At 69.3% G+C, this 56,719-nt stretch carries 54 protein-coding genes and 1 pseudogene (1 of these 55 cut by a window edge); 27 read left to right on the forward strand and 28 right to left on the reverse strand.

Annotated elements, in window-relative coordinates; translation table 11 throughout:
• Positions 1–147: 147 nt before the first annotated feature.
• The 4 genes from FNH09_RS46655 to FNH09_RS09110 all read right to left on the reverse strand — a co-directional run bounded on the left by FNH09_RS46655 (position 148) and on the right by FNH09_RS09110 (position 3,960).
• The gene (locus FNH09_RS46655; RefSeq protein ID WP_156110810.1) at positions 148–297 is read right to left on the reverse strand and encodes a hypothetical protein; all 150 of its coding nucleotides are present in this window, start codon (positions 295–297) and stop codon (positions 148–150) included.
• A 98-nt stretch (positions 298–395) separates the two neighbouring features.
• Positions 396–1,943, reverse strand: coding sequence for an MFS transporter (locus FNH09_RS09100; RefSeq protein WP_152886252.1), 1,548 nt, complete (start codon positions 1,941–1,943; stop codon positions 396–398).
• 708 nt (positions 1,944–2,651) lie between these two features.
• Positions 2,652–3,254: a TetR family transcriptional regulator gene (locus tag FNH09_RS09105; RefSeq protein WP_152886253.1), complete on the reverse strand. Its 603-nt coding sequence runs from the start codon at positions 3,252–3,254 to the stop codon at positions 2,652–2,654.
• A gap of 184 nt (positions 3,255–3,438) precedes the next feature.
• On the reverse strand, positions 3,439–3,960 hold the full coding sequence (locus tag FNH09_RS09110) for a winged helix-turn-helix transcriptional regulator (RefSeq protein ID WP_152886254.1): 522 nt from the start codon (positions 3,958–3,960) through the stop codon (positions 3,439–3,441).
• Between the two features lie 83 nt (positions 3,961–4,043).
• On the opposite strand from FNH09_RS09110, the gene FNH09_RS09115 reads away from it, so the two are divergent.
• The 3 genes from FNH09_RS09115 to FNH09_RS09130 all read left to right on the forward strand — a co-directional run bounded on the left by FNH09_RS09115 (position 4,044) and on the right by FNH09_RS09130 (position 6,998).
• A complete protein-coding gene (locus FNH09_RS09115) occupies positions 4,044–4,589 on the forward strand; it encodes an SRPBCC family protein (protein WP_238426561.1) in 546 nt (181 codons plus the stop codon).
• Entirely contained in the window at positions 4,589–5,635 is a 1,047-nt protein-coding gene (locus tag FNH09_RS09120) for an LLM class flavin-dependent oxidoreductase (protein ID WP_152886255.1), read from the forward strand. Before FNH09_RS09115 ends, FNH09_RS09120 begins: the two co-directional genes overlap by 1 nt.
• Positions 5,636–6,188: 553 nt before the next feature.
• Positions 6,189–6,998 (forward strand): class I SAM-dependent methyltransferase, encoded by an 810-nt coding sequence (locus FNH09_RS09130; protein ID WP_152886295.1) that lies wholly within the window; start codon positions 6,189–6,191, stop codon positions 6,996–6,998.
• Positions 6,999–7,497: 499 nt separating this feature from the next.
• On the opposite strand, the gene FNH09_RS09140 is transcribed toward FNH09_RS09130, so the two are convergent.
• From FNH09_RS09140 to FNH09_RS09150, 3 genes are all read right to left on the reverse strand, one after another.
• Positions 7,498–8,046: a GNAT family N-acetyltransferase gene (locus tag FNH09_RS09140; RefSeq protein ID WP_152886257.1), complete on the reverse strand. Its 549-nt coding sequence runs from the start codon at positions 8,044–8,046 to the stop codon at positions 7,498–7,500.
• Between the two features lie 63 nt (positions 8,047–8,109).
• A complete protein-coding gene (locus FNH09_RS09145; protein WP_152886258.1) occupies positions 8,110–8,658 on the reverse strand; it encodes a putative immunity protein in 549 nt (182 codons plus the stop codon).
• The gene (locus FNH09_RS09150; protein ID WP_152886259.1) at positions 8,609–9,001 is read right to left on the reverse strand and encodes a hypothetical protein; all 393 of its coding nucleotides are present in this window, start codon (positions 8,999–9,001) and stop codon (positions 8,609–8,611) included. Before FNH09_RS09150 ends, FNH09_RS09145 begins: the two co-directional genes overlap by 50 nt.
• Before the next feature lie 222 nt (positions 9,002–9,223).
• Here FNH09_RS09150 and FNH09_RS09155 point away from each other — a divergent pair, with 222 nt between their 5' ends.
• The 3 genes from FNH09_RS09155 to FNH09_RS09165 all read left to right on the forward strand — a co-directional run bounded on the left by FNH09_RS09155 (position 9,224) and on the right by FNH09_RS09165 (position 13,374).
• Complete coding sequence (locus tag FNH09_RS09155) at positions 9,224–11,392, forward strand: TerD family protein (protein ID WP_152886260.1); 2,169 nt, start codon at positions 9,224–9,226, stop codon at positions 11,390–11,392.
• A gap of 333 nt (positions 11,393–11,725) precedes the next feature.
• On the forward strand, positions 11,726–12,424 hold the full coding sequence (locus FNH09_RS09160) for an SDR family NAD(P)-dependent oxidoreductase (RefSeq protein ID WP_162468307.1): 699 nt from the start codon (positions 11,726–11,728) through the stop codon (positions 12,422–12,424).
• 143 nt (positions 12,425–12,567) lie between these two features.
• Positions 12,568–13,374, forward strand: a complete 807-nt coding sequence (locus FNH09_RS09165) for a YwqG family protein (RefSeq protein WP_152886261.1) — start codon at positions 12,568–12,570, stop codon at positions 13,372–13,374.
• 21 nt (positions 13,375–13,395) lie between these two features.
• Here FNH09_RS09165 and FNH09_RS09170 read toward each other — a convergent pair whose 3' ends face one another.
• The 4 genes from FNH09_RS09170 to FNH09_RS09185 all read right to left on the reverse strand — a co-directional run bounded on the left by FNH09_RS09170 (position 13,396) and on the right by FNH09_RS09185 (position 17,672).
• Complete coding sequence (locus FNH09_RS09170) at positions 13,396–14,172, reverse strand: endonuclease/exonuclease/phosphatase family protein (RefSeq protein WP_152886262.1); 777 nt, start codon at positions 14,170–14,172, stop codon at positions 13,396–13,398.
• A 351-nt stretch (positions 14,173–14,523) separates the two neighbouring features.
• The gene (locus tag FNH09_RS49755; RefSeq protein ID WP_162468308.1) at positions 14,524–15,705 is read right to left on the reverse strand and encodes a HEAT repeat domain-containing protein; all 1,182 of its coding nucleotides are present in this window, start codon (positions 15,703–15,705) and stop codon (positions 14,524–14,526) included.
• A gap of 378 nt (positions 15,706–16,083) precedes the next feature.
• Positions 16,084–16,584, reverse strand: coding sequence for a DUF3515 family protein (locus tag FNH09_RS09180; protein ID WP_162468309.1), 501 nt, complete (start codon positions 16,582–16,584; stop codon positions 16,084–16,086).
• Between the two features lie 383 nt (positions 16,585–16,967).
• Positions 16,968–17,672: an FCD domain-containing protein gene (locus tag FNH09_RS09185; RefSeq protein ID WP_162468310.1), complete on the reverse strand. Its 705-nt coding sequence runs from the start codon at positions 17,670–17,672 to the stop codon at positions 16,968–16,970.
• Between the two features lie 162 nt (positions 17,673–17,834).
• On the opposite strand from FNH09_RS09185, the gene FNH09_RS09190 reads away from it, so the two are divergent.
• The 3 genes and pseudogenes from FNH09_RS09190 (at position 17,835) to FNH09_RS09200 (ending at position 19,874) form a co-directional block, all read left to right on the forward strand.
• Complete coding sequence (locus tag FNH09_RS09190; protein ID WP_152886265.1) at positions 17,835–18,374, forward strand: YbhB/YbcL family Raf kinase inhibitor-like protein; 540 nt, start codon at positions 17,835–17,837, stop codon at positions 18,372–18,374.
• Positions 18,375–18,382: 8 nt separating this feature from the next.
• Positions 18,383–19,075 (forward strand): annotated as a pseudogene (locus FNH09_RS09195) (iron-dependent transcriptional repressor DtxR).
• A 322-nt stretch (positions 19,076–19,397) separates the two neighbouring features.
• Positions 19,398–19,874, forward strand: a complete 477-nt coding sequence (locus FNH09_RS09200; protein WP_338017517.1) for a DUF4262 domain-containing protein — start codon at positions 19,398–19,400, stop codon at positions 19,872–19,874.
• Positions 19,875–19,963: 89 nt separating this feature from the next.
• On the opposite strand, the gene FNH09_RS09205 is transcribed toward FNH09_RS09200, so the two are convergent.
• Positions 19,964–20,719, reverse strand: coding sequence for a hypothetical protein (locus FNH09_RS09205; protein ID WP_238426562.1), 756 nt, complete (start codon positions 20,717–20,719; stop codon positions 19,964–19,966).
• 161 nt (positions 20,720–20,880) lie between these two features.
• On the opposite strand from FNH09_RS09205, the gene FNH09_RS09210 reads away from it, so the two are divergent.
• The 6 genes from FNH09_RS09210 (at position 20,881) to FNH09_RS09240 (ending at position 30,543) form a co-directional block, all read left to right on the forward strand.
• Complete coding sequence (locus FNH09_RS09210) at positions 20,881–21,606, forward strand: hypothetical protein (protein WP_152886267.1); 726 nt, start codon at positions 20,881–20,883, stop codon at positions 21,604–21,606.
• Between the two features lie 105 nt (positions 21,607–21,711).
• Positions 21,712–22,410 carry a hypothetical protein gene (locus FNH09_RS09215; protein ID WP_152886268.1) on the forward strand — a complete coding sequence of 233 codons (699 nt, stop codon included), beginning with the start codon at positions 21,712–21,714 and terminating at the stop codon, positions 22,408–22,410.
• A 266-nt stretch (positions 22,411–22,676) separates the two neighbouring features.
• Positions 22,677–23,225: a hypothetical protein gene (locus FNH09_RS09220; protein WP_152886269.1), complete on the forward strand. Its 549-nt coding sequence runs from the start codon at positions 22,677–22,679 to the stop codon at positions 23,223–23,225.
• A gap of 710 nt (positions 23,226–23,935) precedes the next feature.
• On the forward strand, positions 23,936–27,481 hold the full coding sequence (locus FNH09_RS09225; RefSeq protein ID WP_152886270.1) for a ThuA domain-containing protein: 3,546 nt from the start codon (positions 23,936–23,938) through the stop codon (positions 27,479–27,481).
• A gap of 85 nt (positions 27,482–27,566) precedes the next feature.
• Positions 27,567–28,874 carry a sugar phosphate isomerase/epimerase family protein gene (locus FNH09_RS09230; protein ID WP_152886271.1) on the forward strand — a complete coding sequence of 436 codons (1,308 nt, stop codon included), beginning with the start codon at positions 27,567–27,569 and terminating at the stop codon, positions 28,872–28,874.
• Positions 28,875–29,364: 490 nt separating this feature from the next.
• Entirely contained in the window at positions 29,365–30,543 is a 1,179-nt protein-coding gene (locus tag FNH09_RS09240; RefSeq protein WP_162468312.1) for an ROK family protein, read from the forward strand.
• A 114-nt stretch (positions 30,544–30,657) separates the two neighbouring features.
• On the opposite strand, the gene FNH09_RS09245 is transcribed toward FNH09_RS09240, so the two are convergent.
• Positions 30,658–31,179: a hypothetical protein gene (locus FNH09_RS09245; RefSeq protein WP_162468313.1), complete on the reverse strand. Its 522-nt coding sequence runs from the start codon at positions 31,177–31,179 to the stop codon at positions 30,658–30,660.
• Positions 31,180–31,205: 26 nt separating this feature from the next.
• On the reverse strand, positions 31,206–31,451 hold the full coding sequence (locus FNH09_RS47575; protein ID WP_202919626.1) for a hypothetical protein: 246 nt from the start codon (positions 31,449–31,451) through the stop codon (positions 31,206–31,208).
• A gap of 648 nt (positions 31,452–32,099) precedes the next feature.
• Here FNH09_RS47575 and FNH09_RS09255 point away from each other — a divergent pair.
• Entirely contained in the window at positions 32,100–32,759 is a 660-nt protein-coding gene (locus FNH09_RS09255; RefSeq protein ID WP_152886272.1) for a hypothetical protein, read from the forward strand.
• A gap of 206 nt (positions 32,760–32,965) precedes the next feature.
• On the opposite strand, the gene FNH09_RS09260 is transcribed toward FNH09_RS09255, so the two are convergent.
• Positions 32,966–33,517, reverse strand: a complete 552-nt coding sequence (locus FNH09_RS09260; RefSeq protein ID WP_152886273.1) for a GNAT family N-acetyltransferase — start codon at positions 33,515–33,517, stop codon at positions 32,966–32,968.
• A gap of 51 nt (positions 33,518–33,568) precedes the next feature.
• On the opposite strand from FNH09_RS09260, the gene FNH09_RS09265 reads away from it, so the two are divergent.
• Complete coding sequence (locus tag FNH09_RS09265; RefSeq protein ID WP_202919627.1) at positions 33,569–34,159, forward strand: TetR/AcrR family transcriptional regulator; 591 nt, start codon at positions 33,569–33,571, stop codon at positions 34,157–34,159.
• Positions 34,160–34,308: 149 nt separating this feature from the next.
• On the opposite strand, the gene FNH09_RS09270 is transcribed toward FNH09_RS09265, so the two are convergent.
• From FNH09_RS09270 to FNH09_RS09285, 3 genes are all read right to left on the reverse strand, one after another.
• Positions 34,309–35,049, reverse strand: a complete 741-nt coding sequence (locus FNH09_RS09270; RefSeq protein ID WP_152886275.1) for a dienelactone hydrolase family protein — start codon at positions 35,047–35,049, stop codon at positions 34,309–34,311.
• Positions 35,050–35,245: 196 nt separating this feature from the next.
• Positions 35,246–36,901 (reverse strand): FG-GAP-like repeat-containing protein, encoded by a 1,656-nt coding sequence (locus FNH09_RS09280; protein WP_162468314.1) that lies wholly within the window; start codon positions 36,899–36,901, stop codon positions 35,246–35,248.
• A 15-nt stretch (positions 36,902–36,916) separates the two neighbouring features.
• Positions 36,917–38,749: an alkaline phosphatase D family protein gene (locus FNH09_RS09285; protein ID WP_238426563.1), complete on the reverse strand. Its 1,833-nt coding sequence runs from the start codon at positions 38,747–38,749 to the stop codon at positions 36,917–36,919.
• A gap of 126 nt (positions 38,750–38,875) precedes the next feature.
• On the opposite strand from FNH09_RS09285, the gene FNH09_RS09290 reads away from it, so the two are divergent.
• A complete protein-coding gene (locus FNH09_RS09290) occupies positions 38,876–39,562 on the forward strand; it encodes a DUF4232 domain-containing protein (protein WP_152886277.1) in 687 nt (228 codons plus the stop codon).
• Positions 39,563–39,579: 17 nt separating this feature from the next.
• Here FNH09_RS09290 and FNH09_RS50105 read toward each other — a convergent pair whose 3' ends face one another.
• A complete protein-coding gene (locus FNH09_RS50105; protein WP_420802745.1) occupies positions 39,580–39,747 on the reverse strand; it encodes a hypothetical protein in 168 nt (55 codons plus the stop codon).
• Positions 39,748–39,756: 9 nt separating this feature from the next.
• On the opposite strand from FNH09_RS50105, the gene FNH09_RS46660 reads away from it, so the two are divergent.
• On the forward strand, positions 39,757–40,200 hold the full coding sequence (locus FNH09_RS46660) for a hypothetical protein (RefSeq protein ID WP_156110811.1): 444 nt from the start codon (positions 39,757–39,759) through the stop codon (positions 40,198–40,200).
• 81 nt (positions 40,201–40,281) lie between these two features.
• On the opposite strand, the gene FNH09_RS09305 is transcribed toward FNH09_RS46660, so the two are convergent.
• Together FNH09_RS09305 and FNH09_RS09310 are read right to left on the reverse strand one after the other, a co-directional pair.
• Positions 40,282–40,518: a VOC family protein gene (locus FNH09_RS09305; protein ID WP_152886279.1), complete on the reverse strand. Its 237-nt coding sequence runs from the start codon at positions 40,516–40,518 to the stop codon at positions 40,282–40,284.
• Between the two features lie 358 nt (positions 40,519–40,876).
• On the reverse strand, positions 40,877–41,356 hold the full coding sequence (locus tag FNH09_RS09310) for a hypothetical protein (RefSeq protein WP_152886280.1): 480 nt from the start codon (positions 41,354–41,356) through the stop codon (positions 40,877–40,879).
• 53 nt (positions 41,357–41,409) lie between these two features.
• Here FNH09_RS09310 and FNH09_RS09315 point away from each other — a divergent pair, with 53 nt between their 5' ends.
• Together FNH09_RS09315 and FNH09_RS09320 are read left to right on the forward strand one after the other, a co-directional pair.
• Positions 41,410–42,984, forward strand: a complete 1,575-nt coding sequence (locus tag FNH09_RS09315) for a transposase (protein ID WP_162468315.1) — start codon at positions 41,410–41,412, stop codon at positions 42,982–42,984.
• A 229-nt stretch (positions 42,985–43,213) separates the two neighbouring features.
• Entirely contained in the window at positions 43,214–43,720 is a 507-nt protein-coding gene (locus tag FNH09_RS09320) for an allene oxide cyclase barrel-like domain-containing protein (protein WP_238426564.1), read from the forward strand.
• A 232-nt stretch (positions 43,721–43,952) separates the two neighbouring features.
• On the opposite strand, the gene FNH09_RS09325 is transcribed toward FNH09_RS09320, so the two are convergent.
• The gene (locus FNH09_RS09325; protein WP_152886283.1) at positions 43,953–45,329 is read right to left on the reverse strand and encodes a serine hydrolase domain-containing protein; all 1,377 of its coding nucleotides are present in this window, start codon (positions 45,327–45,329) and stop codon (positions 43,953–43,955) included.
• 103 nt (positions 45,330–45,432) lie between these two features.
• On the opposite strand from FNH09_RS09325, the gene FNH09_RS09330 reads away from it, so the two are divergent.
• The 3 genes from FNH09_RS09330 (at position 45,433) to FNH09_RS09340 (ending at position 48,821) form a co-directional block, all read left to right on the forward strand.
• Complete coding sequence (locus FNH09_RS09330) at positions 45,433–46,128, forward strand: TetR/AcrR family transcriptional regulator (RefSeq protein ID WP_152886284.1); 696 nt, start codon at positions 45,433–45,435, stop codon at positions 46,126–46,128.
• Between the two features lie 204 nt (positions 46,129–46,332).
• Positions 46,333–46,539 carry a hypothetical protein gene (locus FNH09_RS09335; protein ID WP_238426565.1) on the forward strand — a complete coding sequence of 69 codons (207 nt, stop codon included), beginning with the start codon at positions 46,333–46,335 and terminating at the stop codon, positions 46,537–46,539.
• Between the two features lie 227 nt (positions 46,540–46,766).
• A complete protein-coding gene (locus FNH09_RS09340) occupies positions 46,767–48,821 on the forward strand; it encodes a PA14 domain-containing protein (protein ID WP_152886285.1) in 2,055 nt (684 codons plus the stop codon).
• A 259-nt stretch (positions 48,822–49,080) separates the two neighbouring features.
• Here FNH09_RS09340 and FNH09_RS49760 read toward each other — a convergent pair whose 3' ends face one another.
• Together FNH09_RS49760 and FNH09_RS48340 are read right to left on the reverse strand one after the other, a co-directional pair.
• Positions 49,081–49,308 (reverse strand): hypothetical protein, encoded by a 228-nt coding sequence (locus FNH09_RS49760; RefSeq protein ID WP_338017518.1) that lies wholly within the window; start codon positions 49,306–49,308, stop codon positions 49,081–49,083.
• Positions 49,309–49,464: 156 nt separating this feature from the next.
• Entirely contained in the window at positions 49,465–50,280 is an 816-nt protein-coding gene (locus FNH09_RS48340) for an SMI1/KNR4 family protein (RefSeq protein ID WP_238426566.1), read from the reverse strand.
• Positions 50,281–50,412: 132 nt separating this feature from the next.
• Here FNH09_RS48340 and FNH09_RS09360 point away from each other — a divergent pair, with 132 nt between their 5' ends.
• The gene (locus tag FNH09_RS09360; protein ID WP_152886286.1) at positions 50,413–50,907 is read left to right on the forward strand and encodes a GNAT family N-acetyltransferase; all 495 of its coding nucleotides are present in this window, start codon (positions 50,413–50,415) and stop codon (positions 50,905–50,907) included.
• Positions 50,908–51,068: 161 nt separating this feature from the next.
• Here the strand turns inward: FNH09_RS09360 and FNH09_RS09365 are convergent, their stop codons facing one another.
• A complete protein-coding gene (locus FNH09_RS09365; protein WP_338017519.1) occupies positions 51,069–51,923 on the reverse strand; it encodes a class I SAM-dependent methyltransferase in 855 nt (284 codons plus the stop codon).
• A 275-nt stretch (positions 51,924–52,198) separates the two neighbouring features.
• The gene (locus tag FNH09_RS09370) at positions 52,199–53,536 is read right to left on the reverse strand and encodes an aminotransferase-like domain-containing protein (protein WP_152886287.1); all 1,338 of its coding nucleotides are present in this window, start codon (positions 53,534–53,536) and stop codon (positions 52,199–52,201) included.
• Between the two features lie 95 nt (positions 53,537–53,631).
• Here FNH09_RS09370 and FNH09_RS09375 point away from each other — a divergent pair, with 95 nt between their 5' ends.
• Together FNH09_RS09375 and FNH09_RS09385 are read left to right on the forward strand one after the other, a co-directional pair.
• Positions 53,632–54,255 (forward strand): DJ-1/PfpI family protein, encoded by a 624-nt coding sequence (locus tag FNH09_RS09375; protein ID WP_152886288.1) that lies wholly within the window; start codon positions 53,632–53,634, stop codon positions 54,253–54,255.
• A 794-nt stretch (positions 54,256–55,049) separates the two neighbouring features.
• Positions 55,050–55,544, forward strand: a complete 495-nt coding sequence (locus tag FNH09_RS09385; RefSeq protein WP_152886289.1) for a DUF1877 family protein — start codon at positions 55,050–55,052, stop codon at positions 55,542–55,544.
• 461 nt (positions 55,545–56,005) lie between these two features.
• On the opposite strand, the gene FNH09_RS09390 is transcribed toward FNH09_RS09385, so the two are convergent.
• On the reverse strand, positions 56,006–56,413 hold the full coding sequence (locus tag FNH09_RS09390) for a (2Fe-2S) ferredoxin domain-containing protein (protein WP_162468316.1): 408 nt from the start codon (positions 56,411–56,413) through the stop codon (positions 56,006–56,008).
• Positions 56,410–56,719, reverse strand: the final stretch of a protein-coding gene (locus FNH09_RS09395; RefSeq protein ID WP_152886290.1) for a heavy metal translocating P-type ATPase. The gene runs 1,667 nt beyond the window's last position; only the last 310 of its 1,977 coding nucleotides appear in the window; its start codon lies off the right edge, out of view; it ends in the stop codon at positions 56,410–56,412. The genes FNH09_RS09390 and FNH09_RS09395 overlap by 4 nt, the downstream gene beginning before the upstream one ends.

Consider the following 56,719-nt stretch of genomic DNA (forward strand, 5'->3'; position numbering starts at 1 on the left):
GCCGGGGACGGCGCGGCGAGTTGCGGGGGAGGGCGGCCTCGGCTCGGAGCGCAGAGCCCTGCGTCCATGTGCCGGCCGCCCTCCGGTCGGCCACCGGTACCGGCTGGGGTTGCGTGGCCGACGTCGACGTCCGGAGAACCAGGTTGCTCAGGCGCCGCCGCGACGTTCTTCGTACAGGGCGTCGACGTCTGCCGCCGCGAAGCCCTTGAGCATGACCGTGCGCTTCAGCTTCGGAGATGGTGCCAGACGGCCCGTGTCCTGCGACAGCACGGTGTCGAGGTTGCGGAGCTTCTTCACCGCCTCCGCGTGCGAGACCGCCGAGGTGCCGTCGTCGACCGCCGCTCGGACGGCTGCCGGGAGATCGGCGTCGTGCCGGGGGGAACGATCGACCGGTTCTACTCGGCACTCCGGTTCGGCTGTCCGGCTGCCGCCGGCCGGGCGGCGGCGGAGTCGGTCGATGTCCCCGGTGCGCTCCGCTCGTCGCCGGCCGTGGCGGACTGTGCGACCAGCGTGCTCCGGTTACGGTCCTTGGCCAGCCCGGCCAGGGCGACGACCACGGTCAGTCCCATGGCGCCGACGGCAATGGCGAAACTCAGCGTGAACTGGGACTCCTGCGGCAGTTCGATGCCCGCGGGCAGGCCGGCCATCGTCCGGGACGCCAGCAGAGAGGTGACCACGGCCGAGGCGATCGCCGAACCCATGGACCGCGAGATCGAGTTGATGCCGTTGGCGATGCCGGTCTGCTGCACCGGCACACTCGCCGCGATCAGTGCGGGCATCGCCGCGTAGCCGAAGGCGATCGCGACACCCGTGAACAGTCCGGCGCAGATGACGCTCGCGCTGCGGCCGTGACCGAACGCCAGCCAGGCGAACCCGCCCGCGCCGACCAGACCGCTGATCGCCAGCGTCAGACGGGCACCGATCCGGCGGACCAGGACGCCGCCGACCGGGGCCGCGACCAGAGCGACCAGTGAACCGGGCAGCAGATATTCCACGCTGGCCCGCAGCACCGATGCCGTGAAGCCGTAGCCGGCGATTCGCTCGGGCATCTGCACCAGGTACGAGATGCCGATGAACTGCGTGAAGGCGGCGAACCCGACCAGGAGGCCGGCCAGATTGGTCATGGCGACCTGGCGGTGCGCGAACATCCGCATGTCCACCAGCGGGGAGGAGACCTTCAGCTCCACGAGCACCCACACCGCCGCCATGACGACGGCTCCGGCGAAGCACCCGATGACCTTGCCGGAGCCCCAGCCCCACGTGTGGCCCTGGGAGATGCCGAGCAGCAGGAGGACCAGGAAGGCGGCCAGGACGAGGGTGCCGGGCACGTCCACGCGGCCGCCGACGCGATGGCCGCCGTCCGGGACCAGGAAGAGGACCGCTAGCAGCGCGAGCACGGAGACGGCGGTGGAGAACCAGAAGACGGAGTGGTAGTCGGGGTCACCGCCCTGGGTGAGCAGGCCGGTGACGACCAGCGACAGGCCGGAGCCGAACGCCAGGGTGGAACTCACCAGCGCCATGGCGCCGTGCAGCTTCTCGTGCGGAACCTGGTCGCGGACGATCGACAGCGCCAGGGGGAAGATCGCGGTCGCCGAGCCCTGCATCACCCGGCCGACCAGGAGCAGTCCCAGGGAGGTCGTCAGGGAGGCCAGCAGCGAGCCGAGCACCATGACCACGAGTACGGCGACCAGGGTCTGCTTCTTGCCGTGGAGATCACCGACGCGGCCGAGCAGGGGGGTGAAGACGGCGGCGGAGAGCAGCGTCGCGGTGGTGACCCAGCTGACACCGGCCGAGTCCGCGTGCAGTGCGGTGCCCAGCAGCGTCAGGATCGGCACGACCTGGGTCTGGGCCATCGCCACGACCATGGCGGCAAGGCCGAGGGCGAGAACGGTGGGGGTGCTGCTCCGCTCGGCTGGGCGGGCGGCAGGCCGGGAGGACCTCATGGCAGTGGATTCCTTCAAGAACGAATGACATGGACAGGTCGTGCGCTGGATCGATTCCGCCGACGGCACGGGCGAAGGATCGTCAGGGGACGACGGACGACGGGCGACGGGCGACGGGCGCTTCGCGCAGCGGAGCCGGGGGCGAGACCCGGAGCTGTGCGATGCACCGGACGCAGAGCGGCGGCGGCAGGGTGCGAACGTGCCGCGCCAGGACGCTGACGGCCGTTCGGCGGGGAGCCTTCGACTTCCGGGGTCGAGGAGCGGGATGCCGGCAGGACGTGCGGCGTCCGGCCGCCGCTACGGGCCGGTCAGGACAGTCCCCTCCGCCTCTCGATCTCACTGACCTGTCGCTCACTCTACCATTCACTAGCCATTCACTAGCCGACGGCTAGTGAATGGACGGCCGCATTCGGATCAGCGCGAGCGAACACGCGGGTGGTCCGAGGGCGGGTGTCGAGGGATCGAGGAAAACCGGTGCGACGCCTGTGCGCACGGCGCGTCAGCCGGTCGGAGCGGCGGGCCGGGGCCGCCGGCGTACGGGCCGCAGGAATTCCGGTGCCGCCACGGGGCCGTCTCCCTGTGTACGGAGCGCTCGTCGACGTGTCGGCAAGAGGCCGCGCGGGGCGACCTTGTCGTGCGGACGTCGGTGACGGCAGCCGTGCCCTGCGGCCCAGCCGTCATCCGTCACGGGATGTCACGGACGCCGGTTCACGCCTCGCCGGCCTTCGCGTCGCCGGGCATGGCGAGGAGACTGCGGACGGTCAGCAGAAGCGTGACCCTGAGATCGTCGTCCGAAAGGTCGGACAGCTCGCCGAGCCCTTCCAGCATCCACACGCACATCACATAGGCCATGCGTTCCGCCGGGGTGGGCGAGTTGCCGAACAGGACCCGCAGGACCCGGCGCCTTCGTCCGTCGCTCTCGGCGTAGATGCTGGCGGCCCGCATCTCGGGATCGTGCAGGAGCATGGTGCCGAGTTCACGGTTGCGCACCAGGAAGTCGACCCAGCCGACCGCGTACGCCTCCAGCCTCTCCTGACGCGAGGTCATGCCCGCCAACTCGTCCAGGAGCGCGGTCATCTCCTCCACCGGTGCATCGAGCGCGGCCTTGAGGATCTGCGCCTTGGTCCGGAAGTGGTAGTAGACGGCAGCCTTGGTGAGACCCATGTCGTTCGCGATGGCCTGTAGCGAGGTCGACTGGTAGCCGTGGGCGGTGAAGAGCCGCTGCGCCGTCTCGATGATCTGCCGCCGGGTCGCCGCGGCCTGGGCGGACCGACTGGTCACCGGGACGTCCGGCTCTCGCTCGCTGAGCACGCTCGCTCCCGCACGGGTCTTGCCTTCATGGGCCGTGGCGGCTGACCAACCACTGGACGCCCACCTTACCCGCACGGTCCGTCGACCAGCCGTGGACCGGTGCGTGCGGCCCCGGCAACGGGACGCCGTTGCGGATCTCTCCTCAAGGCTCGGACACGGACCCGGGTTTCTGAGGTGCCCGGGGTCAGTCCGCGGCCGGCGTCGGCTCGTCCAGCCTGAACCGCCGCCGGATGTCCGGACGGCCGAGCAGCTTCTCCGGGTAACCGGGGCCTGGGCGTGGCGTGACGTCCTCCCAGGTCAGCGGCTCCTTGCAGTGGGAGCACACCACTTCGCCGTGGACGTCGTGGCCGCAGGTCTCGTGACGGGTGATCACCGGCGGTCCCGCCTCGTCCGACAGCCATCGATCGCCCCAGGCCGTCATGGCGAGGATCACGCCGTAGAAGTCACGGCCGGACTCGGTCAGCAGGTATTCGTGGCGCAGCGGCTGGGTCTCGTATACGTGCTTCTCCAGCAGTCCCGCCTCCACCAGCCTGCGCAACCGCTCCGACAGGGTGTTGCGGGCGATGCCCAGCTCCTGCTGGAACTCGTCGAACCGGCGGATCCCGTAGAACGCCTCCCTCAGCACCAGCGGGGTCCACCAGTCGCCGAGCAGGTCCATGGTCCGGGCCACCGAGCAGGGCCAGTTCGCGAACGACGTGCGCCTCATGCCCCGATGGTACGAGTCCTTCGACGAAACTCAGCAGGCAGCAGGGTCGCGGACCTTGCGGCAGTGAGTCTTAATAAGCAACTATGCAGGTAGTCGAGGGAGAGGAGTTCGAGGTCATGGAGTGGACGGGACAGGTCTACGCGGACACCCCCTACGTCTCCGCGGAGACGTACATCGACGCGCCGCCGGAGTGTCTGTGGCGCTATGTGAGCGACATCCATCTGATGCCCGAGCTCAGCGCCGAGCTGCGGCATGTCGAGTGGCTCGACGGCGCGACCGGCCCGCGCGCCGGGGGCCGGTTCCTCGGGCGCAGCACTCACCCCGCGCTGGGCAACTGGGAGACGGTCAGCACGGTCGTGGACTGCGAGGAGCCGCGGCGCTTCGCCTGGGCGGTGGGCGACCCCGCCCACCCGATGAGCGTGTGGCGGTTCACGCTGCGCCCGCAGGGGGCGGGCACGGTGCTGGAGCAGTGGGTGCAACTGGGGCCGGCCCGGTCCGGGCTGAGCGCGGCGATCGACGCGATGCCGGACAAGGAACAGAAGATCGTGTTCGTGCGGCTGCGTGAGTTCGAGGCCGGCATCAAGGCCAACCTCGCCGCCCTCAAAGTACTGGCCGAACGGGAGAAGTGATGCGCACAGCGACCACCATCGAGGCTTCCGGCGGCGGCGCCTGGGGCGAGACCGTCGAGTTCGTCCTGGAGGCCGAGAGGCTGGGCCTGGACATCTGCTGGATGGCCGAGGCATGGGGCAGCGACGCCCCCTCGCCGCTGGGTTATCTCGCAGGCCGTACCGAGCGGATCCTCCTCGGCTCGGGGGTCATCCAGCTGGGAACCCGTTCCCCGGTCACCATCGCGCAGACCGCGATGACGCTCGCCCACCTCTCGGGCGGCCGCTTCCTTCTCGGGCTGGGAGCGTCCGGGCCGCAGGTCATCGAGGGCCTGCACGGAATACCGTTCGCGCGGCCGCTGACCCGGATGCGGGAGACCGTCGAGATCGTCCGACGCGCCTTCGCCGGAGAGCGGATCGAGTTCCAGGGCCGGCAGTTCACCATCCCGCTGCCCGACGGCGAGGGCCGCCCGATGCGGCTCAGCGTGGAGCCGGTGCAGGTACCGGTCTACCTGGCCACCCTCTCCCCGAAGATGCTGGAACTCACCGGTGAGATCGCCGAAGGCTGGCTGGGCACCAGCTTCGTGCCCGAGGGTGCCGACGCCTACTTCACCCACCTGGACACCGGGCTCGCCCGAGGCGGCCGTACCCGCGCCGACCTCGACGTCTGCCAGGGGGCCGAGATCAACATCGTCTCCGACGAGGGCAGACTGGCCGAGGTCGTCGGCAGCCGCAAGAAGGAACTGGCGTTCTCCCTGGGCGGCATGGGCTCCGGCTCCACCAACTTCTACAACAACGCCTACAGCCGCCAGGGCTGGGCCGACGTCGCCGCCCGGATCCGCGAACGCTGGCAGGCCGGGGACCGCGACGGCGCCACCGCCCTGGTCACCGACGAGATGGTCCTGGCCACCACCCTGATCGGCACCGAGGACATGGTCCGCGCCCGGCTCAGGGACTGGGAGACCGCCGGTGTGGACACCGTCCGCCTCTACCCGGCCGGCGACACCCTCCAAGCGCGGCTGGACAACCTAGGACACGGCATCGACCTCGTCCGCTCGCTCGGCGCCTGACAAGGGGGCCTCTCCCGACGATGGCCGGAGCCGCCCCCGGACCCGTGGCCCAGGTCCCCGCGCGGCCGTCGCCTCACCTGTGGCGCGGGCCTCGTCGAGAAGGAAGCGATGCCCGAACTCGGGATCGCCGCGGTGCGCGTCGAACAGGTCGTCGTCCCGGTATGCCTCGATCGGTTCGATGTCGGTGGCGGGCCGGCCGGCCACCGGTGGGTAGGACTGACGAGTGGGATCCCGGATGGGGTCGGCGGCCCGCGGCGAGGCGGCACCGGGGCAATGGGCGCCGGGGCAATGGGCGCCGGTACATCGACATGGTGGTGCGAGGAGCCCACTACAGCCGTCTGCCCCTCCCGTGGAACGGATCCCCGAGCCCTGAACGGGACTCGCGAACGCGCGAGCACGGAAGTAGGCGCCACCAGCGGGGAGTTCGGTGACGTCCCACAGCAGGCGTTGATCGTGCCGTGTGCCTGTCGGTGAGCCGTCCGCGCTGATCAGACGGTGGGTTAGGGTCGTGACAGTATGTGGGTGTTGGGCTAGCTGGGGGGCGCCGGTGACGATGACGACGTTCGATGAGAGTGAGCGGCTGATCTGGGCGGGCCGAGGGGCTGCTTATGCCGCAAGCTTCGCCAAGCTGTGCGCCTATGCGGTGCCGCCGCTGCTGGATGCCGTCGAGGTCGGTTCCAGCGTGCGGGTGCTGGACGTGGGGACGGGGCCGGGGACGGTCGCCGCTGCCGCGTGTGCCCGCGGCGCGACGGTGACGGCCGTCGATGCGGAGCCGACCATGATCGAGCTGGCGGTGAGCGCCGCACCTGCGGCCGAGGTCCGGCTGGCCGCTCTTCCCGAGCTGCCCTTCCCCGACGCGCAATTCGACGCCGCCGTGGCCAACTTCGTTCTCAACCATGTCGGCCGACCCCAAGCGGCACTGGCTGAACTGCGCCGTGTCGTACGGCCCGGCGGCTGGATCGCGGTGACGATATGGGCGGCGCCACCGGCGCCGGGGCAGGCGTTGATCGGCCGGGCGATCCAGGCCGCGGGCGCGGTACGTCCACCGCACCTGCCCGCAGGACTGGCTGCCGAGGACGATTTCCCCCGCGACGAGAGCGGCCTGAGGGAGCTGATGGCTTCGGCGGGGCTGCGCGAGGCGGCGTGCGAGACCTTGCGCTGGGACCACCGCGCGAGCGCCGACGAGTGGTGGAGCGGTCCCGCAGGGGGAGTGGCGTTCGGCGGGCAGTTGGTGCAGAGCCAGACACCCCCCGTCCGCGCCGAGATCAAGCGCCACTTCGACCTGTTCAGCGCGGAGTTCGCTGACGAGGACGGACTACTGACACTGCCGCACGCAGCCCTGCTCGCGCGCGGGCGTCGCTGACCTCAGGGGCCTGCGGGTCCTTCGCACCAGGTGTCCTTCCTGCGTGGACGGCGGTGCTGGATTCATGAGCCGCTGAGCGCGGCCCATCGATCGTGGAGTCGACGGCGTCCGCGCGGACCACGGTGCCCGGCCGGGCGGCCTTGGCCAGGCCACGTACCTGGCCAACGGCTGTGTTGGCGGGCCGGCCCGTCAGGTGCGGGGCTGCGGAGCCCAGGTCGTTCCCTACTTCGAAATGCTGCGGGTGAAGTGGCGTCCGCCCGCAGCAGCGCGCGCCCGGCGGCGCGCAGTGTGTGCTCGTCGGCGCCGGGCAGGTCGGCGGGCCACGCTGCCGCCAGGTTTTCCTGGACCGCCCGGTCGGATCACGTACGACGGGCCGCCGGCGTTGCCGCCGCCCCACGAATACGGCACCACGTGCCGGGCGAGCGCCGCCTCGACGACTGCCAGCCGCAGTGGCGCTGGAGCTTGAGCGGGCCGAACTCGCCCAGGAGTCAACCCGGCACTATGCGCCGGGGTCGCGGAGGCCGACCGCGTCGTGCCGCCAGAACGGCTCTGCGTAGACCAGAGTCCCTGTCATCCATGGCTCGTACTTCGGGAACCTGAGGGCCTGGAAGGCGCCATCTGGAATGCGCAGGGATGGCTTTCGAAAGCCCTGGTCGTCTCCGCACGTGAAGCCGAAGCGGGAGTAGTAGCCCGGATCGCCCTCCAGGAAGACCAGGGGGACGGGCCGTTCGGCAAGGATCCTCAGTCCGTGTCGGACCAGAGCCGAGCCGATACCGCGCTTGTGATGTTCGGGCCTGACGGCCAACGGGCTGAGCACCTGCACCTCAACCAGTCGCCGAGGGGCATCGAGCAGACTTCGGGTGAACATGACGTGCCCGACGATCTGCCTGTCGATCTCAGCGACCAGTGAGAGACCGTCCGTGGGCGTGATCGTGCCGCGCAGGGTGTCGACCAGGTCGGCCACGGCAGAACCGTGGTCACCGAACGCCCGCAGGTGGATGTCCCGCACCGACTCTCTGTCGCTCGGCAGTTCTTGGCGAAGATTCATGACCGGAGGGTAAGGACCAGCCCCACGCGCTTGCACACGGTTTTGAAGCCCGAAGACGCGCGGTCACTCGGTGAGCGTGAGCGAACGAAGGTCGGCATCCAGCATGCGAATCAGTTCACCCACCCGTCCGCCGCCGTCCGGTGCCGCTGGGAAGCGTTTGAGCACGTCCACGACGACCGGTGTCGCACGGTGGACCGCTCGCTCAACGTGTTCGGCGCCAACGCCCGGATCACGGCTGGCGGCGAGTTCGGCTGCCCGGGCCGCGTGAGCGCCGGCTCCGAGAATGTGCTTGACCTGGGTGGCCTTGGCCAGCGGATGCAGGTAGGCGGCGCCTGCCGCAGACATCGCGGCCCATGCTGCCTCGCGCGCAGCCGCAGTGTCCGTACTCTTGGCCGCCTTGAGGGCCGCCCACGCTGTGTCGCGCAAGGACTTTCCTCGCTCGCCGCCCCGGGCGAACTCCAACGCGGCCTCGACGGCGTCTCGAGGACGGGAGTCGTCGGGCTGATCGGCCTCGAACACCTCGAGTACTGCCTCTGCGCACGCTGCGGCGAACGCGGTGACCTCACGCAGGTCTTGCTTGCTCAGGGCAATCTCGTACTCGTCCTCTGCCATGGATCCATCCTCGGGCATCGCGCTGGACCGCGGGCCGCAAGCAGGCTCCCACCGAGTCAGAATGAAGGCCGCCCCGGGAGATCAGGAACTCCGGCCGCAGCCTCCAGGGGCTGCCGTCCTCGGTTTCCACCGCGTAGCGCGGCACGACGTCGCCATCACGCTCGTCGTGCTCGACGACACACCCGACGATCACACCGCGGCTGCCCACGATCTCCGGCCCGAGCCAGCCCAGTTTCGGAATCGGTGGGTGCGGCGTCGTCAGTTCCACCAGCTCGCCGTAGACCAGCGTGGCCTGCTCGGGCCAGGGAGTCTCGTCCAGCGGCCGGCGATGCTCGACGGTCATGAGCCCTCCTCTTCGTGGCCTCCGCGGGCACCACACCATAACGACGAGGCGTCCAGATGACGTGTCGGCTCCCTCGGAGGGTGAGCGCCCCGCCTCTGCGGACCCGGACTCCATGGGTCAAGCCGGCCACGCCGACACCACGCGGCCGCCTCGGGGCGCAGGGGTGATCATGGCGCCGGAATTCCAGTGCGTCCGCTCTCACATCTCTGCGATCATCCCCGAATGGCGCACAGTCTGGAATCGCTGGTCATCCGGCACACTCACCGCCTCCCCTCGCCCAAGGGCTCCGCCGGGGACGGGGCCGGCGCCGCGCGGCAGTTCGACGCGGCGCTGACCTCCGTGGGCTTCAAGCTCTCGGCAGAGCTGCTGGAGCGGCTGTCGGGGCTGTCCGAGGCCGCGGTCGTGCACCTCGCCAGGCGGACGCTGCGCATCGTGAGCGAGATGGTGGGCGACCATGTCCGGCACAACTCGTACTTCATCGACTTCCCGGCGAACGTGCCGGACACCGAAGCGTTCTGGATGCGGTGCGTGGCGCAGGCGCTCGGCGACGAGAAGTCGCGCGGGACAGTGCTGGCGCAGCTGGCACATGGGGCGCTGGATCTGCTCAGCCTCCCCACGTACGGCCGCTACCAGCACACCTACGAGGAGATGATCGCGGCACAGGACGAGCTGGTCGCCTCGGCGGGCGACCGGGTCACCGTCCTGCACCTCGGCCGGGACCTGGAGGAAGAACTCACCGCCCTCTACCTGACCTTGGCCGGCAGCACGACTCCGCTGGGCGAGGACGACCTGCGCGACCTCAAGGCCCTCGCCGAGCGGTGCGCGCTCGGCCCCCAGCCGGAGTCGATCCCGGTCCGGGAGAACCGGGCGGTCATCAACGAGGCCCGTATCGCCATCGGTGCGGACCTCCTGCTGGACACCGTCACCGACGTGCTGCGGCTGGCCTGCGCGCTGTCGGGCGGCGACGTGACGCTGCGGGAGCAGACCCGGTTCCGGGCCCTCTCGCGGCCGGTGCGCCGTGCCCTGCTCGCGGGCCTCGACGCCGTGGTCGCGGCGAACCCCGCCAAGCTGGCCGACGTACACGCACACCGTGAGCCGTTCAAGCGGCTGGGTGAGCGTCTGCATCCGCACGAGTACCCGCGCTGGCCGCACGCCGCCGACGCGTTCGCCGTGGCGCGAGGCGAGAAGGTGGCGCGGTCTTTCGAGAGCCGTCTGGAGAAGCTGCTCGACGAGTTCGACGTCCGCGGTGCGGTGCGGTTGCTGGAGTCGGCCCCGGGCAGGCTGTTCCGGGCCCTGGACCTCCTGCTGCGGATCGCCACCGACGAAGAGCGGGACGCGGTGGTGGCCGCCGCGGTGCGGGTCGCTCCCGAGGTCTCCGGCCGGGTCGTGCTCTCCGTCCGTGAGCACTTCCACAACCGGGAGCGGGAGACCGACGAACCCCGCGTCTTCGTCAACCGTCGGGGCCGTGGCTGGGTCGCCCCCGACGTCAGGCCGCCGGTCGCGGCCGCCGACCGCGATCGCCTCATCGGCGCCCTCGACGCCGAGATGCGCCGCAGACTCCCGGCGCCCCGTCGGCTGCTGCTCGACCCCGATGTCCTCGACGTCGCCCTCCCGCTCAGCGGCAGGGCGACCGCGGCCGGGCTCGGCGTACTGCCACGAGGTTCACTCTCGGCGGTCGACGGCGAACAGCTGCGCTTCTTCGTGTACTGGAAGGAGACCGAGCAGCGGACCGACTTCGACCTCTCGGCGCTGCTTCTGCATGCCGACTACAGCACTGACTCCTGGCTCTCCTACACATCCCTCACGGCTGTCGGAGGTCAGCACTCGGGCGATGTCACCGAGGCGCCCGAGGGGGCCTCGGAATTCATCAACCTGTCCCTGGACCGGGTCCGCAGCACCTTCATCGTTCCGCAGGTCAACATCTTCGCGGGCGAGGGTTTCGAGGAGGTCGAGGAGTCGTTCTTCGGCTTCATGCTGCGCGACGGCCGGCAGAAGGGCCGGCCGTTCGAGCCGCGCACGGTGCGGATGAAGTCGGAGCTGCGCGGGGCGGGCCGGGTGGCGCTGCCCTTGGTGTTCAGGCGCGGGGACGACGGCCGCTGGCGCGCGAAGTGGCTGCACCTCTATCTGAAGGGCATCTCGGCGGCCAACCGGGTCGAGGAGAACCAGATGTCGGTGTCCAAGGTGGTACGCGCCATCGTGGAGCGTGAGCAGTTGACGGTGCGGTACCTGACCGACCTGATGTCCGGCGACACCACGACGGTGGATCTGCTGGACGGCGGGCCGGTTCCGGACGAGCCCGTGATGTACATCGGTCTCGAACGTCCCGAAGGGCTGCACCCAGACTCGCAGGTCATCACCCTGGAAAACCTGCGTGACCTGATCCCGGGCTGAGTGTTAGCGTTGCCGACGGCGAGGCCATGAAGGGGCTTCCTTCTCAACTCTCTCTGAAACAAGCTCTTTCGCTTTCCTCGCTGTCGACATCTCCGGGCGGTGCCCGCACGACGAGTGCGGGCACCGCCCGAGTCGTTCCGATGGCCTGTTCGTGTCCCGCTGGACAGGCGCGGTCCGACGATCTTCAGTCCCGGCGTAAGTTCTCCGGGTATCGTTCAGGCATTCCGGAAGCCACCACAGCCCGGAGACGGTCGGTCTGCGTGTCACCTCGCGTTCACCGGCTTCCGGGAACCTGGCGCTTCCCGATGATCCCGTTGCCGAGGAGGCAGTCCCGTGGAACCCGTCACGTTGATCACCGGTGGTTCGACCGGAATCGGCGCCGCCACTGCTCTCGCCCTGCTCAAGCAGGGGCACCGGGTGGCCGTCACCGGACGTGACGCGAACAAGCTGGCCGCCTTCGCCGACTCCGCCTCGGCGGGGGAGCGGCTGCTGACGATCACCGGTGACGCCGCCGACGAGCATCATGTCGCCGCCGCGGTGAGCAGGGTGACCAGCACGTGGGGCCGGCTGGACAACGTCATCGCCAACGCGGGCTTCTCGCTGCCGGGCAACCTGGAGAGCCACGCGCCCGAGGACATGCGTGCCATGGTTCTCACCAACGTCCTAGGTCCGGCGTTGCTGGTCCGCGAGACCCTGCCGCATCTGCGGGAGTCAAAGGGACGGATCGTGATCATCGGGTCGGTCGCGGGGGTGCGCAACACCCCCGGCAACCTGTACTCCGTCACCAAGTGGGCCGCCCACGCGCTCGCCGAGAACACCCGGCTGCTCGTCGGCAAGGACGGCGTCGGCGTGACCGTCGTCGCGCCGGGCGTCGTGGACACCCCGTTCTGGGACGAACGCGGCGGCACCCCCGAGGCGGCTCCCTCGATGACCCCCGCGCAGATCGCCGACATCATCGTTCTCGCCATCAACCAGCCCGCGGGTGTGGACATCAACCACGTCACCCTCCGGCCGACCGGGCAGAACGGCTGACGCGTACGACGTCCGCACGCGCACGGCGTCCACAAGCCTCAACGGGGGTGTCGTGAGACGGCCGTTGCCGCAGGGGGCTGTCAGTGGCAGGTACTAACGTGCCCGCAGTGTTGCGTCGATCTTTGTCCGCCGAAGGAGCCACGATGCCTGGAGACACCCCCGAACTGCCTGTGCAGGATCTGCGCACGCTGATGCCGGAGTACGCGGGTTTCGCCCGGGAAGCCACCCTGCTCAACCCGGAGCCCGGCGATCCTGGCGTGCGGGAGAGTTCGCTGGGAGGCGAGCTGCTGTGGCCCGCGGACGAGCCGTGGCCGTACTGCGCGCAGGAAGACCACTGGACGTACGGGACCGACTGGCGCAACCGCACCGAGATCGTCCCGGGCGCGGTGCCGATGGTGCCGATCCTCCAGTTGTTCGCCCGGGACGTGCCGGGGTTGGCGTTCCCGGACGGGAAGGATCTGCTTCAGCTGGTGTGGTGCGCGCTGATACATGAACAGGACTCCGGGCTGGTGGTGCCCCGGCTGTACTGGCGCAACGAGGCGGAGGTCCTGGCGGGCGGGCTGCTGCCCGAGATCCCCAAGGCGGGCGAGGGGGAGTACGACGAGGACAACCTGCCGGAGCCGTCCACGCTGTCCCCGGTTGCCGCTGTGGACTTTCCGAGTGGGTTCGATCTGCCCAAGGACATGCGGGACACCTGGGAGTCTCGTCTCCCGTCGCCTTCGGGCGGCTCGACGTGGCCGCCGGACGCCCACATCATCGGGACGAAGGTCGGTGGCTGGCCCGCCTGGACGCAGCCTGCCGACTGGCCGGACTGCGAGAGCGGACACCGCATGGACCACCTTCTGACCATCACCGGTGACATACAGCTGGGCGACTGCGGCGGTGTCTACTTCTTCCAGTGCCGCCAGTGCACCGACCTCCCGTGGGACTGGCGTTTCGACTGCCATTGACAACGGGGATCGGTGTCTCTGTCACTTCGACCGGATCAGCCGCGCCTGCACGCCGTAGTGGTCGGACAGGTAGGCCTGGCGGCCATCGTCCAGCGTCACTGCGTCCTGGAACACCAAGTCGGCGTCACCGGTCAGTGTCTTTCCGGCTGCGGCCCGGACCAGTACGTGGTCCAAGGCCGGCGGCGACGGCCATTGGGGTGTGGGCCGGTAGGTCGGACGCGTGTCGCCGGCGAGGACGTCGCGCAGCCGAGCCGTGGCGACGAAGTCGGCCAGTGCCACCGAGTCGCGCGGGAGGTTCAGGTCACCGACCACGACGACGGGCAGGGACGGGTCGACGGCCGCGATCAGACCGGTGAGCCGGGCCAGTTCAGCCCTTGCGATCCGCGTGTACCGGTTCGTGGGGGACCAGTCGTCGTCCCGGTTGGCCGACAAGTGGGTGTTCACGACCACCAGTTCACCGTCAGGGGTGGCGACGCATGCCAGCTGGGCGCCTTTGCGCATGAGGAGTTCGCCGCGCACCGGGCCCGTCATCGGGTACCGCACGAACCGCCATCGGCTGATCGGCCAACGCGACAGCAGCACCAGACCGCCCTTGAGCAGGACCGTGCCCGAGTAGGCGCAGTGTCGGTACGCAGGAGCGGCATGGGGGATCAGCCGGGCGTTGCGGCGGAACATGACTTCCTGAAGACAGACGACGTCGTAGTCGGACCGGTCGAGCGCCGCGCCGAGGGCACCCAGCCGGGCCGGGACATCCCCGGTGAAGAGGGTGTTCATGGTCAGCAGTCGCAGGGCCGTCACGTACTTGTCACCTTCCGTCCGGTGGCCGCTCGGGCCGTGCGGGAGTCGCTCATGGCGTTGACCGTAGTGTCGCCCATGCTGCGACGAGCCCGAGCCCGAGCCCGAGCCCGAGCCCGAGGCCGTGGAACGTGAGGCCGCACAGTGCGGCCGGCCAGCCGGACCGACATCAAGTAGCGGTTCGTCCGGACGCAGACCTGGCTGTAGCGGTCGACACGTGGTCTGGAGAGTCGGCCGGTGCCGAACGGCTCGTCTGCTGCGCCGAGGTCCCGGCGGCTGCTCCAGCCGACGGAGAGCGCTGTGCGAGGGATGCGATGGCCCGACTCGTGAGCGCCTGACCACGTCGGGCGAACGTCACTGGCCGTCGTGGCGCCACGCGTAGCGCCACGCCGTATCGAGGTAATGCTCCTCGGTCAGGAAACCAGGCCGCGGTGGGCCAAGGCGGCGTGCCGCAGCCACGCACCGGCCGTCATCGTGGAGAGCAAGGCCGTGCACGGCGGCGACCTGGACCTGGCGGTCCGCATCGTCCAGCAGAGCGGCCATGGCCTCGGTGAGGACGGGATCGCGGTCGCTGCCCTCGCCGATCGTGAGGCAGGCATTCCGCCGCACCGCCGTGTCCGTGTCCGTCATCAGCGCCAGAAGTGCCTCACGAACATCGTCGGAGAGCGCGGGAGATTCGGACCAGGTGCCGAGCCCTCGCGCCACCACACCCCGCACCCGGGCATCGGGATGGCTTGCGTAGCGCAGAAGGGCCGCATCGGCACGCGGGTCGGCATGCTCGCCGAGGGCAACCAATACCTCGGTGAGGACTGCGAGGTCGGGCTCATGCGTCGACCAGTCGGTGAAGATCTCCAGGGCCGGACCCGCGAACGCGTCTTCGTCGCTGTCGTCGAAGAGACGGGTCAGGCGCAGTACCTCGGCCCCGAACAGCCGGTGCAGCGGGTCCGGGTGCGTGCGCAGCTCTGCGGCAGCTGTCCAGAACGCCTGGTCGCGCCGGTGGGCCAGATGGATGGTGGCATACCCCCAGGCGGCGTGGTCCTGGTCGGTGTGGAGCAACGCACGCTCCATCAGCTCCTCGAACGAGGAGCGGAGACCAAGGAGTTCCTCCAGGCGGGTGAGGATCGCCCCGTGCCCGTCCCGTACGGTCATCCGGCCGAGGGTGAACTCGCCGACGCTGTAGTACTCGTCGTCCTGCACCCGGGTATGGACGACGGCATCCCGGGAGTCCGTGCGGCGCCGCAGCTCGGTTTCGATGCCCGTGTCGAGCCAGCGAAGCGCAAGGGCCCGCACCTCCATCAGCTCGGAGGCGGGGTAGCGCTCCCGGATCGTGAGATCCAGGAGCGCCTCGACCAGCGCAGGCGAACCCGAGTCGACAGCATCGCGCAGCGGCAGCAGTTCATCCGGCCTGCACTGGCCGGCATCGGCGCCGTGATTGAGCAGCAACTGGGCGATGTCCCCGGAACACGTCCGGACTGCCAGACAGAACGCCTCGTCCCGTTCGTCCCAGTTGCTGTCATCCAGGAGCGCGGCCTCCACCCGTGCACGGTCCCCGGCCCGGACCGCAGACATCAGAAGAGTCTCGCTGTCGCCCGCCTTCGCACCCCTACGCGGCTCTCTGTCCATGCCCTTGCTCCCCGTGGTGTCGTCGCAGCTCACTCTAGGTCTGCCGGAACATGGACGGGCAATGGATTACTGGCGAGCAAGGACATGGCGGTCAGGACCCCGCACAGCGTCCGCCGGCCGATCCGGTTGCATCGGAGACCGTGGTCTCGATCCACTGACGACACGGCCGGTGCGAGGAGCAGCGCCGGGGCACTACCACGTGGCAGTCGATCCCCAGTTCGTCGAGCGTGTCCGCCCCTTCGTACGAGGGCGGCGCCGGGCTCGTACAGCACCGCAGGGGGAGGACAACTCCTAGTCGGCGATTCCTTCGGGGATCGTCTTCTTGATGGCTGCGGCCAGAGCGACCAGAACAGCGGAGCTGTCCCGGTCCCCGGGCACCCGGACCTCGACGTACGCGCCGCGGTTGGCCGTGGTGAAAAGGTGCGCGCCGTCGCCCTGCTTCTCCATGAGCCAATCGACGCCGTTCACCCCGCCGGGCACCGCGTCCGGATCCTTTCCCTGGGGGACATCAGGGTCGATCATCTTCGGCGGTTGCGGCACACCACAGCGCAGTATGACCACCGGGCTTCCCCAGCCCGCGGTCAGCGCGGAGGCGGGCGCGGGATCTCGGCGGCGCAGTCCGTCGACCGTCCTGGGCAGGGCCTTGTCCAGGTTCCGGCACAGCTTCGTGACCGCTGAGGTCGGGCTGGGAACCGTCACGGCAGCGTTGTCCTTGCTTGAGGAGCAGCCGAGGGCGGTGAGCAGTGCGGCGAGGAGGGGCGGGCTGAAGCGCCGAAGACGCGAACCGTTCACAGGCCAAGCGTAGGCAGGGGTGCGGACGCACGACCGGGCGGGTCAAGGTGCACCCCCGGCTCCGCCGGTGGACCAAGGACGGCACGCTAAGACGAATGCTCCAGGCGGCCCCGGGCGAGGGTGGAAACGGCTGGGGTGGTCGATGGTCTGGTAGTTGGTCTGGTCATGGGGATACGTCGGTCGCGGCCGTGGATCGTGTCGGATGAACTGTGGTTGCTCGTCGAGCCGTTGCTGCCCGTGCCGGGACCGAAGCCGGTCCTCCCACGTGCGACCTCTCGACGGGGCCCGAAACCCTGATGTCGCCCGGCTGCCCGGCCCTGTCGTCACCGGCGTCGGGCTCGGCGGCCGAGGTGAGGATGCCTTCGACGGGGTGCCGTGATGTATCAGGTTCCCTTCGTGGGTTCGGGGTGGGTGCATCCGGTCAGTCCGGCCGCGGTCAGGGTGAGGTGTTGGACGAGTACCGCGGCCGCGGTGTCGGCGTCGCGGGCGAGCGCGGCTTCCTCCAGCCGGCGGTGCTCGCCGACGTGGTCGCGGTCGGGCTGCCGTTGTGCCGACCAGCGGCGGGCCAGCTCGCTGGCGGTCCAGGTTCGGTCGAAGGCCTCCAACAGGACGTCGTTGCCGCAGCCTTCCAGCAGGGTGCGGTGGAAGACCCGGTGGGCTTCCGACCATGCGCTGCTGTAGTACGCGCCTTCGTCCGGCAGGTACGCCGGAGTGCGGGACAGGCGGTGGTGGGCGGCTCGTACACGGGCCTCCCAGTCGACGTCGCCGCGCTCGATGGACATGCGCAGTACGACCGGTTCGATGGTCCGGCGGGCTTCGGCGATGTCCTGCCAGCGGCGGTCGGAGATGGCCGGGACGGCGAAGCCGCGGTTGGGCAGTCGGTCGGCGAGGCCCTCGCCGACGAGCCGTACGAGCGCCTCGCGCACGACGGCCAGGCTCACGCCCTGTTCCTTGGCGAGGTCCTGCGGTTTGAGGGCGTCACCAGGGGCGTGGTGCCCGCCCATGATCGCGTCGCGCAGGTGTGTGTAGACCTGCTCGGAGAGCATCTGCTTCGCCGGCGGGGTCGGGGTGTGGGCCGTCTGAGTCACAGGTATCAGCATAGACGATCCATCGAATAATCGATTATTGCTGCTATAGTCGATCGTGCGGTTGATGGGGGGCGACGGAGGTACCCGTGCAGGTACTTCCGCGCACCCTCTCGTCGGCCGTGTCACCGCCATCCCGCAGCACGGCCTGAGAGGAACAACGCGATGAGCGCCAACGACCCCTTCGCCCGTCTCCCCGAGGCGGCCTCCTTCACCGTCACCAGCACCACCGTCACCGACGGCACCGCCTGGCCGCCCGAGCAGTTCTCCGGCATCTTCGGCGTCCCCGGCGGCAAGGACGTCTCCCCGCAGCTGTCCTGGAGCGGCGCCCCGCACGGCACCAGGAGCTACGCCGTCACCGTCTACGACCCCGACGCCCCCACCGGGTCCGGGTTCTGGCACTGGGCTGTCGCCGACATCCCCGCCACCGTCACCGAGTTGCCCGAGGGCGCCAGCGACGACACCGGCTCGGGTCTGCCCGCAGGCGCCTTCCAGCTGCCCAACGACGCCCGCGCCGCCCGCTTCGTCGGCGCCGCCCCGCCGGCCGGGCACGGCCCGCACCGCTACTTCATCGTGGTGCACGCCCTCGACGTCGAGTCCATCGGCGTTGCGGCCGACGCCACCCCGGCTGTCCTCGGTTTCACCATGGCCGGCCACATCCTCGGCCGCGCGGTGCTGACCGCCACCGCCGAAACCGCTGCCTGACGCGCCGCATGTCCCCACTCACCGGCACCACAAAGAGGTATCTGCGCACCATCCTGGAGCTGGAGGACGAAGGCACAGTCCCGTTACGCGCCCGCATCGCCGAGCGCCTGAAACACAGCGGCCCCACCGTCAGCGAGACTGTCGCCCGCATGGAACGTACCGGTCTGCTGCACGTCGCCGCCGACCGGCACCTGGTGCTGACGCAGGCGGGCCGGCAGGCCGCCACACGCGTGATGCGTAAGCACCGGCTCGCCGAGTGTCTGCTCGCCGACGTGATCGGGCTGGCGCGGGAGCAGGTCCACGCCGAAGCCTGCCGCTGGGAACACGTGATGAGCGAGGCCGTCGAACGCCGCATCCTGCAACTGCTGCACCACCCGACGCACTCGCCCTGCGGCAACCCGATCCCAGGCCTGGACGAACTCGGCCGGACTGCCACCGCAGATGCGTTCCCCGACGAGAACACGCTCGGCGTCAGCGGCGTGGAGTCCGGGCCGGACGGCGCCGGCATGGTCGTACGACGCATCGCGGGGCCGGTCCAGACCGGCCCCCAGCTGATGTGCGCCTTGCGGTAGGCCGGACCGCAGCCCGGCACGGCAGTGACCGTGACGTCGTCACCCCGCGGCGTGACGGTCACAAACGGCAGGAAGGGCGCTGAACTCCCCACGCAGACCACCGCGCACGTCCTCGTGACCACGCACTGAGTCCAGCCGGCCACCGACGCGTCGCCGTAGCCCGTGCAGGGCCGAGGCCGGTCCTCGACCACGATCCTGGTCGAGGACCGGCCCCGTGGCGGCAATACGCGATGTCACTGCGGCCAGGACGAGTCCGCCGCCTGGCGAACCGCCCGTCACACAGCCTTGCCCTTGTGGAGGGTGCCGATGTCGTTCGATCGCGATGGTGGTCACGGACCCCGGATGCCTGGCTCAGCGTCTCGCCTCGTAGCCTCCCCGCATGGCTGATGATCCGTTCCAGTGTCGTTGCGTCCTCTGTCATGACTACGGTGACCGAGACGAAGCGGACCGCGTGGAGCTGGCGATCGCCGAGAACGTGCAGCGGCACGGATGGCACGTCGTCATGGTCCCCGAGGACGAGATCGGTCCTGGATTCGCGTACACGATCGGCCTCTCGCACACGCACGGGGCACCCGAACTCGCCATGTTCGGACTCGAAGTCCACGCCATGCACTGGATGCTCAACAGGCTCGGAGCGAAGGCCGCCGCGGGCGCCGTACTGGCTGACGGCCAGAGGCATCCCGACGTCGTCGACGGTCACCAAGTCGCGCTCAGACAGGTGGATCTCCGCTGGTACCGGATCTTCTTCGGCCGGGCCATCGGGTTCTACCGGCGGCCTCCCTTCCCCGTGCTGCAAGTCGCGTGGCCCGACGTGCATGACCGCTTCCACTGGGAAGAACAGGCTCAGGAAAGGCATCGCGAGTCACAACCTCGACTGTGGCTGCCACCGAGCGAGCATCCCGCCGGAGTCTGGACAGCCGAACTCTGACCTCGAACGAGCCGACCAGCGACTGACCAACAGGCGTGGCCGGCCTCACGGCCGAGCAGGACCTATGGCCTGGGAACGGTCTGCTGCCTTCACTCACCTGGGGCGATTCCGGGATGTCGGCCCGAACGGTTCGGCAGTGCCCGCACGGAGGGCGGTGAGGTGTCGTTCGAAGCGTGCTGCATCCCGCCGCCGGCCTGCTTGGGGCGACCGCGGCCGAGAGCGCGGGCGAGATCACCGACCGGTGCCAGCATGTGGCCGCCCTCGCCCGCGCACCACCACATCACCTCGCGACCCCGTATTGAGGCGTGGACGCCGAGGTTGTGCCGGGGGCATTCCGGCCAGACTTGCCAGGTCCATTCGAGCAGGCTCTCCTGGATCATGGTCGTCAGGCTGGTCAGAGCCGTGGTCGGGTCGTCGCACATGCTCGGCAGGATGGGGCCGCCCCAGTTGAGCCGTGCACCGTCGGCAAGGCGGACACCGGCTCCCTCCGGGTAGCAGTCCTCGAGGACCTCGATCTGCGGTTCGCCCTCGATCCCGCGCGTGGGCAGATCGCGGGCCACGATCCGCAGCGCGTCGCGCAACGTCTCCAAACGCTCGGGGGCGAGGTCGAAGCCCGGCTCGAAACCCATGTCGTCCAGGATGCGCCGGGCCAGGGTCGCCATCTCCACCTGCGGCACTTCGGCCGGATTCCGTTCGACGACCTCCAGGACCGCGTCGGTGCAGTGGAACCAGTCGAGCAGTTCGCAGGCGAGGGCGACCACGACCTGTGGGTCGACATTGTCCTCCCGCAGGCCGAGGTAGACCTTTCGCGTCAACCGTTCGGTATCCGCTTCGTACTCAGCCATGGGGTTGCTCACCGGCCCAGTATCTCGACATGGTCCGGTCCCGTTCGCATGATTTATCGGCATGACGCCCGACGTGCTCACGAGTGGAACGGTGGCCAGTGCGGTGGGTCAGGAACGGAGGCGTCCATCGTGGCTGCCTTGAGGCGCGCTTTAATGCCCAGGTGGTGAACTGGGCTCAGATGTACGACTGCTACGGGGATATCGATCGCGTCCCCGCGCTTCTGGACATGGTGGAACTCGAGGACAGCGCCGAAGCATGGGAGAGGCTGGCATATCGACTGGTCCTTGAACACGACCTCGTCTTCCCCGCCAGCTTTGCCGCCCTGCCGCGCCTGATACGTCTCGCCTCGAGGAGCGCACGGGCGCGCGGTCTGACCGGAGCGATCCTGCGACGCGCGGCAGGACACCACGGCTGCGACGATCTGCTGGCGAACTGCGCCGATGCGATCGCGGAGTTCCGCGAGCTGTTGGACCGGCATCTGCAATCGCGGCCGGTCGACTACCTGGCGACCTTTCTCGATTTGCTCGCGGTCAAGGAGCAATACCACTGGAGTGCCGTGCTCGGGGACTTCACGGACGACTTCTACCACCTGTCCTGCCCCAACTGCGCCGTGGAAGTGACGATCGCCATCGGGGACCACGGGCGCTATTCAGCGATCCGGGACTGGCACCTGGGCGACGTGGACCGTCGCGTCCTACGTCCGGCGTCCTCCGAAGAACTTTCCGGCACCGCCCGGTGGATGCACGAGACTGCCGTCCGCGACGGGCAAGAAGCCCTCGCCGACGGAATCGCCCACCTCTTCGGCAAGGCCGAGTGCCCGCACTGTGCCAGCGTGTTCAGCATCGCGGACGAGTACACATCCGCCAACTGCCCCGTCCTGCGGTAGGCCCGCTCGGGGCGGGGTGCTTGATCTGCCGACGTTGCAGATGGCGGCGCGAGGCGTCACGTGCGCCAGGCTGGAACCTCCGTACCCGAGTCGTCTGTTGCCGCCGTGCGCCGTGCCACCTCGGCCCTTGCCCGGGTGGAGGACCGCAGCGCCGAGGCAAGGGTTCGCCATCAGGAGTTCTTGTCGCAGTTCGACGAGGCCGGCACCCTCCCGACAGCTCGGTACCAGCAGCTCTGGCACCTGTGCACGTCCACCGCTTTTGCCCGAGCGGCAAGCTGCGAAGCCGAGCTGTGGCTGCAGATCGGCGCGGCATCGGCGGCGCACCGTGTGGCGGCCAGGCACGCCGACAGACTCGGCGTCTGCGGGGAGGAGTGTGTGCTGGCGGTCCTGGACCTCCTCACCAGGCCCGTGACCCGTCGTCCGGCAGCGGCAGCGGCATCCGGGCCTGCGGCCGTGCCGCCGCTCCCGGCACAGGCGCTTCCTGCTGGTGCGCCGAAGGTTTCCGTATCGCTGTCCCAGCCGCTGGAAGTGATCTCGCCCGAGGCGGAGGAGCGGCTGGTCGTGGTCGCCGGCCATTATCGACCGGACTGCGGTGTCGCAGGTGTGGCCTGGGTGGGTGACGGCCGCTCGATCAGCACTCGTGTCGAGGCCAGAGCACACGTCGACGCCATGGTCCTGTCGATCGTCGAGGCGGCTGAGGCGTCGGCCGGTGAGGAGCCTGTGTTCCTCGCGAGCGCGGAGCCGGTCTCGCCGAGGGATGGGTACCGCTGCCCGGACACGACGGCGGCGTCCTGCGTGAGCTGACGGCGGTCCCGGGCGCGATTCACCTGAGAGTCCGTCACGACGGCCTCGGGGGACGAAGCATCCCCGCCCGGCAGCAGGTCCGCCAGGAGACCCCGGCGGGTGAGAGCCGTATCACCGGTATCTCCTGGCCGGCTCAACTCACGCCCGGGACGATCCTGTTCTGCACCTGGCGGCGAGGCGGCCGGGAACTGGAGTTCGCCACAAGGGCCCTGAAGCGTCGGATCAGCGCGGACGGCCGGCTGCTCACCCACGAGTACGACCTGCGGGTGCTCACCCGTGACGGCCTCGGCGCCGTGGGCGTGGACGCGTTGCCGCAGAAGCACCTGGTGATCCGCACCCTGAGAGGGCTCGGCTACCTCGACGAATACGGCCGGGCGCTCCTCGCCGAAGAGGACCTGATCTGGAACGTCCTCGAAGAGGCCAAGGTGCGGCGGCACCCCGTGACTCGGCAGGAGGTGGGCCAGGCGATCCAGGAACTCCTCGACAGCGGCCGGCTGACCACGGTCCAGGGCAGCCGCAACCGCATCGGGCACCTGATGTACCCGCCGCGCTCGGGCGACGCGAAGGTGTACTTGCTGTGCTGGACGCCGGGCGCGCCCGTGCCGCAGGGAGACGAAAGCCCACCGACGCGAGGGAAGCAGCCGGTTCACCTGACGACCAAGCACGATGTCAGGGGGCATCTGAGGAGGATCGACGGTGTCCCCTCCGACGAGGCCGCCGACGCCTTCCGCAGCGACCGTGAACTCACCCGACTCGTCGGCAGCAAGAACCTGCCCCGGGGCATGACCTACGTCCGTCGCCATGACCGGGGATGACCAGAGTCCGGCTCGGCGATGAGGCAGGCTGCCCCGGGGTGCGGATCCATCGGACGATGAGAGTCGGCCGACATGGACCCGGGGCAGAACCTGTCATGACGCGGCGGCGGGGGCGGGTGAGAGATGCAGGCGGAGACGTTGGCGGGACTCATGGGTCTCGAGGCGGTCGGGGCCACAGCGCGGCCGGTCAAGGACAGCCCGGGGTATCGGCGGAGCGAGTGACTCCCTTTCCCGGTCGCTGAGTTCAAGGCGGGGTATCCCCCGTGATCCCGGCATTCGGTGATCTCTGCTGTCCCAGGTTTCTGCCGTGAGCTTGATCGTCTGTACGTCGGTTATGTGCTGCCTGTACGCGGGCTGAGCAGCGAAGTTCCTCTCATCACCGGCCGACTTTCGCCCACTTGAGCAGAAGTTCTGGCTTGTTGGGCGAAACTTTCGCGCAACAGACTCTATCTTTGGTGCGATTCGCGGCTATACGATCCCGCCGAGAACTTGGACCGAGCCAGTCGCTCACCAGCGATTCCGGTGGGCACTGACGCGCAGCTCGGCGTAGTGCACGCACCTGCCGTCACGTCGTCCCCGTCCCGCCCGCCCGCTGCTGTCGATCACCTGTCCGCCTTGTTCTGAATAATCCGGCGCATATCCGCACCCTTCCCGGCCGGGCCGTCTCCGCACGACGGTCCGTAGGTCTCGCGTACCCCTGAGGAGGTTTCATGCGCATGGCCCTTCGCCGCCGCCTCACCGTGTTCGGCGCGTTGCTTGCACTCCTGGGCAGCATGCTCATCGGTCTGGCGTCAGCGTCCGTCCCGGCGGCCGCGGCGTCCCCACCGGACACCGCCGTGCCGGAGAATTCCGGCAATCAGTACAGAGTCCTGGTCTTCACGAAGTCCGCGGACGCCAACCCGGCGGTCACCGACGCCGGTGTGAGCGCCATAAGACAGCTGGGCAACCAGCTGCGCTTCGCGGTCCAAGTCACCGACGACGCCCGCAAGTTCGACCAGGCGCACCTCAAGCAGTACCGCGCCGTCGTCTTCCTCAACACCAGCGGCGACGTGCTCACCACCGCTCAGCAGGACGCCTTCGAGGCGTACTACCGCGCGGGCGGCGGCTTCGTCGGCATCGGCTCGGCGATCGAGGCCCAGCCCGACTGGACCTTCCTGTCCGACGCCCTCGGTACCCGCTCCACCGGCCGGACCGGTGTGCAGGCCGGCACCATCAAGGTCGCCGACCGCGTCCATGACGCGTCGAAGAACCTGCCGGAGTACTGGACCCACACCGACGACTGGTACAACTTCAAGTCCAACGTGCGAGGCAAGAGCCACGTCCTCGCCACCGTCGTCGAGGACGCCTTCAAGAAGCAGTCGTGGGGCGGAGACCTCAGCGGCATCAACGGCGGCAAGATGGGCTACGACCACCCGGTCACCTGGTGCAAGGACTGGGAGGGCGGCCGCTCGTTCTACACCGCGCTCGGCAACACCGCCGACAGCTTCGGTGAGAAGGACATGCGCTCCCACCTCGGTGGCGCGATCAAGTGGGCGGCCGGCCAGTCCGACCCGGTGTACTCCGACTGCGGCGCGACCGTGCTGTCCAACTACCAGCAGACGGCCGTGGCGGCACCGCCGAATCTGAACGAGCCGATCGGCTTCGACATCCTTCCCGACGGCCGGACCCTCCAGACCGACCGCCGCGGCAGCATCCGGCTGCACGACTCCAAGTCGAACAAGACCACCGTGCTGGCCCAGATCCCCGTCTACACGAACAGCGAAGACGGCATGTACGGGCCGGGGATCGACAACGACTTCAAGAACAACCACTGGGTCTACCTCTACTACGCGCCCCCCACCGTGAAGGACGTGAAGCTGTCGACCGGTGAGGTCGTCACGCAGACCACTCCGACGGCGGACGCGCCGACCACCGGGGCCTCGCCGTCCGTCTGGGATCCCTGGGTCGGGTACTTCCAGCTGTCCCGGTTCAAGTTCGTCGACGCCGAAGGGGACACGCCGGCGCACCTCGATGTCGCCTCCGAGCAGGAGATCATGCGGGTTCCGGTCAACCGCGGTGCCTGCTGCCACGTCGCGGGTGACATCGACTTCGACAAGCACAACAACCTGTGGCTGACCACCGGCGACGACACCCCGTCGGGCGGCGGCAACTCCGGTGGCTTCTCTCCCTTCAACGACATGCTGACCACGACCGGGCAGTACAACGCCCCGTTCGTCGACGCTCGCCGCTCGGCGCAGAACACCAATGACCTGCGCGGCAAGGTCCTGCGCATCTCGGTCAAGGACGGCGCCATCGCCACCGGCGACGAGAACAAGTTCGGCGGCGCCTACACGGTGCCCTCGGGCAACCTCTTCCCGGTCGGCAAGGACAAGACCCGTCCTGAGATCTACGCGATGGGCTTCCGCAACCCGTTCCGGATCCAGGTCGACGAGAACGACGTGGCCTACGTCACCGACTACTCGCCCGACTCGCAGACCCCGCAGAACTTCCGCGGGCCTGCCGGCACCGGCCGGATGGAGATCGTGCGCAAGCCGGCGAACTACGGCTGGCCGATGTGCGTGAGCCAGGACCTGCCTTACTACCGCTGGAACTTCAACACCTCGACGCCGCTGGACAGCCCGGCGAAGGCGTTCGAGTGTGACAACCCCAACCGTGGACCGCAGAACGACTCCAGGTGGAACCTCACCGGCGGGCCCAGCGTCGAGCCGGGTCTGGAATACGCTCCGCCGGTCACCAACCCGGACATCTGGTACTCGTTCACGCCCGAGAACCGGGCCGACAACCCGATCGGTACGCCGTGCGCCGCGTACTACAACGGCTCCGGCGCCACCACGTGCCCGCGGCTGTTCCCCGAGCTCGGCACCGGTGGTGTCGGCCCGCACGGCGCGGCCAAGTACCACTACGACCCGGACAACCCGGACAAGACCAAGCTGCCGCCGTACTACGACAACGCGGTCTTCGCGGGCGAGTTCACCCGGGACACCGTCAAGGAGGTCCGCCTGGACTCCAAGAACCGGGTATTCAAGATCAACGACGTGCTCGACTGCGCCGGGATCAACGCCCAGCGGGTCCCGGACACGAGCAAGCCGTTCGAGTGCGACAACCCGATGGACCTCCAGTTCGACGGGCAGGGGCACTTCTACCTGCTCGCCTACGGCGACGGCTTCTTCAACAGCAACCCCGACGCCGGTCTGTACCGTTGGGACTACGTCAAGGGCCAGCGCGCACCGATCCCGAAGCTCACGGCCACGCCGACGAACGGTACGGCACCGCTGAACGTGAACTTCTCCAGCGCCGGTTCACGCGACCCCGACGCGGCCGACTCGATCCGGTTCGAGTGGGACTTCAACGGTGACGGCACCGTCGACTCCGTCGACCCCGAGCCGCAGTACACGTACACGACACCGGGGCAGTACACGGCGAAGCTGACGGTGATCGACTCCAGCGGCAAGTCGGCCTCGGCGAACACGACCATCACGGTCGGCAACACCGCGCCCGTCGTGAAGGTCAACTCGCCGGTCGACGGCGGCCTGTTCTCCTTCGGCGACGACATCCCGTTCTCGGTGACGGTCACCGACCCGGAGGACGGCACGATCGACTGCAGCCGCGTCGAGGTGACGTTCGTCCTCGGCCACGACACCCACGGCCACGCGGAGCAGTCCGTGCACGGCTGCTCGGGCGTGCTGTCGACCGATCCCGACGACGTGTCGCACGGCGGCAACGTGTTCGGTGTCGTCAGCGCCTCCTACACCGATCGCGGCGGTCCCGGCGGCGTTCCGGCGCTGACGACGGTCACGCAGAACCAGGTCCGGCAGAAGCGCCAGGAGGTCGAGTTCGCACTGGACCAGTCCGGCACCAGCGTCGCCACGACGAACGACCCGGCCGGCGGCAGCCAGCACCGCGGTGGCCTCGGTGACGGTGACTACCTCGCCCTGAACGGGCCGTTCGACTTGCACAGCATCGACTCGCTGACGTTCCGGGTGGCGAGCACGTCGACGCAGGTGCCCGCGGGCAGCCCGATGGCCGCCGTCGAGGTCCGCCTCGACTCGGTCGGCGGGCCGCTTCTCACCACGGCGAACCTCACCTCGACCGGCGCCACAGGGAACTGGGAGAGCCAGAAGTTCCCGATCACCGATCCGGGCGGCAAGCACAAGGTCTACCTCGTGTTCCGGTCGGTCACCGGCGGCCAGACCGGCGCCAACCTCTTCAACCTCAACTGGGCCGAGTTCGGCGGCCAAGGAGTGAGCGCTTCCTAGCACCATCCCGCGGCCGGGGCGCCGCACACCCACTGCGGCGCCCCTGCCCCGATCCGCTACAGCCACTTCGAAAAGAGAGACCACCATGGCTTTCAAGAACAACCCCAGCCGACGCCGCTTCATGGTCGGCACGGGCGCGGCGGTGGCCGCGGCGTTCAGCCCGATCGGCCCCGCCTCCGTGTTCACGCCGGCCCAGGCGAGCGCGGCCAACGGCCGGCTCATCCCCGCCGGCAAGCTGGGCACGATCACCTACAGCCAGCGCGACGTGCCCACCCGGGTCGGCATCGCGGCGAGCAGGTCGCTCGGTGTCGCCCCCACCATGGGCTACCTGGGCGGCCCCAACTTCCCGAAGGACCCCACCGACCTGGGCCCGCTCGTGCCGCTGCCCGGCGGCTGGGTGGAACTGTTCGAGTTCCTCGCGAAGAGCGGCTTCAAGCAGATCGAGTTCGCCGGCTACGGCCAGAACGCCGCGAACCCCGGCGGCGACGTGCCCAACCCGGCCCCCGGCGGCGTCACCACAGCGCAGTCGCGCGCGGCGTACCTGGCGTACGCGCGCACCCTGCGCGGCTTCCTCGACGCCTACGGCCTGGAAGCGATCGGCAACCACGGGTTCATCCCCAACACGTGGTACGGCCCGAACAGCTCCGGCGGCACCATGGCCGCGCAGGACTACGAGCGGCTTCAGACCGAGCTGGAGTTCGCGGCGATCCTGGGCACGCCCTTCATGGGCACCGGCAACGACCCGACGAACTCGGGCAACCGCAACATCGAGCCGTGGACCGTCGCCGGCGAGAAGTGGGAAGCGCTGAACACGATCAGCCGGCAGTGGGGCATCCGCCTCTACACCCACAACCACTCACCGGCGTACAACTTCCTCCAGGACGGTCCGATGGTCACCGTGACCCAGGACCGTGTGACCGGCAAGCCGATCGCGCCCACGCAGGTACGAGGCGAGTCGGGCAAGCGCCTCATGCAGCACTACCTCGACGTCACCGACCCGGCCCTGTGCGTCATCGAGATGGACGTGTACTGGGCGCACGTCGCCCAGCACCAGTGGCGGTGGCGCTACGACTGGGAGGGCAACCGCGTCGAGGACATCTTCGACCCGGCCGCCCAGGTCGCCAAGCAGCCCCAGCGCTACCAGCTCTTCCACGCCAAGGACGGCGACGCCACCGGCGAGGCGCCCGGCGTCGGCAACGGCTACAACTTCATCCCGTTCGGGGACCCCCGCAGCGACATCGCCTACACCAGCTTCTACCAGGGCGTCGGCGCCAAGGGGCACTACAACTCGAACTACGAGCAGGACAACGCCCCGGGCGGCACCGCGGACCCGGGCCAGTCCCTGCGCTTCTCCAGGATCAGCGCGGCCGGCATGACAGCACTGCGCGGCTGACACCCGCCGGTACTCCGTCCCGCTCACGTCGCGGCGGCCACGCAATCCGTGGCCGCCGCGGCGGGAGCGGGACACCCGTCGGCGAGGCATTTCGTATCGGAAGTTCCAGTGCTGTATTCCTCGAACGGCGCATATATCGGCGTCGTAACCGCCAGACCGGTGCGCAGGCCAGTGATCCTTGTCCTTTCCGGGACCACTCCTGCTCGGTGATCCGCCGCTTGCGGCCCTGTCCGCCCGGATCATCGACTCCCTGAAGGCCCGCGCGGTTGAAGCGGTGCGGCCGTCATGCTCCGGCCGTGCCCGTGGAACCATCGCCCGGCACCCGCCCCCGAGTAGCCTCGACCACTCGCCACCAGGACATATACCCAGCCAAAAGGGAATCTGGAATTAGTCGCGCGACCGAAAAGTATAGAGCGCTCCAGATGAAAGTCACTATCGTGAAAGGTATGGCGCAGCATGCGCTGATAAGGACGCGTCAGAGGAGACCTCCGTGCGAAGCCCACAACCGCTGCATGCCGAGCTGCTGCGGCTGCTGCGCGACGAAGGCGCGTTGTCACGTGCCGAGCTGGGCGACCGACTCGAGGTATCGCGACGGCGTCTGCTCGCCGAACTGGAGCGTCTGATCGCGACGGGCTACGCCGCCGAAGCCGGAGTGGCCACGTCCCGAGGCGGCCGCCGCTCGACACTCGTCGAACTGAACCCTGATCTGCGCTTCGCCGCCATCGACCTGGGCGTCACCTCGATCGACGTCGCGGTGACCAACGGCCGCCTGGAGCAGGTCGCGGCGTACCAGGAATCCGCCGACCTCCGCTCCGGGCCGCAGGCGATCCTGCGCCGGGTCGACGAGCTGCTCGCCAAGGCCCGCGCCGAGGGGGCCTACGAGCAGCTCACCGCGGTCGGCATCGGGGTGCCCGGTCCCGTGAGCTTCCGTGACGGTGTACCGGTGTCGCCGCCGATCATGCCGGGCTGGGACCGCTTCCCTGTGCGCGAGTACCTCAGCCGTGAGCACGGCTGCCCGGCTGTCGTCGACAACGATGCGAACATCATGGCGGTGGGGGAGCGGCAGGCAGGCGCAGCGCACTCGGTCGACGACTTCCTGTTCGTCAAGATCGGAACCGGGATCGGGTGCGGCATCTATCAGGAGGGGAACGTCTACCGCGGGAAAGACGGCTGCGCCGGCGACATCGGGCACATCCAGGTCGACGCGCAGGGGCCGGTCTGTTCCTGCGGCAACGTCGGCTGCCTCGAGGCGTTGTTCAGCGGCGCCGCACTCGCCCGCGAGGCGACCGCGGCCGCCGGCTCGCGCCGGTCCCCGGTACTGGCCGAGCGGCTGACCGCCTCCGGCACGGTCACCGCCAAGGATGTGGCCGAGGGCGCTTCGGAGGGGGACGCTACGTGCATCCAGCTCATCCGCGAAGGCGGGCGCCACGTCGGCGGCGTCCTCGCAGGCCAGGTCAGCTTCGCCAACCCCTCGATGATCGTGATCGGCGGCGGGCTCGCCCAGCTCGGCCACATCCTGCTCGCCGAGATCCGCAGCGTCGTCTACCAGCGGTCGCTGCCGCTTGCGACCAGGAACCTGCCCGTTGTGCTGTCCGAGCTGGGACCGCGCGCCGGTGTGACCGGTGCCGCGGTGCTGGCCAGCGACCTCGCCTTCGAACAGGCGTCATGACGAACCACCGGTAGATACGGCTCGGCTCGTGCGGCGGTGGGCTGCTTCAGTTCGACCGGGCCGACCACCGCGAGTGTCACATGGCCGAGTGCGAGTGGCTGTGACCCTCGGCGGTCACGCGGTGGGATCCACGTTCCAGTCCGCCGGCAGGTCGCTGCCGCAGAAGACGCAGACGAAATCGTCCTCACGCACGATGTTGTGTTCCTGGCAGTCGGGACAGCGCCGGAAGACCACCTCGTGGGTGAAGCCGGAGGGCCGCGCGAGCGCTATGTCGTCCAGAGCACGGGCGACTTCCGACCAGGAGCTGAGGTCCGGGCAGTACCCGGTGGACTGGTTGCTGACCTCGCTCACAATCCACCGGTCTGCCTCGCGCACAAAGCTGATCTCACCGGCACTCAGCACCATGTCACCGCCCGCACAGGCCACGTGCTCGCTTCGTCGCGGCGCCAGTCGAAGCACACCGTCGATACCGACCACGAAGGTGAACGGTTCGGCCGGCTCCGTCGTCGATCGCCCGGCGATCCACCTTCCGAAGTCGGCCGCCGAGCTGATCCGGTACCCGCTGCCACCAGGCCGGACCGCAGCCTTCAGCTCGACCGGTCCGACATATCTGTAACGCCGCCCCCGCGCATCCACGGCAGTCAACCTAAAGCACGAGGCCCTCAGAGGGTGAGGCTGATGGGCCCGTAGGTGCCGCAGATCTCGCAATCACAGCTGGTCAGGGAGTTCGCCCGGCAGTGTGCGGCCGGCCAGTAGCGGGATGCGCAGGGGGCTGGGTCGAGCAGCGTCTCGTCGCGGGGCACTGTCCTGTCGCACCAGGTGCAGCGGACGGCTGTCGGCACACCGGTCTCCCGCAGTCGCCGGGCCGCGACGACGGCCGCGTCGAGCGGGACTTCCTCCAGAACCACCGCAGGGACGCTGCCCAGAACAAGCTTGCTCCGCCACAGACTCAGCCCGGTTACCACTCTGACCGCCCGCAGGGCTTGCTGCCCTCCGCTTCCTGATTCGGTCACCAGCACGGTGAACGCCGGCTCCTCCACGGACTCGACTCCTTCGGCGACGGGGCAGCCGCCTTGAGTATGTCGACGCGGAGACCTTCAGCCCATCAGTTTTCAGTGTGCGGCCGGGATCCGGGCTGCCGTCCAGAGCCGCATGCCTGGCTGTCCCCGCGCGAGGTGCGGCACACGGTCGTCCGTCTGGTCTGTCGCGTTTCGCGGATGTGCTCACGGCTGCTCCGAGGTCTTCTGCCGGACTGTCGGACCAGCAGGTTTCGGTACAGCGAGCCTGCGCCTACCACGACTCGCCTCGCAGCCTTCGTAGCGACACGCCGGTGTCGAATGGCCGTGAGTGCCCAAAGATCCACCAAAGGGCCTAATCGTAGGTCAATCTGCTGCTTATAGCGGTGATCTGACCGCGTGTCGGCTTCTGAGAGAGCCCGAAATACCCCGTTCGGAGCTCTCTCGCCGATCTTTCGATATGACCGATATGTCGACTATCTGTAAGTTCATTCACGAGCCGACTGACGGGTCGGCATCCCTGAAACAGGAGACAGTGACATGAAGCTTCGTCCCAAGGCGGTCACCGCCGCTGTTACCGCCGCCGCGGCTCTGGCCGCGACCGGCATCACCTACGCCTCGGCCGCCTCCGCCCCGGCCTCCGAGGCAGCCGCGGCTTCCCAAGTGGCTGCGGTGGCTCCGGCCTCCCAGGCGGCCAAGGCTCCCCAGGCGGCCCCGGCGGCCCCGGCTCCCCAGGCGGCCCCCGCCGTCGCCGACCTGACCGAAGGCGGCAACGGAGGGAACGGCAACAACGGCGGAGGCGACGAGGGCGGCGACGACGGCGGCAGGGGAGGCAACGGAGGCGACAGGGGTGGCAACGGAGGCCGTGGAGGCAACGGAGGCCACGGCGGCGGGTACCGAGGGGAGGGCCGCATCTTCATCAACGAGCGGTCGTACTCCGCCTACCCCGGCGACTGCATCACCGTGGTCAGTGGCCTGGGTGCCTGGAGCCTGAACGTCCGCAACGAGTCCCGTAGGACGGTCGAGGTCTTCCGCGGTGCGGTCTGCGACAACGGCGCCCCCATCGCCACCGTCGGACCCTACAGCTCCAGCGACGGTGTGCACCCGGGCTGGTCGCGCGGCATCGAGGTCCACCACGGCGTCGTGGGCAGCTTCCGGGTGGTCAGGGGCTTCCGTGATGGAGGTCGCGGGGACTACTAGTCGACGACTGCTGACCGCATGATGTGGACCTCCGGCCCTCTGGAATGGGGCCGGGGTCCCAGCACCCACGATTGCGCGACAGCCACGGCCCGCTCGCACGCCGCGAGCGGGCCGTCGGCATGCGGCATCCAATGTCCCGCAAGGCCGGCACGCAGGCGCCGCCTGCCGGGTTCAGCCGTAGGCGACCACGGCGGACTCGCCGCCGGTCACCGGGCCGGGGCTCGCCACTCGGGAGCAAGGACCGCCCACACCTGCTTGTCGTGGCGCACGCCCTGGTACGGCCATGCCTCGCGGCGCACCCCCTCCAGCGTCATGCCCAGTCGCCTGGCCACCGCCGAACTGCGGTCGTTGTCGGTCCGGCAGTGCCATTCGCCGCGGTGCAGCCCCCGGGTCGTGAACGCCCAGTCCAGCAGCACGCCGCACGCTTGCGTGATCAGACCCTGGCCCTCGGCGGACGGCTCCAGCCAGCAACCGACCTCACACGAGCCCGCGGCGGCATCGAAAACGGTGAACATCACCCCGCCGACCAGCAGCCCGTCCTGCCAGATGCCGTACAGGCGGGCACCGTCATCGGCCTGGCGTTCGGCGTACCGCTTCAGCGTGGCCCGCGCCCCGTCCACGTCGTCGGTGACGAACGCGGCCCCGACCCAGGGACGAATGTGCTCGCGGGCCCGGTCCATGTGGTCGGCGAACTCCTCGGCATGCCAGACCTCCAGCGGGCCGAGGCGAGCACCGTCGCCCAGCGACAGCGAGAACATAGGACTCTCTCCATTTCCATAACAAGCGTTACGGCAATGTACCGTGGCAGCATGCCACGCACCAAGGGAGATCACGAGGCGCGCCGACGCGACGTCTCCGCGGCGGTCTGGCAGGTCATGGCCACCCGCGGCTTCGCCGGTTTGACCCTGCGCGCGGTCGCCGCCGAACTCGGCGCCACCACGGGCCTGCTCACGCACTATTTCCCCACCAAGCAAGCCCTGGTGGAGTACGCCCTCGACCTGCTCGAACAGCGCACCGTCTCCCGCCCCCGCCGCCACACGGGCGAAGGTCTGGCCGCCTTCAGGGACGCGTTGCTGGACATCCTGCCGCTGACCCCCGAGGCCACCGACAGCAATCGCATCTGGGTCTCGTCCTGGGACACCGCACTCTCCGACCCGGCCCTGAGCACGGACCACGCCCGCAAGTACGCGAAAGGCCGGGATCGGCTGATCGAGCGGGTGGCCGCAGCCCAGGAGCTCGGCGAACTGTCCCCCGGCAACCCCGCCCGGATCGCGGCCGGTGCTCAGGCCTTCGTCCTCGGCCTGGTGGTCCAGGCACTGTTCGACCCGGCGGTGTTCCCGCCCGCGCGGCAAGTCGAGCTCCTGGACGACTACCTGGCCGCCCTGACCGCCTCGCACTGATCAACGACGATCACCCGGCGCGGGCACGGAGGCCGGCCAGGGCTCGAGCCACTCCGCGAGGCTGCGGTGGAGAGCCGGGATGCTGCCCTCGACGGGCAGCATCCCGGTCGACACGGCCTACCGTCTGCCGGTGGCCCGACTGTCCGGCCTTACTTCAGGTGCCGGGCGAAGAACCCGGCCGCGTCCTCCCCCGCGAACTGCGGGACGCCGGTGTGCCCGCCCATATTGGCGTGCAGCGTCTTCTCCTTGGAGCCGAAGGCGTCGAACAGGTCCAGGGACGCCTGCCGGTCGTTGCCCTCGTCGTCCCATTGCAGCAGGACGTGCAGCGGAACGGTGACCTGGCGGGCCTCCTCGAACATGGTGCGAGGCACGAGACTCCCGGCGAAGAGGCCGGCGGCCACGACGCGGGGCTCGACGGCCGCAAGGCGGACGCCGATGGAGATCACTCCGCCCGAGTAGCCGACCGGGCCGCCGACCTCGGGCAGCGACAGGACGGCGTCCAGGGTGGCCTGCCATTCCGGGACTGCCTTGTCGACGAGCGGGAGGACGAGGGCGTCGATGATCTCTTCGCCGACCGGCGTGCCGGCTTCCATCGCCCGGCGCAGGTCGGCGCGGGCCTGGTCGACGGCGGCCAGACGGGGCCGTTCACCACTGCCGGGGAGCTCGATGGTGGCCGCGGCGAAGCCGTCCGCCGCGGCGCGCTGGGCCCGGGCCACCAGCCGGGCATACATCCTGTTCAGTCCGAGCGGGGGGTGGCCGAGCAGGATCAGCGGCACCGGTGCGGACGTAGACGCGGATTCGGGCGTCCACAGGATGCCGGGGATCTCATCAAGGGTGAACTTGCGCTCGAGAACGCCGTCTTCGAGACGCTGTTCGGAAGTGAATTGCATGGTCGTGCCTTTCGGGAGTGCACTGGAACGGCGCTCCCGGACGACGACCTATCGCCCGACCGTGACCCCGGAGGAGAGCACCCATGTCGATACTGTGTTCACGGGTACCACCTCCTCGTTCTCTCGCACGGCCTCCGCGAAAATAGCAGAGGCCGCCGTGGTTCATCAAACGGGTTCCTGCGTGGGTCCTGGCAGCTCACAGCAGGTCGGCCCAGGTGCTCCAGCCGCTGGTGGCCTTGGCGACGCGGGCCTTGAAGCCTCCGGTGCCGGTACCGGCGTAGAAGTACAGGGCGCCGGAGGAGTTCGTGGCCATGAGGTCGGCCTTGCCGTCGCCATTGGCATCCCCGGGTGAGAACACCTTCTTGTACTGCTGCCAGCCGGTGCCCACCTTCACCCGGGCCGAGAAGGGAGCGGACGCGACGCCGGTGCCCGCGTAGCGCCACAGGACGCCGGAGGTGTCCCGGGCCATCAGATCGGGACGGCCGTCGCCGGTGAAGTCGCCCGCGCCGACGACACTGTTGTAGCGCTGCCAGCCGGTGCTGATCGTGACGCGGGAGCCCACGTTGGTGCCGGAGTTGTCGCCCGCATAGAGGTAGAGCGTGCCGGAGGTGCTCAAGGCCAGCAGGTCGCCCTTGCCGTCGCCGGTCACATCACCGGGGCCGAGAACCCGGTTGTACGAGGTGGAGCCGGTGGCGAGCTGGGGGTCCGAGAGGGCGTAGAACGCCGGGTTGGTCAGCCGGCCGCTGCTGACGGACTGGACGACCAGGTCGGCGAGGCCGTTCTGACGGAGCGAGGAGGCGTACGCGAGGCGGGTGGTGGCCGACGGCCAGGCGTCACCGACCAGAAGCTTGCCGGTCAGCGAGCCGGTGCCGGTGACCTCATAGCTGTAGAGGCTGCCGGCCGTCGTACGGGCCATGGTCCCGAACTTGCCGAAGTGCGGGTTGTTGCCGGCTCCCGCGAACTGCGTGACCTTGCCCCAGCCCTTGCTGCGGGCGGACCGGGTGCCGAAGGTGCCCTTGCCGTCGCCCGGGTAGCACCACAGGGCGCCGGAGAAGTCCCTGGCCAGCAGGTCGGTCTTGCCGTCGCCGTCCCAGTCGCCACCGCCGATGATCTGGTTGTACGACGCCCAGTCGGTCTTCGGGTCCTGGACCCGGGTGCCGAAGGTGCCACCCTTCTTGCCGGGGTAGCGGTAGAGGACGCCTGCCGGAGTGCGGGCCAGCAAATCGCCGACGCCGTCGCCGGTCAGGTCACCGGCGCCGATCAGCTCGTCGTACTGCTGCCAGCCGGTGCCGACCAGCACGCGGCTGCCGAAGGCTCCGGTGCCCTTGCCGGGATAGAAGTAGAGCGAGCCGGCCGGGGTACGGGCCAGCAAGTCCGCCTTGCCGTCGCCGTTCAGGTCCCCCGGGGCGGCGACCTTGTTGTAGATCTGCCAGCCGGACGCGACCGTACTGTACGAACCCAGGCCGCCGGGGCTGCGCGCGTAGAGGCCGGAATGGAAGTACAGCACGCCGCTCGCGCTGAGGGTCAGCACGTCCTGGACGCCGTCCGAGTCGAGGTCGCCCGGGGTCAGCACGTCCTTGACCTTGGCAACGTCCGAGTCGAGGACCATGACCTCGGCCGAGCCCGTGTCGAGGTACAGCTGGCCCGCGACGTTGCGATAGATCAGGTCGGACGTGCCGTCCCCGTCGAAGTCACCGCGCACCGGGGCGCTGGCGCCCGCGTGGGTGGGCAGCATCACGAAGACACCTGTCGTGAGCACCGCCGCCGTAGCGGCCAGTACCGATGCCTTCATGCCGGGGAAGCGCCGACGTCCGGAGCTCCGGTCGCGCCGCCGGGGGCGGGTGGTGAACACGTTCTCTCCGGAAGGTCAGGGGGTCGTGGAGACGTCAGTGGCGGAGACGTCGGCGGCCGCGTCGCTCGGGGACTGCGTGAGCGAGGGCGATGCGGGCGCGGTCGCCGGGTCCGTGGCCGACTCCGTCGGCTCGGCCGACTGCGCCGGGGTGGCCGAGTCCGCCGGGGTGGCCGTGTCCGCAGGTCCTGCGGACTCCTGCGCACTCGCGCTCGTACTCGCCGAAGGCTCGGTCGGGACGTCGACCCGGTACACGCCCGGCACACCGCTGTCCACCCGGAAGGTCGCCGCTGTGGTGGTCGTGCCGTCCTTGGTCAGCACGGTGGAGATCGCCCGCAGCCGTGCGTCGATACGGTCCTCGGTGATGTCGAGGAGCAGATAGCCGCGCCGGGCATCGATGATCTTCCAGTGCGGGTTGTCCGCCAGCTTGGGCGCCCACTCGGCGGCAAAGGCCACCAGGTCCTCGTCCCCGCTGCTGGAGATGGAGGTCCCGACGAACTCCGCGCCGACCACGGCCGACTTCGCGTCGGCGTAGTCCAGCTTGAGGTCGCTGACGATGGTGCGATGCCTGTCGCCGGAGAGCACCACGGGGTTGCGGACGCCCTGGAACTCGGCGAGCAGGGTGGCACGTTCCTTCTGGTAACCGTCCCAGGCGTCGTACGACCACTGCTTGCCCACACCCGCGAGGAAGTCGGTCTCGGCCATCATCACCTGGGAGGCCACCAGGTTCCACCGCGCGCCGGAGGTGCGCATGCTGTTCACCAGCCACTTGCGCTGAGTGTCGCCCATGATGACCCGGCCGGCCTCCATGGCCCCGGCAGCGGTGGTCGCCTGGTCGTCGCGGTACTGCCGGGTGTCCAGAACATGCAGCCGGGCCAGTGGGCCGAAGTCGAGCGAGCGGTACATCAGAACGTCCGGGCCGCTGGGCTTCTGCGCGGCACGGATCGGCATGTGCTCGTAGAAGGCCTGGAAGGCGGCCGCCCGGCGGGCCCGGAATTTCGCGGCGGGCCAGGCGACGGGGTCGTTCGCCACGTCACCGGCCCAGTCCTGCTCCACCTCGTGGTCGTCGAAGACGACGACGAAGGGCGCCGCGGCGCGCATCGCCTGAAGGTCCGGGTCGGTGTTGTACTGCTCGTGGCGGGCACGGTACTGGGCGAGCGTGACGGGCTGGCCCACGCCTTCGTGCCGACGTACGCGATAGGAGTAGGCCGAGCTCTCGTAGATGTAGTCGCCGACGAACAGCACGAGGTCCGGCTGCTGGTCGAGCATGTCCCGGTAGGCGGTGAAGTAGCCGTGCTGCCAGTTCTGGCAGGAGGCCAGCGCGATCCGCAGGTTCTTCGGGGTGTCACCGGCGGCGGGGGCGGTGCGGGTCCGACCGGTGAGGGAGGTGCGGCCCAGGGCCTTGAACCGGTACCAGTAGTCGGTGGCCGGGGTCAGGCCCGTGACGTCCACGTGGACGCTGTAGCCGAGACTGCTGGTCGCCGTCGCCGTACCGCTCTTGACGACCGTGGTGAAGCCGCTGTCCGAGGCGAGTTCCCAGCTCACCGCGACGGTGGGAGCCAGAATGCCGGAGCTGCCCAGCTGGGGCGGCACCACCCTGGTCCACAGCACGATCGCGGTGGGCAGCGGATCGCCGGAGGCGATGCCCAGCTTGAAGACCGTGCCGCTGACCGACGTACCGGCGCCGGCCGCGGCGGTCGCCCCGCGCACGGACGCCGAGGCGCTGCCCGCCAGCACCTGCCCGGCGGCCGCCGCACCCGCGGTTCCCAGCGTGACGGCCCCCGCGCCCAGGAAACGCCTGCGACGCATCCCGTTGGCGCCTGTGTTGTTGTCGCTCGGCTGCACCGGCATGCCTTTACCCCTGAGGCGGTGCCCTGCGCAGCGCCGGTGAACATGATCGCCACGGATTCTATGCAATACCCTGACATGTGCAGTACCGGGGGGTCGTAAATCCGTTCGAAACAACCAGCAGGAGCCATGCACCGACCATTGATCGCCGCAGTCACGGCCCTGCTCCTCGCCGGCGCGGCAGGGTGCTCGTCGACCGACGCCGAACAGGAGACGGGAAGCGGCTCCGCCGCAGGCTCGGACTCGGGCTCGTCGTCGAGCACCGTGGCCAGGGGCGGGTCGGAGAGCGGCGGCTCGCCGAGTGCCGGCGGTGTCGGGACCCCGAGGGAGAGCGATGGCAGCCGGGGGAGTGGCGGGGCGCCCTTCCCGCCCGCCGGGGTGCTCCTCGGAGCTGACTCCCTCCCCACTCCCGCCGCCGACCACTGCCGTACGCAGAACCTGACGGCCGTGGCACGCAGTACCGGTCGGGGCCTGGCCACGCTTGTGATCACCAACGAAGGTACCGGCTCCTGCACGGTACGCGGCTTCCCCTCCCTTCTCTTCAAGACGGAGATCGGCCCGACCGAGCTGCCGGTGGACTGGGCCGGGTCGGCCACCGAGGCCGCGAAGTTCACCCTCAGTCCGGGCGAATCCGCTTCGGCCGCGCTGAGCTTCACCAGCCTCGACGAGTGCGAGCCGGTCACCGGCCTCGACCTCGTCCCGCCCGGCGAATCCCGGGCCCTCACCCCTGCTTTCACGACCACGAACGGGAAGAAGGCGCCGGTGCGCATCTGCGACACCGGTGTGCGGGTGCAGGCGTTCTCGCCCATGCGGTGATGCGTTGAGTTCGTCGGTCAAGGCGACAAAGCGCAGGCCGTGATGGTGGTGTTCGCCGACACGTTGTTGCCGTCGGCCATGTCGGCCATGTCGGCCATGTCGGCCAGGCGCTGATCGTGCCGCAGCACGGCCGGGACGGTCACCGCGATCCGGCCGGGCGGCAGGATCCGCCACCTGGACCGCATCGCCTTCAGATGGCGGCGCGGCAGACCGGCGAGGTGGTTGACGGTGTGCGTGGACAGCGGCAGACGGCACTGGTGGACAAGCGTGCTCGTGCCCTCGACGCGTCCTTTGGTTTTCGTCGCACATTTTCAACGGCCGCCGGGGGCCTCGCGGTCAGGCTCGCGCCGGATCTCCGGGCGACAGCGCCTCCGGCCACCGGCGTGTGGCGAACCGGCCGTCGGGCAGTTTACGCAGCTGACCGCGATCAACACGGCGCGCTCGTCGGCGAGTTGTTGGCTCACCCGCTCCAGGACCCGTTCGGCGACGGCAAGTTCGTTCCGCTCGGCTCGCAACTCCGCCAACTGCTTGGTCAGCTGTTCTTCGAGTTCGTCCAGTTCCGCACGCATCCGGCCGCCGGGAAAGCGACCTGGATCGGCCAGCGGGTTCCGTCGGCCTCGACGTCGGAGCGACGCTGAAGGCGCCCCACACCGGATCGTCCACCCAGCGCCCTTGACGGGCGAGTGCCGTACGCCGGGCCGCATCCACGCTGGAGAACGTCATGCTTCGTGATCGGGGTCGAGCACCACCATGAACCTGTTGCCTTCCGGATCTGTCATCAGGGCGTGCAAGCAATCGTGAGGTTCCACGAGAGAGGCGCCCTTGGCGATCAGCGTCTGCACGTGTTCGGCGATTGTTCCGACAAGGACGGTGACGACCGGTAGCACAGCCGGAGATTCCGCTTTGCCGACGCTGTACCCACCCCAACCCGGGATGCCGCCCCAGAACCTGATCATTTTCTCTGGGTCTACTGCGTCAAAATGGACGTGCATGCTGCTGTCTCACTTTCATCCGTGCGACCGAAGCTGAGAACAGCCTGCCCAATTAATCCGGAAGGCCGTTACGGGGGAACGGACTTGAGCAGTCGATCGCCAGCGGGCCGTCATGGGTGACCTGGAACGCGGTCTCTCACCCTGGAACGTGCACCACACGGGAAAGTCAGCAGTCTTTGCGACGGCCCTTCCCGTGCTGCCGCTCGGAGCAGCCGACGCCGCGGCAGCCGGCACCAGCAGGGCGCCGCCGCGAGAAGTGGGACGCCCACGACCAGCGCGAGCACGCTGAGTACCGGTCACACCGTCCCTCTGACCCGCGACTTCAAGTTGGCGGAGGCCCTATGAACTGCTGTCGGCTCGACGGCGATCGAAAGCGCGCCATGATCTGGTGTGCGTACTGATCGTCCGGGCCGATGTCCTGGACCACACGATGGGCCTCTTGGGCCCGACTCGCCTCGCAGAGCAGTCGGACAAGGACGTACAGGGCATCACGATCACCTGCTCTGGCGCGGTCGCGCAGCGCCGCCTCCATCCCCCGCTCGCGAAGCGCTCTGTTGAGTCTCCGACGTGCGTGGACATCCGTGAGAGCGCGTTCGGTGAGTTCCGAGAGCCGTTCCGCACGGACGAGCAAATCCATGTGCCACAGGTGGTTGTTGTGTCTGTAGGGATCGATGGAGAAGCACTCGGCGTAGGTGCTCACCAACGCGATGGCCGCGTCCCAATCCTGGCGCCGTTCCGCTGCCTGGGCTTGCTCGAACCACTCCACCGGACGAGTATCGCGCAGCACTGCCTCGTACAGCATCGTGGGCGTGGTGGCCGAAGAACGTCTCCTGGCGCCGGAATATGGCTGCGGCTGTGGAGGCCGAGCGGCGGATCACCGCTGGGGTGATGGCAGTTGACCTGGACGAGGGCTGGGTCCGACTGGTGATGACCGCCACCGAAAATCCCGGGACTTCAGGCGTTCCTGACATCACTATCGAGCAGGGGATCACCGGTCTGGGCGTCGTGCCACGACCGGCGGACCAGCATCGGTCGACGGTGAGCAGGTGGCCGCGGTGCTCACGGACCCGGGAGAGCACGTTGAAACATGCCATTCGCTGGATGAAGAGGGCGCTCACCAAACAGATGGACACGTACTTCGTCAACAAGATCCACGACCTTGTCGGCCTGTACCTCGATCCGCCCGAGCGGGTACTCGTCTTCGGCGTGGTCGAAGCGAGCGAGGCCCGGTCCCCGGACCCCTCGCGGTCGACGCCGACGGGGGCACCCCACCGCATCGGGCACGACGATGTGCGGGTCGACGCCTCAACACCGTTCGCCGCCCTGGACGGCGCCACGAGAAGGGTCATCGGTTTCCGGGATCGCCGGCGTCGAGCCGAGGGCCTGAAGGAGTTCCTGAGAAAAGTCGACCGCGAAGCGCCACTCGGACTGGACATCCATGTGGTGCTGGACAATTACGCCCCCCACGAGGTTCGACGCATCAAGACGTGGCCGCTGTACCACCGCCGGTTCCATCTGCACGTCGCACCCACCAGGTCGTCGTGGCTCAGCCTGGCGGAGCGCTGGTTCGCCGCGCGCACCACCAGGCACATGGGGCAAGGCGTACACACGACCGAGAACACCCTCGAGAGGGATGTCGAAGCCTGGATCGCCGCACGGAACACCAACCCCAGGCCCTACGTCTGGACCAAGACCACAGACCAGATCCTCGAATACCTCGCCGACCGTATGGGCGATACTCCTGACTCCACACACCAATCCGGCGGGACGGACCTCTTCTGGGGTCGTCTGCGCGCCATCGATTGGGCGGGCGTGTGCGCGGGCCCCCACCACACTGCCGGCGCAGGGGTACTGATCCCGCGGCTGCTGCACGGCCTGTCGTGTGCGGCCGACCCGGTGTCAGCACGCTGGTGGGCGGAGGAACTCTACGAGATGGCCTTTCACGACCACTCCGGTGGCTATCTGCGGTCGGCCGAATCGATGACGCCCTTCCTCGTCGTGATCTGCGACTCGAACCGGGCAGCACCCCAAGCAGCCGCCCTGACGCTCCTGGCGCAGTTCGCCGGTGGCTTCCCGACCGCGGGGCGTGAATGCTGTCAAGCGGTGGACCTGCACGAACGCACGATGGAGGCCGTACGCGCAGGCCTGCCCAGCTACTACACGCAGTTGAGGTCACCGATTGCCCAGGTGAGAGCAGCGGCATTCGTACTCCTGAGTGTGCTGGAACACGCGCCGATCAAAAACCTGAGCCAAGCCGAGCGCATCGCACTTTCCGCGGAGGTTTCGGAGACCTCGCCGCGGTTCCGTCAGGCGATGGAGCGACTGACAGCGACAGAAAGGGATCCGCTCGTCCTCAAGCGGATCCAGGAAGCCGAGATCGACCCCCTGTTCGGCATCGACGAGGGATTCGGCCTCGAGCCGTTCCTGTGAGTCATCTCCGGGCAGGACAGCCCCGTGATCGATGTGGTCGTGGCGGAGATCCCGGCGACACGTCCTGATACCCGACCTGTGGTGTGGAGGTCCGGACCTGCGGGCCCGGTTGGTCCGACCGGTCGGATCTGCCGGTGGGTCGCGCCGGGACGCTCCGAGCGGTGGCAGTGCCGAGGTTATGAATATGCCGCACCTGACCGTCCACGAACACAACCTCTGGAGCCATACGATGCGCCCCATCAGGGCAGCTTGTTTCGGCACGGCCACTGCGCTGGCCATTCTTCTCGCCTGCGCCCCCGTCGCGGCCGCCGCGACGGACACCGATGTTGTCCCCGCCATGGGCAAGGACCGGGTCATCACGCTCATCGGCCATCTCGCGCAGCAGACGCGCTTCCCCGTGAACCCTGGCGGCAGCCCCGCCCAGGGTGACCGGACCGTCTTCCGCTCGGACCTCTTCGACCTGAACGGCAACCAGGTCGGCGACACCGCCGGTACCTGCACCACCACCCGGGTCGACAACGGTGGAGCGGAGGTGTGCAACGTGAACTACAACTTCCCCGGCGGCCAGCTCACCGTGCAGGGGATGGTCTTCGGCATTCTCGTCCCGGGACCGCCGCCCTCGTTCGACAACGCGATCACCGGCGGCACCGGGGTGTTCGACCGGGCGCGGGGCCAGGTCCACGCCGACACGATCGGCATGGGTATCAGGCGCTTCACGATCGACCTCGACCGCTGACCGATCCTGACCCTGCCAGGTGAGAAGGGTGGGCCGTGCATGGCACGGCCCACCGGCTCGAACGGTCCCATCGGCGACGCCGCGACCAGGCCCGGTCCCAGACCGTTCGCCCTCAGCGGCCGGCCGCCCAGGCATGAGGACCGCGATCCACAGCCGGAGTGCGAGAGTCGACTGGCTCCGGTTCGCATTGCAGGCAGGAGCGGCCGCTCGGGCAGCCCCTGCCGGCGTTGGGTCAGAATGCCTGCGTGACTCGGTTGAAGAGCCGACCGGCGAGGTCGACCCCTGTGACCGCGCCGTCGGCGTCGCGGGAGAAGTAGCCGCGCTGCCCTTCGAGGCCGCCTTCGGTGACGATGTACTCGTCGTTGTCGCCGGGAAGGAAGCCGATCTCCGCGGCTGGGTAGTCCGGGGGCATCTCCTCGTCCGATGCCTCGCGGATCTCCGGCTTGATGCCGACCGCCAGGGTCAGACGGGTGCCGTCGGAGGCGATGTCGAGGTTCATGGCGTCGATGTCGTAGCGGCCGGCGACCTCTTGGGCCCGTTCCTTGTCGTACGGGACCGGCTGCGCCGTCTGCTCGACGACGCCGAGGTAGTTCTCCAGGGCCCACCGTACGACGGACTGGTTGAAGGGGTAGCCGTCCGGGCCGGCGTTGGCCAGGGAGACCACCGCGAAGTTGCGCTCGGGCACGATGAGCAGCTCGGCGAACTGGCCGTTGCCCGAGCCGCCGTGGCCGATCCCGTGGAGGCCGTCCAGGTCGCGCAGGAACCAGCAGATGCCAAAGCCGTCGCCGAGCGTGCTGGCGCGCAGCTCGACCGTCTGCTCCCGCATCCGGTGCAGCTCTGCCTCCGGCAGCACGCTTTCGCCGTCGCCGAGTTGGAAGCGTGCCCAGAGCAGCAGATCGCTCACCGAGGAGGCGAGGCCGCCGCCGGGGTTGTCGCCGCGCGCGCCCTCCTTGAACGCTCCCCATGGCCGGGCGGGCCGCAGCGTGCCGTCGTCGTCGCGGTTGTAGCCCACGGCGAACTTGCGGACCATCACCTCGGACTGACCGTACACGGTGTCCGCAAGGCCCACCGGCTCCAGGACGAGCGCGGCCATGGCCTGCTCGAAGGGCAGGCCCGTGACCTTCTCGATGATCCGCCCGGCCAAGTTGTAGCCGGCCTGGCTGTAGGAGGCGCGGGCCCCGGGTGGTGCGATCAGCGGCAGTTGGGGCAGCTTCGCCACGAGCCCGGCCAGGGAGCGGTCGCCCTCGCCGTCGTCGATGAGGTTCCAGTCGAGGCCCGAGGTGTGGTTGAGCAGGTTCAGGACCGTGATTGCAGCCGCGGCCCGTTCGTCGGCGAGGTTCAGCTCGGGCACGTAGTGCCGTACCGGTGCGTCGAGGTCCACCTTCCCCTCGGCGACCAGGCGCATCAGCGCGGTCGCCGTGAAGGTCTTGGACACCGACGCCAGATGGAACAGCGTCTTCTCGTCGACCGGCGCGGGGTTGCTGAGGCTTGTCACCCCGTGCGAGGCGTAGATCTCCTGGCCGTCCAGGAGGACCCCGACGGCGACACCGGGAACGCCGAGTTCCGTGGCCTGCGCCTTGATGAACTCCTGGAGCTTGTCCTGCAACATTGCTTCCCCCTCGGATACTTGAACTAAGTACGAGAAGCAGCGTAGAAGCGACTTGAACAAAGTGCAAGAGTGTCGTGAACTAAGTTCAAGTAGGATGGTGGCCATGCCGCGAGACACCCTGACCGCAGACCGGATCGTCCACGCGGCCATCGAGCTGCTCGACGACGAGGGACTGGACGGCCTCAACATGCGGAGCCTGGCGAAACGGCTCGGCTCGGCTGCCACGGCCGTTTACTGGCACATCAAGACCAAGGACGACCTGGTCCGACTCGTCGGCGACGCGATCTGGCACGAGGTCGAGCTGCCCGACCTCGGTACCACCGACTGGCGCACGGCCGCCGCGGCCCATGCCGGCAGCATGCACGCGATGCTCACCCGACACCCCTGGCTCGTCCAGGCGTTCGGCAGCCACCTCCTGCACGGCCCCGGCCAGGCCCGCAACAACGATCTCAGCCTGGCCATCTACGAGAAGGCGGGCTTCGCCTCCGACGACGCGGACAGGGCGGCCGCCACTGTGTTCACCTTCGTGCTCGGCAGCGCACTCGGCCCTGCCGCACAGGTCTCGCTGAACCGCCGACTGAGCAAGAACGGCGCAGACGCGGAGCAACTGATGGCCGATGCCATGACAAGCGCCACTGAGACCGCCATGCAATTCCCGCGTCTGCGTGAACGCCTCGATACTGCGGCCGCCATGGAGTACACCGCAGCGCCCGACAGCACCTTCGAGTTCGGCCTTCGGTCCCTCCTCGACGGCTTCGAGGCCCGCCTCGGCGACGACGGCGCCAGTCGGCGAAAGTGACCCGCCGGCCACAACCGGGACACTGGGCCGCCCAGATCCGCTGTGCGCTCACCATGGCGTTTACCGTCGGCAGCCCGGTTGCCGGGTTCGTGCTGCACATCCACGAGAGCTGTCGGCATCGGCGTCAGTGGACCCGGTCGAGCGGGTCGGTGCCCGTCTGCCCGGCGTCCAGGTGAGCGGAGAGGAGGCGGGCGGCGCGGTCGAGTGCGGCGTCCCCAGGACCGCCGCTCGTCCGCCCTGCGCCTCACGGCCGAGGGCGAGAAACCGCTGGCTGCTTCCCGCCCCATCGTCGAGGGCGAACTCACCTCGCTGACCGCAGTGGTGCCCTCTGACGACCTGGCCCGCATCGCTTCAACCCTGGCCGTCCTGCGCGCCGATCTCGAGGCGGGCGCCCACGGACAACCCGGCTGACGGAGCGTTGCAAGGGCGCGAGCCGGGGAGCGGTGACGGGCCTCGCACGCCGGACATCCGGTGCTCGGCTTCGACGTCGAGGCCGATCGAGTCGTCCTCCTCGCAGACCCGCAGGTCAGGTCGGGGAATTCCCTGGTGAAGGGGGACAACCCTGCCGCCGCCTCGTGAGTCACACGGGTGTTCACCTGTTTCGTTTTCAATGGTCCGAAGGGGCCCCGCTCTCTGTGATGACTCGTACCCGGCTGACCGTGCTGGCCTCGACGGCCGCCCTCGCCGCCACCGGCAGCCTGATCACCGCCTCCCCGGCCTCTGCGGCCGTCACCTGCGCTTCTCCGCTGTGGAAGGCACAGTACTTCGGCAACTCCACCTTCAGCGGCACACCGAAACGGACCGCCTGCGACTCCGCCATCGCCGAGAACTACGGGTACGGCGACCCGGCCGGTGTCACGCTGCCCAAGGACAACTTCTCCGTGCGCTGGTCCCTCACCCGGGACTTCGGCTCCGGCGGCCCCTTCCGGCTGACCGCCGCCACCCAGGACGGCATGCGCGTCTACGTCGACGGTGTGCGCAAGATCGACCTCTGGAAGAACGTCTCCGCCACCGCCCGCAAGAGCGTCGACCTGACCGTCCCGGCCGGCACGCACACGCTGCGCGTGGACTACGTCGCCTGGACCGGTCTCGCCCTGGCCCAGTTCACGTACGCCCCGCGCACCGAGGCCGCCGTCGACACGGTCAAGCCGCTCGCCCCGGCCGGCCTGTCCGCCGCGTACGACCGGTACACCGCGAGGACCACCCTGCGTTGGGCCGCGAACAAGGAGATGGACCTCGCCGGTTACCGCGTGTACCGCCGGCTGGGCACCACCGCGTGGGCGAGGGTCAGCGGTTCGTCGCTGCTCACCTCGCGCTCCTTCGTGGACGCGACGCCCGCCACGGGCCAGACCTTCCTGTACGAGGTCCGCGCCGTCGACAAGGCGGGCCGCGAGTCCGCGGGCAGCGCCGACGTCACCGCCGCGACCGTGGACCGTACGGGTCCGGCGGCACCGGCCGGGCTCACGGTCACCAGCGACGCATGGTGGGCCACCCTGGCCTGGCAGCCGGTCTCCGACGCCACGGCGTACGAGGTGTACGCCGCCTCCGCGGCCACCGGCCCGTTCACCCTGCTGGGCACCACGGCCGCGACGTCGTACCGTACCGACGGGCCCTTGAACACCGCCTGGTACTACCGGGTCCGCGCCCTGGACGCGTCCGGCAACCCGTCGGCGTACGCTGCCGTCACCGGCGACGGCGTCGACCGGACGCCGCCGAAGTCCCCGGTCTCCCTTGAGGCCATCGCCCAATACAGCTACACCGACGTGTACTGGAAGCAGCCCGACGGCTTCTACGAGGACTTCGACAACGGCGGGACCTACCACGTCTACCGTTCGCCCGGAAAGACCCTCGACCCGGCCGCCCTCACCCGCGTGAACTGCGAGCCCTCCGAGAGCGACGAGACCAGTACCGACGGCGTCTGCCACGACCTGGACATGCCCGCGGGCACCCATGTGACGTACGCGGTCGCGGCGGTGGACCCGGCCGGCAACGAGTCGGCGCTGTCCGCCCCGCTCGTCGTGCGCACCGGCGACCGCGTCGCGCCCGGCCCGGTGACCGGTGTGAAGGCCACCCCGCGCGCCGACGGCATGCTGCTGAGCTGGGAGGCCTCGCCCGAGGACGACGTCGAGCGCTACGACGGCTGGATCGGCACCCGGAAGGCCGACGGCACGATCAAATGGCTCGGCACCATCTCCTGCGCGGAGGGCACCAGCGACCCGCTCGCGGTCGTCTGCGGCGACCTGCCTGACGGCGAGACGTATGTGTACGCGGTCGTCGCCAGGGACCGTTGGGGCAACGTACTGTCCCCGAGCGCCCCGGGGGTCACGGTCGTCGAGGCCACCGAGCTGGACATGAGGCCGTCCGTGACGGTCACCCGGGACTGGAACCTCGGCAGCATGGGCTACGGCACCGTCATCGGCGGCCCCGGCGTGACCGGGCCGTCCATCAACTGGCGGTGCGACAACACGGCCGAGTGCGACACCGTCGCGGGCTACCGCGTCAGCCGGTGGAACACGGCCACCGAGGCGTACGAGCCGCTGCACACCGGGCTGCTGGCGGCCACGACCCGCACCTACACGGACGCCACGGCCGCCCGGGGGACCACGCACTTCTACACACTGGAGGCGGTGCGCGCCGACGGCAGCGTCGCGGGCACGCATGTGTGGAACTGCGTCTTCCAGGACCGCGTCTAGGCAGGTCCGTCCCGGTCATCCGGATCGTCCGGGCGCCGGTCCGCGGGTGCTCCCGCACCGGCGCCGGGCGCCCGGCGTCCGGTGGCCGCGGGGTCGGGCCGCCGCTCCCGGGCCGGACGCCGGGACAGGGCCCAGGAGGCCACCCTGATCAGGAAGCTTGTGTCGGGTTGTCGGGGCCGGTGGTCCCGGTCCGTGCGGCGGCTGCCGCCTCCAGCAGGGACCAGCCGTCGAGCTCCACCGCCTGCCGCATCGCCGGCTGCTACCCGCGGGCCAACGCCACGTCGAGCAGGGCTCGGACGGCGCCGGGTTCGTGAAGGTTGAGGGAGGCGCCCCGGACGTACCCCACGTCTCCGGAGCCCAGGGGAGCCCCGCCCGGGACGTACCGGTCAGGGCCCTCGGTGAAGACGATGCGCAGTGGGCCGCCGGTGCCGGCCGGCTGCGGATGGAGCGTCAGGGTCTCGTGGCAGCAACGGCTGCCGTCCGCCACGCTGTGGCTGTGGCGGAGCGTCCACAGATACGTTCGCGCGTCGACAACCAGCCGACGGGGACTTTTCGAATGGCGGGGCATGGAGCCGAGGGTACGCGGCCCGATCCACGCCTCCCTGGCGGTGACCAGACGTCGATGAGCCGAGCAGGGCAGTCGTCAGAGTCGGGTGAGGCCGTAACCGCGGCCGAGGATCTCGGCATTGGGTACGAAGCGGGTCCTGTGATCAGGGTCGACGATGTCGTCGAGATCGGTGAAGTAGAACGATGTCGTCGTACCGGCTACCACGTCGAGAAGAAACCGGCTGCATGAGACGGGGGTCGTCTCCCACAGCGGGCCGCGGCCCTCGTTGAGGATGACGGTCCATTCCTCCGGCTCGACATCGGACTGGACCAGCCAGTACAGGAAGTGTCCAGAGCCTTCGTCGAATCCCCAGGGGATCAGTCGGACGTCGCGGTCCAGGAGTTCCGGCGGCCGATCCTCACCGGCTTCCCAGAGCTCTTGGAGGATCTCCTCGCGCTCCGCGGCCTGGGCGATGAGGTCGTAGGACGCATTCGGGCATCCGGGCTCCAGCATCCAGAGCGTGCCCGCGAAGAGCCCGCCGCCATATGCCTGGACGAGCCGCTTGTAATCGGCCGGCAGGGCCGTGCCCAGTGCTGTTTCCACCGCGGCCCACTCCAGGTCCTTGGCAACAGCAGGCGGTGGTGGGCACAACTGCTCCAGCGGTTCGGTGTAGCGCAGGGCGCGGGCCATCCGAATGTCGTCGGGTAGAGCGCTGAGTCGTGTGGGCGTCCTGCTGGCGTCCAGCACGGCCACGTGCATCCGGTCGCCGACCGCAGGGCGCGGCGCGTCAGACCACCACGAGGGGTGTTTGGCCTGGTCCACAAAACCCTCGTGCCCGTCCACATCGACAATGGTCCCTACCGAGGCCACGGCCGTGACTATGGCGTCGCATTCTTGGTGATCAGCAAGCATGACACCCACTCTCCACGACGAGGCCGGCCGTCGACGAGCCGGATATCGCTGCGCATCCGGCAACGTTCGCCCCGTCTTGATTCGGACTGTGAACCTTGTGGTTCGGGCGGACGGGGTGGGAGGCTCCGGGCTATGTCGATCTCGGTCAGAGCTGCCGAGCGGGGCGACGTGCCCGCACTTGTTCGCCTGCGTCTCGCGAATGCCGAAAGGCATGTCGAACTCGATCCGACCGTCTATCGAGTGCCCGACGTCGAGGCCGTGCGCAGGCACTTCGAAGGAGTGCTGTCGGGCGAGTCCAAGGTGGTGATCCTGGTCGCCGAGGTGGTGGGTGAGGTGGTGGGCATGGCGGAGGTGGTTCTGCTGGCCGATCCACCGGATCATCAGATCCTGGCTCCCTGTCGCGCCGCCGACATCCACACGGTCGTCCTGGACGGGCACCGCGGTGAGGGGGTCGGGTCGGCCTTGCTGGCAGCAGCGGAGCAAGCCGCCGCGGAGCGTGGGGTCTCGATCATCCATGCCGGCATCTTCGCGGCGAACAAGGGAGCCGTCCGCTTCTACTCCTCGGCCGGCTTCGGACCGCGCGGAACGCTGCTGAGCAAGGAGCAAGACGCGTCCGTAGACGGCTGACACGCCTGGAGCACGAGGGCGGGTGCTCAGCAGGTGTGTGACGTTCGCCCCTTCCACGACCACGTGTGGACGTTCGTCAGCGGCGTGCTCGTCTCGCCAGATGACGCAGCGGCGGATCATGCTTCCCCGGGATTTGTGGCCGGGGGTTGTCGGGAGGTGTTCTACCGGCGGACCGCCGAGACCAGTCCGCCGGGGCGCTCCTCGCGCTGCGGCGGGGTGCTGATCGGGCGGCCGTAGGCGGCAGCGCGCTCGCGCAGGGTGTGGCAGTCGGCCTCCCAGCCGTGCCCGGCCAGCCAGCCCACCGGATCGTCGGGCATCTCCGAGACCCACATGGACGCCGCCGATCCCGGTGCCGCGTCCGCGCCGAAGCGCTCGATCACGCCGGGCGAGCCCAACGTCAGCCCCATCCGGCTCCCTGGCGCCGACTGCGCGCTGATCCGGGCCAGCAGCAGCTCCACCGCGTCCTGGGGCAGATAGATCAGCAGCCCTTCTGCGATCCATATGGTCGGGGCCGCCAGGTCATGCCCTGCGGCGGCCAGCGCGTCCGGCCAGTCCTCACGCAGATCCACCGCGACGGTGATCCGCTCGCAGCGCGCGACGGCCCGCTCCTGGCGCAGCACCGACGCCTTGAAGTCCAGCGGCGCGGCGGTGTCGACCTCGAACAGCCGGGTGCCCTCGGGCCAGTCCATCCGGAAGGCCCTGCTGTCCATTCCCGCGCCGAGCAGCACGACCTGCCGGACCCCGGACGCGCAGGCCTGCTGCAACAGGTCGTCGAGGAACTTCGTCCTGATGACGATGGAGAACGACACGGCCAGTCGGCGGCGTCGCGCCTCCTCGTCACCATCGGGCAGCGGCGACGACGAGGGCCACAGGCCGCCTGCGGCGGCGAAAGCCTGTGCCAGTGGGTCGCGGAACAGCGGGTTCGCCCGCTCGGTCTCCAGCGCCCGCACCCTGGCCACCCCAACTGCCGTGGCCCACACTCCCGACGGCTGCACCCGCTCCTGTCCATCAGTCACCACGCCAGCCTAGACGACCGATTCCGAGGGACCTGATGAGGGGAGCCGGCCTCAGGTTCGCCCCTGCTGCCTGTACGGCTTCGCCGGCCGAACGGCCCGCTCGCCGTGGAGGAGACCGGGCCGCGCGGGCGACCGGTCGTCCAGCGCGTCGCTCTCACCGCCATCGGCCGCGAGGAGGTCACCTCGTGATGCGCGGACGGCATCGGATGAAGGGGGAGTGCCCCGCAACTCGGCGCCGAAGAATCCGTACACCCTCGGCCGACGTGCAAGCGCGTTCAGGTGAATGCGTCTTCGAGGGCGAGGCGCCGTACCGTGCGCAGCGTCGATCGGAGGCTGTCCAACTGGGCCGAGCCCAGGGCGAGGCGGATCGCCTGCGGTGTGTGGGCCGAGGTGGTGAACGGCTCCGCGGTGGTGACCGAGATGCGATGACGCGCGAGGGTGGCGGTCAGACGGTCGGCGCGTGCGCTGTCGGGCAGCGGCACCCAGGTGAAGTACGACGAGGGATGACCGACCAGCGGTAGCCCTGCCAGTTCTCGCACAGCGAGGGCTTGGCGGGCCTTGGCGTCGTCCCGCTTCTGCGCCTCCAACTTGTCCACGGTGCCGTCGTCGAGCCAGCGGCAAGCGATCGCCGTGGTCAGGGCCGGGGTGTTCCAGGTGGTCGCTCGGATCGCGCGTTCGAGCAGCGGCACGGCGGTCGGCGGGGCGAGGACGAAGCCGACCCGCAGGCCCGTGGCGACGCTCTTGGACAGCCCGGAGACGTGGACGGTGATGTCCGGTGCGGCCACCACCAGCGGCGGTGGTGGGTTCTCGACCAGGAAGGCGTACGAGGCGTCCTCGATGATGAGCACGCCGTGCTGCCGGGCGATCCCGATCAGGCGGACTCGGTCGGCTTCCGTCATGACCCAGCCCAGGGGGTTGTGCAGGGTCGGCATGGTGTACACCGCGCGCACCGGCCGGGTGGCACACACCTTCTCCAGGACGTCGAGGTCCGGCCCGTCGACGGTGGTGGGGATGGGCTCCAGGTCGAGGTGCAAGGTGTGCGCGAGCACCTTGAAGCCGGGATAGGTGAGTGCGTCGACCGCGACGACGTCGCCTGCGTTGAGCATGGCCATGGCCGTGACGGCCAGGCCGTGCTGCGCACCGTTGACGACAAGGATGCGGTCGGCGTCAGCGGGGATCCCGCGGCGACCCAGGTGCCGTCCGATGGAAGCCCTGTCCTGGGGTCGGCCCGGGTGCGGCTGATACCGCAGCAGCGAGTCGAGGTCACCGGAGACGGCCACGTCTCGTAGGGCCTGGCGCAGGAGGCCGGTCTGGCCGGGCAGCGACGGATAGTTGAAGTTGAGGTCGACTGCGTCCGTGGCGAGGACCTGCTGGTCGATGCCCTGGCTGGGGGTGACCGCGAGGTCGCGCACGAACGTGCCGCGGCCCTGCTCCCGGCTGACCAGGCCCATGGCCTCCAGTTCGGCGTACACCCGTGTCGCGGTCACGACCGCGACGCCCTCGCGGGCGGCCAGCGCGCGGTGGGTCGGCAACTTGGCGCCCGCCGCGAGTCGCCCCGTCCGGATGTCGGAGGCGAGTGCGTCGACCAGGGCTTTGTAGCGCGGGGCTGCCATGGGTCGAAATTGTATCCATGACAATTCTTTGACTGTCCTGCTTGCAGGTCCGTACGGTCGCAGTCATTCCGCGCTCACCTGGAAGGACAGCCGACATGCACGTCGCGATCCTCACTTTCGAGGGGTACAACGAGCTCGACTCCCTGATCGCGCTCGGAGTGCTCAACCGCATCAAGGCTGACGACTGGCGCGTCACCATCGCCACGCCCAGCCCCAAGGTGACGTCCATGAACGGGGTGGTCATCGAGCAGATGTCCACACTGGAGGAGGCGTGCACCGCCGACGCCGTCATCATCGGCAGCGGCGTCGCCACCCGTGAGGTCGTCGAAGATCCGGCGATCATGAGTGTCCTGCGGGGCCTGGACCCCTCGCGCCAGCTCATCGCGGCACAGTGCTCCGGCGCCCTCGTACTGGCCAGGCTCGGGCTCCTCAACGACATCCCCGCCTGCACCGACCTGACCACCAAGCCCTGGGTCATCGCGGCCGGCGTCGAGGTACTCAACCAGCCTTTCTACGCAAAGGACAACGTCGCCACCGCCGGCGGCTGCCTGGCTTCCCACTACCTCGCCGCGTGGATCATCACCCGACTGCGAGGCAAGGACGCCGCCGAGAGCGCACTGCACTATGTCGCCCCGGTCGGCGAGAAGGACGAGTACATCGAGCGTGCCTGGCGGAACATCACCCCCTATCTGCCCGCCCCTACGCCGACGCTCGTCTGACGCTTCACACCGGGTCTCCAGCGCCTCCGGCAGGTCGACGGCGCACGGATCGCCGCACCTGGCGGCGCGTCCGGCCCTACCGCCGGCGTCCCCCGCCCGGGTCCCGCGGTCCGGTCGGTCCTCGGCGGCCTCGGCTGGTCCGCGGAGGGGCCGAGGCATCCCGCCGACCGGGGTGGAGCCGCGGAAGCCGCAGCGGCCCAGCACGTTCGGATCGGCGTGCTCGAGATGTTCCGGTCCCGGCGGCCTCGGCCCCCTCTGACGAGGCTTGGGCAGCCGCCTGCGGGCGATGCCGTTCGACTTCCCGACCTCTCCTTGGAATCAAGGTTGTCGAGCCCGGCCGGAGACGGATCCAGATTCCACTGACAAGGCGTTGGGTGATGAACGGCTCCAGGCCGTTCCAGGTGTGGGGGTAGCCGTCTATGCCCGGTCTCAACCGGATGGCGGGGTGCGGGCGTCCTGGCCCCAGAAGATTCTCGGCCTGGGCCAAGGGCATGCCGCAGTGAAGCGGACCGATACGGCCGGTCCGGGCGAACTCCACGAGCACGTTCATCAAGGTCACGACGGTGACTCTGGCATCCTCTCGTGCCGAGCCACACCTGGATAGTGTTCGAAGAGGCCTCAGCACGACTCACCGGGTCGGCACGATCGAGTGCGGGTGGTGAGGTCGACGACCGGCAGCAGTGTCCCAGTCGAAAGCCCAACAGCAGGCCAGCCGATGGAGGCGGCCCAGCGCATCCGACCGCCGGCCGTGTGGTTGGATCACGCGGAACGAATCTTCGTAGGGGCAGGGGGACATGATGGCGGCTCGCGCGGTGCTCTTCGCTCTGGAGGCCCAGGACGCCGAACGCTTTTTGGCCTGTCAGGAGGACGACGAGGTCATCGAACTCGTCGCAGAGGTCGAGGACCGGTGGGACATGGACCACCTCTGCGAACTCGACAAGTCCTGGGATGCCCTGCACCGTTGCTTCACCGACGGCGACCTCGCCTTCGAGAACGGCGACTATCCGTTGTCGCACGTCATACTTGGCGGAGTGCCGTTGCACCAAGGCGACGATTACATCGTCTGCTACGTCGCTGCGGACCAGGTCCGCGAGGTCGCGAAGGCACTGGAGCCACTGGACGGGCAGTGGCTGGGCGAGCGCTTCGCCACGCTCACGTTCGACGCCTACCAGGGCACCGGCGACGCCGCCGACATCGCCTACACCCAGGCGTTCCTGCCCGGACTGAAGACCTTCTACCTCACCGCTGCGCAGAACGACCGAGCGGTCATCTTCACCGTCGATCAGTAGACCGGGGCCAACCGTCGGCGCATGTCGCGGGCGTACGGGCGGGCAGTCCGGGGGTTACCGGTGAATGGGCGGCCGCCTTGCGCCGGCGTCTGCTCGACCGCATCCAGGTTGGCGGGGCTGCCGGGGTCACCTGGCGGCCGAGTCTGCGGGTGGCGCCGTCGGGCAGGGGGCAGGTGCACACTCGACGCGCTGGGGCGCCAGGTGCTGGTATGTCCCAGCGGGGACCGTTCCCTCGGGGTGGTCCCGGCGACGCCGTGCCCAGGCAAGTGCTCGTCTCAGACCAAGGCCACGCCGCAGTCGTCGGCGGTCGGCACTCCGCCAGGCCAGGATCGTCGTTCAGAGGCCGCCTACCTTGAGAGGAACTTCTCGATGACGGCGATCACCTTGGTCGGGCCCTCCGGGGCGACCAGTTCGACGGGCTTGTCGATCCGGTAGAGGTCGCCCCGCGGCGGGTGCGAGGGTCATGTGTCATGGAGTTCGGCCTGGACGCGGCGGGAGGGACGGAAGGCGTAGAGGTCGAGGATGCCGGGCGGGTCGGCGAGGCCGGGGCCGCCGTCCTTGACCCAGGTGGTGATGTCGATGGTGGCGTCGGGGTCGTTGACCAGGCCGAGCCAGACGGGGCGGCCGCCGTTCTTGCGGCCTTCGGCGGAAGGCTGGACGACGATGACGTTGGCGCGCTCGCAGGCGTCGAGGCAGTCGGTGACGCGTACGGTCGCCGTGCCGTCGAGGGCTTGGCGCAGGTCTCGGAGTTGGGCGGTGTGGTCGAGGCCGGGGATCTTGGGGGTACCGCAGCAGCAGCCGCGGCAGACGGTGACGGTGGGCCGTGCTGCCCCCGGGGCAGGGGAGGCGCGACGGGTGCGTCGGCTCACGCGGTGTCCTTGGTGAGTCGGGGCCAGGCGGTCTCGCGCAGCAGGCGCAGGCCGTTGAGGCCGACGATGACGGTGGAGCCCTCGTGGCCGGCGACGCCGAGGGGCAGGGGGAGGGTGCCGATCAGGTCCCAGGCGACCAGGACGGCGATGAAGGACCCGGCGATGGCCAGGTTCTGGACGACGAAGCGGCGTGCGGTGCGGGAGAGCTGCACGATCGCGGGGATGGTGGCCAGTTCGTCGCGCACGACGACGGCGTCGGCGGTCTCCAGGGCGAGATCGGAGCCGGCCTTGCCCATCGCGATCCCG

The sequence above is a fragment of the Streptomyces adustus genome (genome assembly GCF_009377175.1).
Classification (GTDB): Bacteria; Actinomycetota; Actinomycetes; order Streptomycetales; family Streptomycetaceae; genus Streptomyces; species Streptomyces adustus.

Bases quoted from the DNA above. Each gene is read 5' to 3' on its own strand.
- FNH09_RS09100 (WP_152886252.1), bottom strand. From the start codon at position 1,943: ATGAGGTCCTCCCGGCCTGCCGCCCGCCCAGCCGAGCGGAGCAGCACC.
- FNH09_RS09110 (WP_152886254.1), bottom strand. From the start codon at position 3,960: ATGAGGCGCACGTCGTTCGCGAACTGGCCCTGCTCGGTGGCCCGGACC.
- FNH09_RS09115 (WP_238426561.1), top strand. From the start codon at position 4,044: ATGCAGGTAGTCGAGGGAGAGGAGTTCGAGGTCATGGAGTGGACGGGA.
- FNH09_RS09120 (WP_152886255.1), top strand. From the start codon at position 4,589: ATGCGCACAGCGACCACCATCGAGGCTTCCGGCGGCGGCGCCTGGGGC.
- FNH09_RS09130 (WP_152886295.1), top strand. From the start codon at position 6,189: ATGACGACGTTCGATGAGAGTGAGCGGCTGATCTGGGCGGGCCGAGGG.
- FNH09_RS09140 (WP_152886257.1), bottom strand. From the start codon at position 8,046: ATGAATCTTCGCCAAGAACTGCCGAGCGACAGAGAGTCGGTGCGGGAC.
- FNH09_RS09145 (WP_152886258.1), bottom strand. From the start codon at position 8,658: ATGGCAGAGGACGAGTACGAGATTGCCCTGAGCAAGCAAGACCTGCGT.
- FNH09_RS09150 (WP_152886259.1), bottom strand. From the start codon at position 9,001: ATGACCGTCGAGCATCGCCGGCCGCTGGACGAGACTCCCTGGCCCGAG.
- FNH09_RS09155 (WP_152886260.1), top strand. From the start codon at position 9,224: ATGGCGCACAGTCTGGAATCGCTGGTCATCCGGCACACTCACCGCCTC.
- FNH09_RS09165 (WP_152886261.1), top strand. From the start codon at position 12,568: ATGCCTGGAGACACCCCCGAACTGCCTGTGCAGGATCTGCGCACGCTG.
- FNH09_RS09190 (WP_152886265.1), top strand. From the start codon at position 17,835: ATGAGCGCCAACGACCCCTTCGCCCGTCTCCCCGAGGCGGCCTCCTTC.
- FNH09_RS09205 (WP_238426562.1), bottom strand. From the start codon at position 20,719: ATGGCTGAGTACGAAGCGGATACCGAACGGTTGACGCGAAAGGTCTAC.
- FNH09_RS09225 (WP_152886270.1), top strand. From the start codon at position 23,936: ATGCGCATGGCCCTTCGCCGCCGCCTCACCGTGTTCGGCGCGTTGCTT.
- FNH09_RS09230 (WP_152886271.1), top strand. From the start codon at position 27,567: ATGGCTTTCAAGAACAACCCCAGCCGACGCCGCTTCATGGTCGGCACG.
- FNH09_RS09255 (WP_152886272.1), top strand. From the start codon at position 32,100: ATGAAGCTTCGTCCCAAGGCGGTCACCGCCGCTGTTACCGCCGCCGCG.
- FNH09_RS09260 (WP_152886273.1), bottom strand. From the start codon at position 33,517: ATGTTCTCGCTGTCGCTGGGCGACGGTGCTCGCCTCGGCCCGCTGGAG.
- FNH09_RS09265 (WP_202919627.1), top strand. From the start codon at position 33,569: ATGCCACGCACCAAGGGAGATCACGAGGCGCGCCGACGCGACGTCTCC.
- FNH09_RS09270 (WP_152886275.1), bottom strand. From the start codon at position 35,049: ATGCAATTCACTTCCGAACAGCGTCTCGAAGACGGCGTTCTCGAGCGC.
- FNH09_RS09285 (WP_238426563.1), bottom strand. From the start codon at position 38,749: ATGCCGGTGCAGCCGAGCGACAACAACACAGGCGCCAACGGGATGCGT.
- FNH09_RS09290 (WP_152886277.1), top strand. From the start codon at position 38,876: ATGCACCGACCATTGATCGCCGCAGTCACGGCCCTGCTCCTCGCCGGC.
- FNH09_RS50105 (WP_420802745.1), bottom strand. From the start codon at position 39,747: ATGCGGTCCAGGTGGCGGATCCTGCCGCCCGGCCGGATCGCGGTGACC.
- FNH09_RS46660 (WP_156110811.1), top strand. From the start codon at position 39,757: ATGGCGGCGCGGCAGACCGGCGAGGTGGTTGACGGTGTGCGTGGACAG.
- FNH09_RS09305 (WP_152886279.1), bottom strand. From the start codon at position 40,518: ATGATCAGGTTCTGGGGCGGCATCCCGGGTTGGGGTGGGTACAGCGTC.
- FNH09_RS09310 (WP_152886280.1), bottom strand. From the start codon at position 41,356: ATGCTGTACGAGGCAGTGCTGCGCGATACTCGTCCGGTGGAGTGGTTC.
- FNH09_RS09320 (WP_238426564.1), top strand. From the start codon at position 43,214: ATGCGCCCCATCAGGGCAGCTTGTTTCGGCACGGCCACTGCGCTGGCC.
- FNH09_RS09325 (WP_152886283.1), bottom strand. From the start codon at position 45,329: ATGTTGCAGGACAAGCTCCAGGAGTTCATCAAGGCGCAGGCCACGGAA.
- FNH09_RS09330 (WP_152886284.1), top strand. From the start codon at position 45,433: ATGCCGCGAGACACCCTGACCGCAGACCGGATCGTCCACGCGGCCATC.
- FNH09_RS09340 (WP_152886285.1), top strand. From the start codon at position 46,767: ATGACTCGTACCCGGCTGACCGTGCTGGCCTCGACGGCCGCCCTCGCC.
- FNH09_RS48340 (WP_238426566.1), bottom strand. From the start codon at position 50,280: ATGCTTGCTGATCACCAAGAATGCGACGCCATAGTCACGGCCGTGGCC.
- FNH09_RS09360 (WP_152886286.1), top strand. From the start codon at position 50,413: ATGTCGATCTCGGTCAGAGCTGCCGAGCGGGGCGACGTGCCCGCACTT.
- FNH09_RS09370 (WP_152886287.1), bottom strand. From the start codon at position 53,536: ATGGCAGCCCCGCGCTACAAAGCCCTGGTCGACGCACTCGCCTCCGAC.
- FNH09_RS09375 (WP_152886288.1), top strand. From the start codon at position 53,632: ATGCACGTCGCGATCCTCACTTTCGAGGGGTACAACGAGCTCGACTCC.
- FNH09_RS09385 (WP_152886289.1), top strand. From the start codon at position 55,050: ATGATGGCGGCTCGCGCGGTGCTCTTCGCTCTGGAGGCCCAGGACGCC.